General features: G+C 69.2%; 51 protein-coding genes (1 of these 51 cut by a window edge). 28 read left to right on the forward strand and 23 right to left on the reverse strand.

Annotated features, from left to right (window positions below):
- Together VGF12_RS07880 and VGF12_RS07885 are read right to left on the reverse strand one after the other, a co-directional pair.
- Positions 1–576: PAS domain-containing protein (locus VGF12_RS07880; RefSeq protein ID WP_331175485.1), on the reverse strand; the 576-nt coding region annotated here is incomplete at its 3' end.
- Between the two features lie 122 nt (positions 577–698).
- Positions 699–1,412, reverse strand: a complete 714-nt coding sequence (locus VGF12_RS07885) for a hypothetical protein (protein WP_331175486.1) — start codon at positions 1,410–1,412, stop codon at positions 699–701.
- A 172-nt stretch (positions 1,413–1,584) separates the two neighbouring features.
- On the opposite strand from VGF12_RS07885, the gene VGF12_RS07890 reads away from it, so the two are divergent.
- A complete protein-coding gene (locus VGF12_RS07890) occupies positions 1,585–2,049 on the forward strand; it encodes a MarR family winged helix-turn-helix transcriptional regulator (protein ID WP_331175487.1) in 465 nt (154 codons plus the stop codon).
- A gap of 21 nt (positions 2,050–2,070) precedes the next feature.
- On the opposite strand, the gene VGF12_RS07895 is transcribed toward VGF12_RS07890, so the two are convergent.
- On the reverse strand, positions 2,071–2,670 hold the full coding sequence (locus VGF12_RS07895) for a chalcone isomerase family protein (RefSeq protein ID WP_331175488.1): 600 nt from the start codon (positions 2,668–2,670) through the stop codon (positions 2,071–2,073).
- 273 nt (positions 2,671–2,943) lie between these two features.
- On the opposite strand from VGF12_RS07895, the gene trpE reads away from it, so the two are divergent.
- The 7 genes from trpE (at position 2,944) to VGF12_RS07930 (ending at position 8,871) form a co-directional block, all read left to right on the forward strand.
- Complete coding sequence (gene trpE / locus VGF12_RS07900; protein ID WP_331175489.1) at positions 2,944–4,431, forward strand: anthranilate synthase component I; 1,488 nt, start codon at positions 2,944–2,946, stop codon at positions 4,429–4,431.
- Entirely contained in the window at positions 4,432–5,016 is a 585-nt protein-coding gene (locus VGF12_RS07905) for an aminodeoxychorismate/anthranilate synthase component II (protein WP_331175490.1), read from the forward strand.
- On the forward strand, positions 5,013–6,059 hold the full coding sequence (gene ltaE / locus VGF12_RS07910) for a low-specificity L-threonine aldolase (protein WP_331175491.1): 1,047 nt from the start codon (positions 5,013–5,015) through the stop codon (positions 6,057–6,059). Before VGF12_RS07905 ends, ltaE begins: the two co-directional genes overlap by 4 nt.
- Positions 6,060–6,062: 3 nt before the next feature.
- On the forward strand, positions 6,063–7,097 hold the full coding sequence (trpD, locus tag VGF12_RS07915; RefSeq protein WP_331175492.1) for an anthranilate phosphoribosyltransferase: 1,035 nt from the start codon (positions 6,063–6,065) through the stop codon (positions 7,095–7,097).
- Positions 7,097–7,888 carry an indole-3-glycerol phosphate synthase TrpC gene (gene trpC / locus VGF12_RS07920; RefSeq protein ID WP_331175493.1) on the forward strand — a complete coding sequence of 264 codons (792 nt, stop codon included), beginning with the start codon at positions 7,097–7,099 and terminating at the stop codon, positions 7,886–7,888. Before trpD ends, trpC begins: the two co-directional genes overlap by 1 nt.
- Positions 7,885–8,571: a uracil-DNA glycosylase gene (locus VGF12_RS07925; protein WP_331175494.1), complete on the forward strand. Its 687-nt coding sequence runs from the start codon at positions 7,885–7,887 to the stop codon at positions 8,569–8,571. Before trpC ends, VGF12_RS07925 begins: the two co-directional genes overlap by 4 nt.
- Positions 8,572–8,712: 141 nt before the next feature.
- A complete protein-coding gene (locus tag VGF12_RS07930; protein ID WP_331175495.1) occupies positions 8,713–8,871 on the forward strand; it encodes a hypothetical protein in 159 nt (52 codons plus the stop codon).
- Between the two features lie 7 nt (positions 8,872–8,878).
- Here the strand turns inward: VGF12_RS07930 and VGF12_RS07935 are convergent, their stop codons facing one another.
- Positions 8,879–9,811: a LysR family transcriptional regulator gene (locus VGF12_RS07935; protein ID WP_331175496.1), complete on the reverse strand. Its 933-nt coding sequence runs from the start codon at positions 9,809–9,811 to the stop codon at positions 8,879–8,881.
- A gap of 128 nt (positions 9,812–9,939) precedes the next feature.
- Here VGF12_RS07935 and VGF12_RS07940 point away from each other — a divergent pair, with 128 nt between their 5' ends.
- From VGF12_RS07940 to VGF12_RS07955, 4 genes are all read left to right on the forward strand, one after another.
- Entirely contained in the window at positions 9,940–10,722 is a 783-nt protein-coding gene (locus VGF12_RS07940; RefSeq protein WP_331175497.1) for an alpha/beta hydrolase, read from the forward strand.
- A 19-nt stretch (positions 10,723–10,741) separates the two neighbouring features.
- Complete coding sequence (locus tag VGF12_RS07945) at positions 10,742–11,953, forward strand: efflux RND transporter periplasmic adaptor subunit (RefSeq protein WP_331175498.1); 1,212 nt, start codon at positions 10,742–10,744, stop codon at positions 11,951–11,953.
- Between the two features lie 110 nt (positions 11,954–12,063).
- Complete coding sequence (locus tag VGF12_RS07950; RefSeq protein WP_331175499.1) at positions 12,064–15,297, forward strand: efflux RND transporter permease subunit; 3,234 nt, start codon at positions 12,064–12,066, stop codon at positions 15,295–15,297.
- A gap of 2 nt (positions 15,298–15,299) precedes the next feature.
- A complete protein-coding gene (locus tag VGF12_RS07955; RefSeq protein ID WP_331175500.1) occupies positions 15,300–16,691 on the forward strand; it encodes an efflux transporter outer membrane subunit in 1,392 nt (463 codons plus the stop codon).
- On the opposite strand, the gene VGF12_RS07960 is transcribed toward VGF12_RS07955, so the two are convergent.
- The 3 genes from VGF12_RS07960 to VGF12_RS07970 form a co-directional block, all read right to left on the reverse strand.
- Positions 16,672–17,358 (reverse strand): GNAT family N-acetyltransferase, encoded by a 687-nt coding sequence (locus tag VGF12_RS07960; RefSeq protein WP_331175501.1) that lies wholly within the window; start codon positions 17,356–17,358, stop codon positions 16,672–16,674. The two genes, VGF12_RS07955 and VGF12_RS07960, sit on opposite strands and share 20 nt — an antisense overlap.
- A complete protein-coding gene (locus tag VGF12_RS07965; protein ID WP_331175502.1) occupies positions 17,355–17,831 on the reverse strand; it encodes a MarR family winged helix-turn-helix transcriptional regulator in 477 nt (158 codons plus the stop codon). Before VGF12_RS07965 ends, VGF12_RS07960 begins: the two co-directional genes overlap by 4 nt.
- A 133-nt stretch (positions 17,832–17,964) precedes the next feature.
- On the reverse strand, positions 17,965–18,168 hold the full coding sequence (locus tag VGF12_RS07970; RefSeq protein ID WP_056875494.1) for a hypothetical protein: 204 nt from the start codon (positions 18,166–18,168) through the stop codon (positions 17,965–17,967).
- A 165-nt stretch (positions 18,169–18,333) separates the two neighbouring features.
- On the opposite strand from VGF12_RS07970, the gene VGF12_RS07975 reads away from it, so the two are divergent.
- Entirely contained in the window at positions 18,334–18,894 is a 561-nt protein-coding gene (locus VGF12_RS07975; protein ID WP_331175503.1) for a thymidine kinase, read from the forward strand.
- Between the two features lie 175 nt (positions 18,895–19,069).
- Here the strand turns inward: VGF12_RS07975 and VGF12_RS07980 are convergent, their stop codons facing one another.
- The gene (locus tag VGF12_RS07980) at positions 19,070–19,306 is read right to left on the reverse strand and encodes a hypothetical protein (RefSeq protein ID WP_056266878.1); all 237 of its coding nucleotides are present in this window, start codon (positions 19,304–19,306) and stop codon (positions 19,070–19,072) included.
- 97 nt (positions 19,307–19,403) lie between these two features.
- Positions 19,404–20,165 carry an enoyl-CoA hydratase/isomerase family protein gene (locus tag VGF12_RS07985; protein ID WP_331175504.1) on the reverse strand — a complete coding sequence of 254 codons (762 nt, stop codon included), beginning with the start codon at positions 20,163–20,165 and terminating at the stop codon, positions 19,404–19,406.
- 143 nt (positions 20,166–20,308) lie between these two features.
- On the opposite strand from VGF12_RS07985, the gene VGF12_RS07990 reads away from it, so the two are divergent.
- A complete protein-coding gene (locus tag VGF12_RS07990) occupies positions 20,309–21,961 on the forward strand; it encodes an alkaline phosphatase family protein (RefSeq protein WP_331175505.1) in 1,653 nt (550 codons plus the stop codon).
- Here the strand turns inward: VGF12_RS07990 and VGF12_RS07995 are convergent.
- Positions 21,951–22,592: a hypothetical protein gene (locus tag VGF12_RS07995; protein WP_331175506.1), complete on the reverse strand. Its 642-nt coding sequence runs from the start codon at positions 22,590–22,592 to the stop codon at positions 21,951–21,953. The two genes, VGF12_RS07990 and VGF12_RS07995, sit on opposite strands and share 11 nt — an antisense overlap.
- A gap of 25 nt (positions 22,593–22,617) precedes the next feature.
- The gene (locus VGF12_RS08000; RefSeq protein ID WP_331175507.1) at positions 22,618–23,415 is read right to left on the reverse strand and encodes a head GIN domain-containing protein; all 798 of its coding nucleotides are present in this window, start codon (positions 23,413–23,415) and stop codon (positions 22,618–22,620) included.
- Positions 23,416–23,543: 128 nt separating this feature from the next.
- On the opposite strand from VGF12_RS08000, the gene ypfJ reads away from it, so the two are divergent.
- The 6 genes from ypfJ to pssA all read left to right on the forward strand — a co-directional run bounded on the left by ypfJ (position 23,544) and on the right by pssA (position 28,288).
- Positions 23,544–24,413, forward strand: a complete 870-nt coding sequence (gene ypfJ, locus VGF12_RS08005; protein WP_331175508.1) for a KPN_02809 family neutral zinc metallopeptidase — start codon at positions 23,544–23,546, stop codon at positions 24,411–24,413.
- A gap of 174 nt (positions 24,414–24,587) precedes the next feature.
- Positions 24,588–25,298 carry a hypothetical protein gene (locus VGF12_RS08010; protein WP_331175509.1) on the forward strand — a complete coding sequence of 237 codons (711 nt, stop codon included), beginning with the start codon at positions 24,588–24,590 and terminating at the stop codon, positions 25,296–25,298.
- A 68-nt stretch (positions 25,299–25,366) separates the two neighbouring features.
- The gene (locus VGF12_RS08015) at positions 25,367–25,651 is read left to right on the forward strand and encodes an HPr-rel-A system PqqD family peptide chaperone (RefSeq protein WP_331175510.1); all 285 of its coding nucleotides are present in this window, start codon (positions 25,367–25,369) and stop codon (positions 25,649–25,651) included.
- Positions 25,648–26,559, forward strand: a complete 912-nt coding sequence (locus VGF12_RS08020) for an HprK-related kinase A (protein WP_331175511.1) — start codon at positions 25,648–25,650, stop codon at positions 26,557–26,559. The genes VGF12_RS08015 and VGF12_RS08020 overlap by 4 nt, the downstream gene beginning before the upstream one ends.
- On the forward strand, positions 26,556–27,644 hold the full coding sequence (locus tag VGF12_RS08025) for a nucleotidyltransferase family protein (RefSeq protein WP_331175512.1): 1,089 nt from the start codon (positions 26,556–26,558) through the stop codon (positions 27,642–27,644). The genes VGF12_RS08020 and VGF12_RS08025 overlap by 4 nt, the downstream gene beginning before the upstream one ends.
- Positions 27,645–27,670: 26 nt before the next feature.
- The gene (pssA, locus tag VGF12_RS08030) at positions 27,671–28,288 is read left to right on the forward strand and encodes a CDP-diacylglycerol--serine O-phosphatidyltransferase (RefSeq protein ID WP_331175513.1); all 618 of its coding nucleotides are present in this window, start codon (positions 27,671–27,673) and stop codon (positions 28,286–28,288) included.
- Here the strand turns inward: pssA and VGF12_RS08035 are convergent.
- Entirely contained in the window at positions 28,285–28,506 is a 222-nt protein-coding gene (locus VGF12_RS08035) for a hypothetical protein (protein WP_331175514.1), read from the reverse strand. The two genes, pssA and VGF12_RS08035, sit on opposite strands and share 4 nt — an antisense overlap.
- A gap of 299 nt (positions 28,507–28,805) precedes the next feature.
- On the opposite strand from VGF12_RS08035, the gene VGF12_RS08040 reads away from it, so the two are divergent.
- Positions 28,806–28,982, forward strand: a complete 177-nt coding sequence (locus VGF12_RS08040; RefSeq protein WP_331175515.1) for a hypothetical protein — start codon at positions 28,806–28,808, stop codon at positions 28,980–28,982.
- On the opposite strand, the gene VGF12_RS08045 is transcribed toward VGF12_RS08040, so the two are convergent.
- Positions 28,983–29,888 (reverse strand): LysR family transcriptional regulator ArgP, encoded by a 906-nt coding sequence (locus VGF12_RS08045; protein ID WP_331175516.1) that lies wholly within the window; start codon positions 29,886–29,888, stop codon positions 28,983–28,985.
- A 73-nt stretch (positions 29,889–29,961) separates the two neighbouring features.
- Here VGF12_RS08045 and VGF12_RS08050 point away from each other — a divergent pair, with 73 nt between their 5' ends.
- Together VGF12_RS08050 and VGF12_RS08055 are read left to right on the forward strand one after the other, a co-directional pair.
- Positions 29,962–30,600, forward strand: a complete 639-nt coding sequence (locus VGF12_RS08050) for a LysE/ArgO family amino acid transporter (protein WP_331175517.1) — start codon at positions 29,962–29,964, stop codon at positions 30,598–30,600.
- A gap of 20 nt (positions 30,601–30,620) precedes the next feature.
- On the forward strand, positions 30,621–31,898 hold the full coding sequence (locus VGF12_RS08055; RefSeq protein WP_331175518.1) for a D-amino acid dehydrogenase: 1,278 nt from the start codon (positions 30,621–30,623) through the stop codon (positions 31,896–31,898).
- Positions 31,899–31,976: 78 nt separating this feature from the next.
- Here VGF12_RS08055 and prsT read toward each other — a convergent pair whose 3' ends face one another.
- A complete protein-coding gene (gene prsT / locus VGF12_RS08060) occupies positions 31,977–34,763 on the reverse strand; it encodes an XrtA/PEP-CTERM system TPR-repeat protein PrsT (RefSeq protein WP_331175519.1) in 2,787 nt (928 codons plus the stop codon).
- A gap of 94 nt (positions 34,764–34,857) precedes the next feature.
- On the opposite strand from prsT, the gene VGF12_RS08065 reads away from it, so the two are divergent.
- Complete coding sequence (locus VGF12_RS08065; protein ID WP_331175520.1) at positions 34,858–36,159, forward strand: Hsp70 family protein; 1,302 nt, start codon at positions 34,858–34,860, stop codon at positions 36,157–36,159.
- A gap of 43 nt (positions 36,160–36,202) precedes the next feature.
- On the forward strand, positions 36,203–38,605 hold the full coding sequence (locus VGF12_RS08070; protein WP_331175521.1) for an alpha/beta hydrolase family protein: 2,403 nt from the start codon (positions 36,203–36,205) through the stop codon (positions 38,603–38,605).
- Positions 38,606–38,668: 63 nt separating this feature from the next.
- Here VGF12_RS08070 and VGF12_RS08075 read toward each other — a convergent pair whose 3' ends face one another.
- Positions 38,669–39,325: a YecA family protein gene (locus VGF12_RS08075; RefSeq protein WP_331175522.1), complete on the reverse strand. Its 657-nt coding sequence runs from the start codon at positions 39,323–39,325 to the stop codon at positions 38,669–38,671.
- Positions 39,326–39,538: 213 nt separating this feature from the next.
- Here VGF12_RS08075 and VGF12_RS08080 point away from each other — a divergent pair, with 213 nt between their 5' ends.
- The gene (locus VGF12_RS08080) at positions 39,539–41,701 is read left to right on the forward strand and encodes a putative bifunctional diguanylate cyclase/phosphodiesterase (protein ID WP_331175523.1); all 2,163 of its coding nucleotides are present in this window, start codon (positions 39,539–39,541) and stop codon (positions 41,699–41,701) included.
- Here the strand turns inward: VGF12_RS08080 and gshA are convergent.
- From gshA to VGF12_RS08120, 8 genes are all read right to left on the reverse strand, one after another.
- Positions 41,698–43,191, reverse strand: a complete 1,494-nt coding sequence (gene gshA / locus VGF12_RS08085; RefSeq protein WP_331175524.1) for a glutamate--cysteine ligase — start codon at positions 43,189–43,191, stop codon at positions 41,698–41,700. The two genes, VGF12_RS08080 and gshA, sit on opposite strands and share 4 nt — an antisense overlap.
- Positions 43,192–43,232: 41 nt before the next feature.
- Positions 43,233–44,900, reverse strand: a complete 1,668-nt coding sequence (locus tag VGF12_RS08090; RefSeq protein ID WP_331175525.1) for a SulP family inorganic anion transporter — start codon at positions 44,898–44,900, stop codon at positions 43,233–43,235.
- Between the two features lie 13 nt (positions 44,901–44,913).
- Positions 44,914–45,900 carry a Bug family tripartite tricarboxylate transporter substrate binding protein gene (locus tag VGF12_RS08095; protein WP_331175526.1) on the reverse strand — a complete coding sequence of 329 codons (987 nt, stop codon included), beginning with the start codon at positions 45,898–45,900 and terminating at the stop codon, positions 44,914–44,916.
- On the reverse strand, positions 45,897–47,927 hold the full coding sequence (locus VGF12_RS08100) for a GGDEF domain-containing protein (protein WP_331175527.1): 2,031 nt from the start codon (positions 47,925–47,927) through the stop codon (positions 45,897–45,899). Before VGF12_RS08100 ends, VGF12_RS08095 begins: the two co-directional genes overlap by 4 nt.
- On the reverse strand, positions 47,924–50,014 hold the full coding sequence (locus VGF12_RS08105) for a GGDEF domain-containing protein (protein WP_331175528.1): 2,091 nt from the start codon (positions 50,012–50,014) through the stop codon (positions 47,924–47,926). Before VGF12_RS08105 ends, VGF12_RS08100 begins: the two co-directional genes overlap by 4 nt.
- A gap of 122 nt (positions 50,015–50,136) precedes the next feature.
- Positions 50,137–51,822 carry a dipeptide ABC transporter ATP-binding protein gene (locus VGF12_RS08110; protein ID WP_331175529.1) on the reverse strand — a complete coding sequence of 562 codons (1,686 nt, stop codon included), beginning with the start codon at positions 51,820–51,822 and terminating at the stop codon, positions 50,137–50,139.
- Positions 51,823–51,826: 4 nt separating this feature from the next.
- Positions 51,827–52,885: an ABC transporter permease gene (locus VGF12_RS08115; RefSeq protein ID WP_331175530.1), complete on the reverse strand. Its 1,059-nt coding sequence runs from the start codon at positions 52,883–52,885 to the stop codon at positions 51,827–51,829.
- Complete coding sequence (locus VGF12_RS08120; RefSeq protein WP_331175531.1) at positions 52,882–53,820, reverse strand: ABC transporter permease; 939 nt, start codon at positions 53,818–53,820, stop codon at positions 52,882–52,884. The genes VGF12_RS08115 and VGF12_RS08120 overlap by 4 nt, the downstream gene beginning before the upstream one ends.
- Positions 53,821–53,972: 152 nt before the next feature.
- Between VGF12_RS08120 and VGF12_RS08125 the strand changes: the two genes are divergently transcribed.
- The gene (locus VGF12_RS08125; protein ID WP_331175532.1) at positions 53,973–55,781 is read left to right on the forward strand and encodes an ABC transporter substrate-binding protein; all 1,809 of its coding nucleotides are present in this window, start codon (positions 53,973–53,975) and stop codon (positions 55,779–55,781) included.
- Positions 55,781–55,978: the beginning of an ABC transporter substrate-binding protein gene (locus tag VGF12_RS08130; RefSeq protein WP_331175533.1), read on the forward strand. 1,599 nt of this gene lie beyond the right edge of the window; 198 of the gene's 1,797 nt are visible here — the first part of the coding sequence; it begins with the start codon at positions 55,781–55,783; its stop codon lies off the right edge, out of view. The genes VGF12_RS08125 and VGF12_RS08130 overlap by 1 nt, the downstream gene beginning before the upstream one ends.

The following is a 55,978-nucleotide window of genomic DNA, read 5'->3' on the forward strand; positions in this document are numbered from 1 at the left end:
CAGCGGCGTGGGGCCTGCGAACTGCACCGGCAGCAGTGCCAGCGTCGCCGCGAGCACACCCGCGAACAGCAGCCGCCCCTGCAGCGACATCAGGCGCCAGGCGCTCAGCGGCTTGAGCCAGTCCGATCGAACCAGCAGGCCCTGGCGGAAGGTCCAGCCTCGCATCAGCCCATCGCGAAAGCGCTGGTACAGATGCTCGGCCTGTGCGACCTCTTCGGGCCCCACCGGCGTGCGCACCGACATGTAGCCACAGGGGCGACCGCCCCGCCGCACCATCGTGGCGTTGGCGCGCACCCAGTAGAAGGCGCCGTCCTTGCGCCGGTTCTTGACCAGCGCCGACCACGACTGGCCCCGCTTGAGCGTGGCCCACATGTCGGCAAACGCGGCGCGCGGCATGTCGGGGTGGCGCACCAGGTTGTGGGGTTCCCCCACCAACTCCTCGTGCGAGAAACCGCTGACCTCGGTGAAGACGCCGTTGGCATAGACGATCCGACTGTCCAGGTCGGTCGTCGACATCAGCGTCGCGCCCTCTGGCACCTTGTGCTCCTGCCGCGTCACGGGTTGGTTGTCTCGCATCTGGCACGACTCCCTTGGAAAGGCCTTCGTCCACGTTGACGTGGCCAATCCGAATCATGATCGATATCAAACGATATTTCAAATATGTTTGATCTCGAACAAATAAGTCACACCCGAAAGACCTAAGAAGGTCGGCTCGGCAGGCCGTCGAGTTCGCCTTCGCGCACCCAGCGCGGCGCATCGAGTGCCGCCCGGCCCAGGCCGCACACCAGGCCATCGAGCTCCTGCCTGACACGCATCGCACGCTGCTGCAGCAGCAGGCCGGTACCGCCCTCACCCGCAAGTTGCCGGCAGGCGCTGACCAGGCCATGGGCCCCCAGCCGGCGCGCCACCTGTTCAAGCCGCGTCGCGGCGGCGGCGGCGTCCTTGGTTCGGCCCGCCAGCCAGCCGTGCACGGCCTCCTGCAGCAGCCTTCGGCCCTGCTGCTCGATGACCTGGGCCAAACCGATTCGCGCCTCCAGCCCGGCGGCGCCGAGATGAAGACCGAACACCTCCGACCCGCTCGGGCCTTTGACGCCAGCCGGCGGCAGGGCCTGCAAGGCCTGACGCAGCACGTCCGCCGGCGCAGCCCAGTCCAGGACCAGCGCAACGCCATCGGCCAGCGCCTCGGCGGTGCGCACCGCATCGATGCCCCGCGTCATCGCCAGCAGCGGCGGCAGATCGTGGGTGCAGTGGAAGGATCTCAGCAACCTGAGCGTGTCGGCGCCGTGGTCCAGGTCGATGGCCAGCCATGCAGCGGCCTCGCCCACCTCCAGCCATGCAATGGCTGCCTCGGCATCAACACAACATTCAGCGCGATAGCCAGCCTCGTTCAACAAGCTGGCGAGAGTCCGCATGCGCAACTCATCGGCCTCGACAATCAGCGCAGCCTTCCTCATAACCACATTGTCCGTATGGTTTAAGCATCCGGCATCCCCGACCTGGGTGTCACGCAGGCGCGCCCCGACACACTCTCGCTATCATTTCCTGCACACCCGGCGCCCACCCGCACGAGCTCCGCACCGTCACATGCCCACGAATGACGCCTTGGACAGGCTCTACGACAGTCCGGACTTCCTGATCCGGCGCGCGCATCAAGTCGCCAGCGCGGCCTTTGCCGAGGCCTGCGCGGACCTGGACCTGACCCCTGCGCAGTACGCCACGCTGTTCGCCCTGCGCCATCGCGCACCGATCAGCCAGAACGAGCTCGGCCGCGTGATCGCGCTGGACCGCGCCACGATGTCGCTGGTCGTGCGCCTGCTTCGCGAGCGCGACCTGGTGAGCGTGGCCGACGATCCTTCCGACAAGCGGCGCAGCCTGCTGGCCCTGACCCGGTCGGGGCGCCTGCTGCTGTCGCGGGCCGAAAAGGCCAGTGGCCGAGCGAGCGAAGGCCTGCTGGCCGTGCTCAGCCCGGAGCAGGCCGCCACGTTGATGGAACTGCTCGGGCTGCTGACCAGCGTGCACCGCCCGGGGCCGTCGCCGGCCCCTCAGTGAGGTCGCCGGCGGGGCGCCGCGTCAGCGCCGGCGCTCGCGCTTGACGCCGAGCAGCGAATCCTTCAGCCCGTCGTCGGCGGGCTTGTCGCCCAGCCAGATGCGCAGCAGGGCGCTGAAGAACTCGGGCTCCTTGATGGTGTCGCCGATGGGCTTGCCGTTGAGCAGCACGGTGGAGCCGACGCCCGGTACGTAATCCACCGAGAAGTTCTCGCCACTGTTGAGCTGCTTGCGGCTGGCGAAGACCTCGCTGAGCTTGAGCACGCCGTTGATGCTCTTGGAGAACTCCTCGCGCGTCACGTTGGCCTCGATGCCCTTGGTGAACAGCTTGCCCAGCTCGTTGCCATCGATGTCGCGCAGCATCTGGATGTGGATGCGCTTGGGGCCGGCCGTGGCCAGCACCTCTGGCGTCGTGCTGGCCTTGTGCGTCAGGTACAGCCCCGCCGTGTAGACCTTGACGACGAACTTGTAGCGGATGCCCGCACCATTGAGCTGCAGCTTCTGGCCAGCCAGATCGATCGTTGGCTCGTACTTCACATTGGCCACCTCGACCGCCTGGGCCCGGGCCGTCCCGCCACACAGCCCGGCTGCGGCCAGCAGTGCCGCGACGATGAATGCGCGCATGTCTCGCTCCGTTTTCGTGCCGCGATAGCGGCCTCTTCGCGAGGCGAAGTATGGCCCGAGATGGCGAAAACCCGGCTGATACACTGACCCGATCATGTTCATCACGCGCAAGCACATCACGGGGTCGAGCGACCGGGGAGCCTGGCCCTGGCGTCGCTGGTCAGCCCTAGCCTGATGCCGCTTGGCGCGCCCTGACGCGCTTCCTTCCGCGTTGCCCGTGTTCCACCGGGCTGCACGCCAAGCCCTGAAAACTGTCTTTTCAAGGTTTGAGACGTGATCACCGAACTCGAATTCCAGAGCCTCGCTTCCGAGGGCTACAACCGCATCCCGCTCATCAGCGAGGCCTTTGCGGATCTCGAAACCCCGCTGTCCCTCTACCTCAAGCTCTGCGCCGGTTCCGGCCAGGGCCGCAACAGCTTCCTGCTGGAGTCCGTCGTCGGCGGCGAGCGCTTCGGACGCTATTCCTTCATCGGCCTGCCGGCGCGCACGCTGATCCGCGCGACGGGCCAGCATTGCGAGGTGCTGACCGAGGGCGCCGTCGTCGAGACGTACGAAGGCAACCCGCTGGACTTCATCGCCGCCTACCAGGAGCGCATCAAGCCCAGGATCCCCGCCGGCCTGCCGCGCTTTTGCGGCGGACTGGCCGGCTACTTCGGCTACGAAGCCGTGCGCGCCATCGAGAAGCGCCTGGACCGCGAGCACAAGGGCGAGTCGCTCGGCACGCCTGACATCGTGCTGCTGCTGTCCGAGGAAGTCGCCGTCATCGACAACCTCTCCGGCCGCCTCTACCTCATCGTCTGGGCCGACCCGCGCCAACCCGAGGCCTATTTCCGCGCCAAGAAAAGGCTCTCGCAGCTGCGCGACAAGCTGACCTACTCCGTCAGCGTGCCGCGTGTGCCGCGCAGCGAGTCCCACCCGGTGACGCGCGGCTTCACCAAGGCCGACTACCTGCAAGCCGTCGCCAAGGCCAAGGACTACATCGCCGCCGGTGACCTGATGCAGGTGCAGGTGGGTCAGCGCATCTCGAAGCCCTACAAGGCCGAGCCCATCGCGCTGTACCGGGCCCTCAGGGCGCTGAACCCCAGCCCCTACATGTACTTCTACGACCTGGGCGACTTCCAGATCGTCGGCGCCAGCCCTGAGATCCTGGTGCGCGAGGAGCATTCGGGCGACGGTTCGCGCAAGGTCACGATCCGGCCACTGGCGGGCACCCGTCCGCGCGGCGCGACACCCGAGCGCGACCTGGCGCTGGAAGCCGAACTGCAGGCGGACCCCAAGGAGCGCGCCGAGCATCTGATGCTGATCGACCTGGCCCGCAACGACATCGGCCGCATCGCCCGCGTGGGAAGCGTCAAGGTCACGCAGGCCTTCGTCGTCGAGCGCTACTCGCACGTCATGCACATCGTCTCCAACGTCGAGGGCGTGCTGCGCCCCGAGGTCGGCCAGCTGGACGTGCTCAAGGCCACCTTCCCCGCCGGCACGCTGACCGGCGCGCCCAAGGTCAGGGCGATGGAGCTGATCGACGAGCTGGAGCCCGTGCAGCGCGGCATCTACGGCGGCGCCTGCGGCTACCTCAGCTTTGCCGGCGACATGGATCTGGCCATTGCCATCCGCACCGGCATCATCAAGAACGGCACGCTGTACGTGCAGGCGGCGGCAGGCGTTGTCGCCGACTCCGTGCCCGAGCTGGAATGGCAGGAAACAGAGGCCAAGGCGCGCGCCCTGCTCCGTGCGGCTGAACTCGTCGAGGAGGGCTTCTAAATGCTGCTGATGATCGACAACTACGACAGCTTCACGTTCAACATCGTCCAGTACTTCGGTGAACTGGGCGCCGACGTGAAGGTGGCGCGCAACGACGAGATCACCGTGGCCGAGATGGCCGCGCTGAACCCCGACCACATCGTCTTCTCGCCCGGCCCCTGCACGCCCAACGAGGCCGGCGTCTGCGTGGAGGCCATCCAGCACTTCATGGGCAAGAAGCCGCTGCTCGGCGTGTGCCTGGGCCACCAGTCCATGGGCCAGGCCCTGGGCGGCAAGATCATCCGCGCCCGGCACCAGATGCATGGCAAGGCCAGCACCATCACGACCGACCAGCGCGGCGTCTACACCGGCCTGCCCAAGGACTTCTCGGTGATCCGCTACCACTCCCTCGTCATCGAGGAGGCCAGCGGCCCGGCGGTGCTGGAGATCACCTCGCGCAGCGACGACGGCGAGATCATGGGCGTGCGCCACCGAGAACTGGCGGGCACGGCCACGCCGATGGAGGGGGTGCAGTTCCACCCCGAGTCCATCCTCAGCGAACATGGCCACGCGATGCTGCGCAACTTTCTGGAGCTGAAGGCATGAGCGACTACGCACCCGGCTCGGGGCACGGCGGCGATGCCGTCGTCGACTTGCGCAGCGACACGGTCACCAAACCGACGCCCGCCATGCTGGAGGCCATCAAGGCCGCCAAGGTCGGCGACGCCGTCTGTGGGGACGACCCCACCGTCAACGCGCTGCAGGAGCGCGTGGCCGCCTTGCTCGGCAAGGAGGCGGCCCTCTTCATGAGCAGCGGCACGCAGAGCAACCTCTGCGGCCTGATGTCCCATTGCGGCCGCGGCGACGAGTACCTCGTCGGTCAGCTCGCCCACACCTACCGCTACGAGGGCGGCGGCGCGGCCGTGCTGGGCAGCATCCAGCCCCAGCCACTGCCCAACCAGCCGGACGGGTCGATCCGGCTGGAAGACATCGCCGCCGCCATCAAGCCCGACGACCCGCACTTCGCACGCACGCGACTGCTGGCGCTCGAGAACACCTGGAGCGGCAACGTGCTGCCGGCCAGCTACGTGGCCGCGGCCTGCGAGCTGGCCCATTCACGCGGCCTTTACACCCATCTGGACGGCGCCCGCCTGTTCAATGCCGCGGTCGCCTCCGGCCGCACGGTGACCGAGCTGGCGCGCCATTTCGACTCGGTCTCCATCTGCTTCAGCAAGGGCCTGGGCGCCCCCGTAGGCTCCATGCTGGTGGGCTCACGCGAACTCATCCATCGCGCCCACCGCATCCGCAAGATGGTAGGCGGCGGACTGCGCCAGGTCGGCCTGCTGGCCGCCGCGGCCGACCATGCGCTGACCCATCACGTCGCGCGACTGGCCGACGACCACGCGCTGGCCAGGCGCCTGGCCGAGGGGCTGGCCGCCCTGCCCGGTGTCACCGTCACGCCACCGCAAACCAATATCGTCTTCGTCCAGGTCAGCGATGGTCGCGGCCCGGCACTGCTGGAGCACCTGAAGGCGCGCGGCGTGCTGGCCACCGGCCTCATCGGCCTGCGCTTCGTGACCCATCTGGATGTCGATGCCGCCGGCATCGAACATGCCATCGCCTCCGCCGCCGACTTCTTCAAGAGCTGAGCCATGCCGATCACCGACAACGAAGCCCTGACTCGCGTCATCGAGCACCGCGAGATCTTCCACGACGAGATGCTGACGCTGATGCGCCGCATCATGGCCGGCGAGATGTCGCCCGTCATCGCCGCGGCCCTCATCACCGGCCTGCGCGTGAAGAAGGAAACCATCGGCGAGATCACCGCCGCGGCGCAGGTCATGCGCGAACTGAGCAACAAGGTGCCGCTCGGCCCCCTGCCCCACCTCGTCGACGTCGTCGGCACGGGCGGCGACGGTGCGCACAGCTTCAATATCACGACCTGCTCGATGTTCGTCGCCGCCGCGGCCGGCGCCCAGGTGGCCAAGCATGGCAACCGCAGCGTCAGCAGCAAGACCGGCAGCGCCGACGTGCTGGAGGCCCTCGGCGCCAACATCCAGCTGACGCCGCGCCAGGTGGCCGCCTCGGTGGCCGAGTGCGGCATCGGCTTCATGTTCGCGCCAAACCACCACCCGGCGATGAAGAACATCGCCCCGGTGCGCCGCGAACTCGGCGTGCGCACCATTTTCAACATCCTGGGCCCGCTGACCAACCCGGCCGGTGCGCCCAACATCCTCATGGGCGTCTTCCACCCCGACCTCGTCGGCATCCAGGTGCGGGTGCTGCAGCGCCTGGGCGCCGAGCACGCCCTGGTCGTCTATGGCAAGGACGGCATGGACGAGATCTCGCTGGGCGCGACGACGCTGGTGGGAGAACTCAAGGATGGCGCCGTGCGCGAGTACGAAATCCATCCCGAGGACTTCGGCTTCGCGATGGCCAGCAACCGCAGTCTGAAGGTGGAAGGCCCCGAGCAGTCGCGCCAGATGCTGATCGGCGTGCTGGACGGCCAGCCCGGACCGGCGCGCGACATCGTGCTGCTGAACGCCGGCGCGACGCTGTACGCAGCCAATGTGGCGGCCACGCTGCCCGATGGCATTGCCCGTGCCCGCCAGGCGCTGGACAGTGGCGCCGCGCGTGCCAAGCTCGATGCCTTCGTCAAGGAGACGCAAGGCCTGGGGAAGAGCTGATGGCCGACATCCTGAATCGCATCGTCGAGGTCAAATGGGAAGAGATCGCCGCCGCCAAAGCCAAGCGATCACTGGCGTCCCAACGCGAAGAGGCCGAGGCCCGCAAGGGCGAACAGCGGGGCTTCGAGCACGCGCTGCGGGCCAAGATCGGGGCGGGTCACGCGGGTGTCATCGCTGAGGTCAAGAAGGCCAGCCCCAGCAAGGGCGTGCTGCGCGAGGACTTCCGCCCCGCCGCCATTGCCGAGAGCTATGCCCGCCACGGTGCGGCATGCTTGAGCGTGCTGACCGACGAGCACTTCTTCCAGGGCTCGGTGGCCTACCTGCAGGCCGCCCGCGCCGCCTGCGAGCTGCCGGTGCTGCGCAAGGACTTCATGGTGGACGAGTACCAGGTCATGGAGGCGGGCGCGATGGGGGCCGACTGCATCCTGCTGATCGCTGCCTGTCTGGCCGACTCGCAGATGGCCGATCTTGAGGCCGCCGCCCACGCCCTGGGCCTGGACGTGCTCGTCGAGGTCCATGACGGCGAGGAACTGGATCGCGCGCTGCGGCTGAAAACGCCGCTGGTCGGCATCAACAACCGCAACTTGCGCACCTTCGAGGTCACGCTGGACACGACGCTCGGCCTGCTGCCCCGCGTGCCGGTCGACCGCCTGCTGGTGACGGAGTCCGGCATCCTCGGCAAGGCGGATGTGAAACGCATGCGCGATGCCAACGTCAACGCCTTCCTCGTCGGCGAGGCCTTCATGCGCGCGCCGGACCCCGGCCAGGCGCTGGCACACTTGTTCGGATGAAGCTGCCGCTGCCATTGCCCGACACCGATTGGCGGCCCGTCGTCGAAGCCTGGGCCGCGTCGCCCGCCGGCCAGCGGCTGCAGGCCTTCCTCGGACAGCGTGTCGCCGCCGACGCCACCATCTACCCGCCCGAGCCGCTGCGCGCGCTGACGCTCACGCCCCTGGCCAGCACGCGCGTCGTCATCCTGGGTCAGGATCCCTACCACGGCCCCGGCCAGGCGGAGGGCCTGAGCTTCAGCGTGCCGCCCGGCGTGCCGCTGCCGCCCAGCCTGCGCAACATCTTCAAGGAGATCCAGCGCGACCTGGGCAAGCCCTTTCCCCCCGACGGAAGCCTCGTGCGCTGGGCCGAGGGCGGCACGCTGCTGCTGAACGCCGTGCTGACCGTGGAGGACGGCAAGCCCGCCAGCCACGCCAACCAGGGCTGGGAAGCGCTGACGGACGCCCTCATCAAGGCCGCGGCCGAGGACCCAGCGCCCAAGGTCTTCATGCTCTGGGGCAACTACGCCCAGGCCAAAGCGCCCCTGATCGAGGCGTCTGGCCAGGAACACCTGCTGCTGAAGGCCAACCACCCGTCGCCGCTGTCCGCGCTGAAGCCACCTCGTCCCTTCATCGGCTGCGGCCACTTTTCGACGGCCAAGGCCTGGCTGGAAGAGCGCGGCCGGGGCGCCCCGCGCAAGGCCTGAGTCGAGGTCAAGCGGGCGGGATTGTTCCGCCAGCAGCAACTCGCCGTTCTATGGGAACGGCTTTTTCTCGGGCGACGCAATTCCTACAGTGACAACCTGTCGGCACACCCTCACCACCGGGCACCGACCAGGAGAGTCACCATGAACAACAACACCCGATCCCTGTTCTCGCTGATCACCGCCGCGACGGCCGTCACGGCGCTGGCGGCCGGCATGGTGCTGGCGATCAACGCGCCGGCGCCCGCGGCCGAAGACTTCGGCCAGACCGTCATCGTCTCCGCCGGCAACGACGAGGCCTGAGCCCCGCTCAGGCCGTACAGCGCATCTTCACGCCGCCCAGCGCCTCGCGGCCGATCAACTCAACGACCCAGTCGACGAACACACGCAGCTTGCTGCTGAGGTGGCGGTTGGGCGGGTAGACGACGTAGACGGGCACCGGGTCGGTATCCCAGTCCTCCAGGATGCGCACCAGCTCGCCGCGCTTCAGCAGCGGCCCAGCCATGAAGCAGGTCACCTGCACGGCGCCCAGATGGGCCATGCCGGCATTCAGGTAGGCGTTCGCATCGTTGACGGCGACGACGTGGTTGCCGACCACCTCCACCACCTCGTCACCCCGACGGAAGGTGTCGCCCACCACCTTGCCGGTGCGTGCGGAGAAGTAGCCCACCATGCGATGCGGTGCCTCGCCCAGTTCGCGCGGGTGCGCGGGCGTGCCGTGGCGGCGCAGGTACTCAGGCGTCGCGCAGGTGATGAATCGGAACTCGCCGATGCGCCGCGCGACCAGACTCTGGTCGGTCAACTCGCCGCCGCGGATCACGCAATCCACGTTGTCGCCGATCAGGTCCACCGGCCGGTCGCTGACGCCCATCTCGATCTGGATGTCCGGGTACTTCGCATAGAAGTCCGGCAGGTGCGGAATGATCATCTCGCGGCCCACGACGCCCGGCACGTCAATGCGGATGCGGCCGCGCGGCGTCATGCGCGCCTGGTTCATGCTGCCTTCCAGCTCCTCCAGATCGGAGAGCAACCGCATCGCGCGCTCGTAGTACGCGGCACCGTCGGGCGTGACGGTCACACGGCGCGTCGTGCGGTTCAGCAGCTTGGTGCGCAGGTGGCTTTCCAGCGTCTGAATCAGACGGGTGACCGTGGCCTTGGGCAGGTCCAGCGAGTCGGCCGCCTTCGTGAAGGTGCCGGCCTCGACGACCCGGACATAGGCTTGCATGGCTTGGAGTCGGTCCATCGGCATCAGCGTGGGTTGGGACGCGCCCCTACGGGCGATGCGGGAATTTCGATTGTTCCATGCGGAAGAAAAGTGAGTCGTCTTTAGGGCCGTTTATCGGCGGGCAACCAACCTCTATCTTTCGGACCATGGACAAGATGGCCTCATCGACTTTGCGCCTCGGCCCCGCACCGGGGCTGAACGCCTGCGTGTTCGCCGCGCGCCGCCCGCTGGACAGCGGTGGCCGCGCGCTGCTGCTCTACCTGCACCCCGGCACCTTCACCGAAGGCTCCTGCGCGGCTGCCCATGCGCGCTGCGAACTGCTGGCCGAGGCGGGCGCCGACGTCGTCGGGCTCGACTACCCGCTGGCGCCCGAGCACCCGTTCCCGGCCAGTCTGGTCGCCGCGTTCGACGCCCTGCAGGCCCTCGCGGCCAAGCCCTCCAAGCTCACCGGCAGCGCGCAGACGGCGCTGTTCGTCGCCGGCGAGGAGGCCGGCGGCAACATCGCGGCCGCGCTGGCGCTGATGGCCCGCGACCAGCGCGCGCCGACGCTGGCCGGCCAGCTGTTGATCTCGCCCATGCTGGACCCGCAGCTGGGAAGCGCCTCCATGCGCGAGGGCGAATGCGGCGACAGCCAGTGCATCTATGCCAAGGGCTGGCAGGCCTACCTGGGTGACTGCACCCGTGCGGACCACCCCTACGCCACGCCGCTGAACGCCACTCGCCTGGCCGGCCTGGCGCCGGCCCTGGTGCTGAGCGTGGCAGGCCATCCGCTGAACGACGAAGCGCTGCGCTATGCCAGCGCACTGCGTGAGCACGGCGGCAGCGCGCACGACCTGACCGTGCCGTCCATCGCCGCCGAGCACGTGCTGGCGCCCATCCACGACTTCCTCAGCCAGGCCACCGGCCAGGCGCTATCGAATCCTGCTTGACCCTCGGAGAGAAATACAAATGAAGGCCACCCCCCGCTTCAACCGCCGCCTCGGCTTCATCGCCGGCGCCATCGCCCTCGTCGCACTCGGCACCGTGGGCCTTGGCCAGTTCGGCCAGCCGGCACGCGCCAACGCCGTCCCCGCCGCCCCGCCGGCCACGCCGGTGTCCGTCGCCGAAGTGCTCAGCCAGCCGGTCTCCGCCTGGAACGAGTTCTCCGGCCGGCTCGAAGCCGTGGACCGCGTGGACGTGCGCGCCCGGGTGTCGGGCGCCGTGCAGGCCGTGCACTTCCGCGAGGGCAGCCTCGTGAAGGCCGGCGACCTGCTGGTCAGCATCGACCCCGCGCCCTACCAGGCCGAGGTCGCCCGCGTCGAGGCGCAGGTGGCCGCCGCCCAGGCCCGCGTCAGCTACACGCAGAGCGAGCTGGCCCGCTCCAAGGCGCTGCTGGAGGAGCGCGCCGTCGCACGTCGCGACTTCGACGAGCGCGACAACGCGGCCCGCGAGGCCGCTGCCAACCTGCGTGCCGCGCAGGCCGCGCTGCAGACGGCCCAGCTCAACCTCGGCTACACGCAGGTGCGCGCGCCGGTGGCCGGCCGCGTCGGCAAGATCGAGGTGACGTCCGGCAACCTGGTCGCCGCCGGCGCCGGCGCACCGGTGCTGACGACGCTGGTGTCCGTCAGCCCGATCTATGCCAGCTTCGACGCCGACGAGAAGATCGTCAGCGGCGCGCTCGCCACGCTCCCTGACGGCGGGACCAACCGACGCGGCATGGAGCGCATCCCCGTGGAGATGCTCAGCGGCGGCGACTCGCAGATCGGCCGGCTGCAACTGGTCGACAACCAGGTGGACGCCAAGAGCGGGACGCTGCGCGTGCGCGCCGTGTTCGACAACAAGGACGGCCGCCTGATCCCGGGACAGTTCGCCAAGTTGCGCATGGGGCAGGCCAAGGACGAGGCCGCGCTGCTGGTCAACGAGCGTGCCGTCGGCACCGACCAGGACAAGCGCTTCGTCATCGTCGTCGGACAGGGCAACCAAGCCGAGTGGCGGCCGGTGACCCTGGGCGCCAGCGTGAACGGCCTGCGCGTCGTGACCAGCGGCCTGAAGGGTGGCGAGCGCATCGTCGTCGGCGGCGTGCAGCGCGTGAGGCCGGGCTCGGTGCTTGCGCCCAAGGATGTCGCGATGGACGCGAAACCCGAACTGGCCGCGCAGCAAGGCGTGGCCAAGACCTCCTGATCTAAGAAAAGCCCAAACCCCCACCCGCGAGCGCTGTCTGCGGGCCGGTCCAGCCGGCCTGCGGGGGGCGTGCTGTCGCCTGAAACCGCAGCGCTCGCGCAGGAGCACCCATGAATCTCTCCAAATTCTTCATCGACCGCCCGATCTTCGCGGGCGTGCTGTCGCTGCTGATCTTCATCGGCGGCCTGCTGTCGATCCGCGCGCTGCCGATCTCGGAATATCCCGACGTCGTGCCGCCCTCGGTCGTCGTGCGCGCCCAGTACCCCGGCGCCAACCCCAAGGTCATCGCCGAGACGGTGGCAACGCCGCTGGAGGAGGCCATCAACGGCGTCGAGGACATGCTCTACATGAGCAGCCAGGCAACGACGGACGGGCTGATGACGCTGACCGTGAGCTTCAAGCTCGGCACGGACCCCGACAAGGCGCAGCAGCAGGTGCAGAACCGCGTCGCGCAGGCCGAGGCCCGTCTGCCCGAGGAGGTCAAGCGCCTGGGCGTGACGACCGTCAAGAGCAGTCCCGACCTGACGATGGTCGTGCACCTGACCTCGCCCAACGAGCGCTACGACATGACCTACCTGCGCAACTACGCGCTGCTCAACGTCAAGGACCGCCTCGCGCGCATTCCGGGCGTGGGCCAGGTGCAGCTGTTCGGGTCGGGCGACTACTCCATGCGCATCTGGCTGGACCCGCAAAAGGTCGCCGAGCACGGCCTATCCGCCAGCGACGTGGTGGCGGCGATCCGGGGCCAGAACGTGCAGGCCGCGGCCGGCGTCGTCGGCGCGTCGCCGGGCCTGCAAGGCATCGACCTGCAGCTGTCCGTCAATGCGCAGGGCCGGCTGAAGTCGGTCGAGGAGTTCGGGGAGATCATCGTGAAGACCGGTGTGGGATCGGCTTCGGGTGCCGTCACGCGGCTGCGCGACCTGGGTCGCATCGAGCTGGGCGCCAGCGAGTACGCGCTGCGCTCGCTGCTGGACAACAAATCCGCCGTCGCCGTGCCGATCTTCCAGGCCCCCGGCGGCAATGCGCTGGACATCTCCGCCAACGTGCGCGCCACGATGGCCGAGCTGAAGGCCGCGATGCCCGAAGGCGTGGACTACACCATCGTCTACGACCCGACGCAGTTCGTGCGCGCCTCCATCGAGTCGGTCATCCACACGCTACTTGAGGCCGTCGCGCTGGTCGTGCTGGTCGTCATCCTGGTCCTGCAGACCTGGCGCGCGTCCATCATCCCGCTGCTGGCCGTGCCGGTGTCCATCGTCGGCACGTTCGCGGTGATGCACGGCTTTGGCTTCTCGATCAATGCGCTGAGCCTGTTCGGCCTGGTCCTGGCCATCGGTATCGTCGTGGACGACGCCATCGTCGTCGTCGAGAACGTGGAGCGCAACATCGCGTCGGGCTTGAGTCCGCGCGACGCGACCTACCGTGCGATGCGCGAGGTGTCGGGCCCCATCATCGCGATCGCGCTGACGCTGATCTCGGTGTTCGTGCCGCTGGCCTTCATCACGGGCCTGACGGGCCAGTTCTACAAGCAGTTCGCGCTGACCATCGCGATCTCGACGGTGATCTCCGCGATCAATTCGCTGACCCTGTCGCCCGCCCTGGCCGCGATGTTGCTGAAGGACCACCACGCGCCCAAGGACGCGCTGACGCGCGGCATGGACCGCGTGCTGGGCGGCTTCTTCGCGCGCTTCAACAAGCTGTTCGCGAGCGGCTCCACCAAGTACGGCAGCGGCGTGAAGACGCTGATGTCGCGCAAGGCGCTGATGATGATCGTCTACCTGGCCCTGGTCGCGGCCACGGCCGGCCTGTTCAAGGCCGTGCCCGGCGGCTTCGTGCCGGGACAGGACAAGCAGTACCTGATCGGCTTCGCGCAGCTGCCCGATGGCGCCACGCTGGACCGCACGGAAGACGTCATCCGCCGCATGACGGAGATCACGCTGAAGACGCCGGGCGTGGAGCATGCGGTGGCCTTCCCCGGGCTGTCCATCAACGGCTTCACGAATAGCGCCAGCTCGGGCATCGTGTTCGCGACGCTGAAGCCCTTTGAGGAGCGCAAAACCAAGGACCTGTCGGCCGGCGCCATCGCCGGCGCGCTGAACGCGCAGTACGGCCAGATCGAGGACGCCTTCATCGTCATGTTCCCGCCGCCGCCCGTGCAGGGCCTGGGCACCACCGGTGGCTTCAAGCTGCAGCTGGAGGACCGCGGCGGCGTGGGCTACGAAGCGATGGACGCCGCGGTCAAGGCCTTCATGGCCAAGGCATCCCAGGCGCCGGAGCTCGCCGGCCTGTTCTCCAGCTTCCAGGTCAACGTTCCGCAGCTGTTTGCCGACCTCGACCGCACGAAGGCACGCCAGCTCGGCGTGGCCGTGACGGACGTGTTCGACACGATGCAGATCTACCTGGGCAGCCTGTACGTGAACGACTTCAACGCCTTCGGCCGCACCTACTCGGTCCGCGTTCAGGCGGATGCCGCCTACCGCGCCCGTGCCGAAGACATTGGTGCGCTGAAGGTGCGCTCGTCCACCGGCGACATGGTGCCGCTGTCCGCGCTGATGAAGGTCACGCCCAGCTTCGGTCCCGAGCGCGCGCTGCGCTACAACGGCTTCCTGGCCGCCGACATCAATGGCGGCGCCGCACCCGGCTTCTCGTCGGGCCAGGCGCAGGCCGCCGTCGAGCGCATCGCCGCCGAGACGCTGCCGCCCGGCATCGGCTACGAGTGGACCGACCTGACCTACCAGGAAAAGATCGCCGGCAACTCGGCCGCCTGGGTGTTCCCGCTGGCCATCCTGCTGGTGTTCCTGGTGCTGGCCGCGCAGTACGAGAGCCTGACGCTGCCCATTGCCATCCTGCTCATCGTGCCCATGGGCCTGCTCGCCGCGATGACCGGCGTGTGGCTCACCCACGGCGACAACAACGTGTTCACGCAGATCGGCCTCATCGTGCTCGTCGGCCTCTCCGCGAAGAACGCCATCCTGATCGTCGAGTTCGCCCGCGAGCTGGAGTTCGCCGGCCGCACGCCGATGCAAGCGGCACTGGAAGCGGCCCGGCTGCGGCTGCGCCCCATCCTGATGACGTCGATGGCCTTCGTCATGGGCGTGCTGCCCCTGGTGCTCAGCACCGGCGCCGGCGCCGAGATGCGCCAGGCCATGGGCGTGGCCGTGTTCGCCGGAATGATCGGCGTGACGCTGTTCGGCCTTTTCCTGACGCCGCTGTTCTACGTCATCGTGCGCCGCCTGACCGGCAATGCCGCACTGCGGCATCACGGTGGCCAGGTGGCCTCCCCGGTCGCCCCCGAATCCCACGCGCAGCCCGTCATCGACGCCATGCCGCAACGAGGAAAGTAATCATGAAACTTCAACTGACTTCGCTCTTCGCCGCGCTGCTGCTGGCCGGCTGCGCTTCGGTCGGCAGCATCGACCCGTCGCAACTGCCGCAGGCACCCGCTGCCTACAAGTCACAGGCCGCGAACGGCGCAGCCGCGCTGACCGCGAGCTGGTGGCAGCCCTTCGCCGATCCGGTGCTGGAAGACCTGGTCGCCCGCGCGATGACGGCCAACACCAACGTGCAGGCAGCCGCCAGCCGGCTGGCCCAGGCGCGCGCGGCGCTGGGTTCCGCGCAGGCCGGCCGGCTGCCACAGGTGGGCGTGTCCGTCGGTGCCGGCCGCGCCTCCACGCCGGGCCAGCCGATGCCACAACCTGCGACGCAATACAGCGCCGGCCTGAATCTGGCCTACGAGCTGGACCTGGGCGGTCGCCTGCTGCACGAGCGCGATGCCGCGGCGCTGGACGTGCAGTCCCGCGAGCAGTTGCTCGCCGACGCACGCCTGCTGGTGCAGGCCAACGTGGCGCGCGGCTACCTGGCGCTGCGCGCGCTGGACGCCGAGCGCGGCCTGGTCCGCGACACCGTGGCCGCCTATGGCGAGACCCTCTCGCTGACCGAGAAGCGCGCGCGTGCAGGCGACGTCGCCGACCTGGACCTGGCGCGCGTGCGCGCCGAGCTGGCCGCCAACGAGGCTGAGGCGCTCGCGCTGGACCGTCGCCGCGTCGAGCTGGAGACGGCTTTGGCCGTGCTGGTCGGTGAACCGGCCTCGAACTTCAGCCTCGTGCCCACCGCCTGGACGACGGCGCTACCCGCCGTGCCGGCGGGCCTGCCGTCTGAGCTGCTGCAGCGCCGCCCCGACCTGGCAGCCGCGCACAGCCAGCTGCAGGCTGCGCAGGCCCGCGTGGGCATCGCGCAGGCAGCCTGGTGGCCCAACCTGTCGTTGACGGCGCAGGGCGGCGGCATCTCCAGCGAACTGTCCAACCTGCTTAAAAGTGGTGCCGGCACCTGGGGCGTGGGCTTGCTGGGCGCACTGCCAATCTTCGACGGCGGGCGCCGCGAGGCCGGCGTCAACGCCGCGAAGGCACAGGTGGACGGCTCGGCCATCGCCTTCCGCGAGCAGTTCCTGCTGGCGCTGAAGGATGTGGAGGACCAGCTCGGCGCACTGTCGCTGCTGCAAGCCCAGGAGCAGGCGAGCGCCCGCGCCGTCAGCGCGGCCGGCCAGGCGCTGAAACTGTCGGACACGCGCTACCGCAACGGCCTTGTCAGCCAGCTGGAGCTGCTGGACGCACGCCGCAGCGAGCTGGCCAACCGGCGTTCGGCGCTGCAGGTGCGCTCGGCGCAGTACCAGGCCACGGTGGGCCTGATCCGCGCGCTGGGGGGCGGCTGGAGCAACGGGGTCAAGTTGGCCGGCGTTTGAGGACGGCGATATTCACCGTGGCGCGCGTGACGAAGCCCAGGCTTTCGTAGAGCGCGATCGCCGCGGTGTTGGTCGTCCAGGCGTGCAAGAAAGCCTGTTCGCCGCGGCGCTGGATCTCGGCCGTCACGGCGGCCGAGAGCCTTCGTGCCAGGCCACGCCCGCGGAAGTTCGGATGGGTGCAGACGGCGCTGACCTCGACATGGCCCGGGAAACGCATGCGCTCGCCGGCCATCGCCGCCAGGCGGCCATCGATGCGCACGCCGACGAAGCGACCCATGGTGTGGGTGCGCGGCAGGAACGGGCCGGGCTGGGTCAGCGTCGCCAGTGCCAGCATGTCCGCGGCATCGCCGTCGCCGAGGACTTCCAGGTCGTCGCCCGCGTCGACCGCCAGCGCGCGGGACGCGATCATCTGCACGCCCTCGGCGGCCTGCACCACCTGCAGGCGTGGCGGCACAGCGATGGCGGGCACCTGGGCCAGGTAGACCATGTCGTCCCCCGCCTCCACGAGGCCCGCGAGCGCGGCGAGGCTCTCGTCGCCGTCATCGCGCGCGGACGCGAAGCGGTTGATGTCCCGCCTGAAACGACGCGCCAGACCGCTGCCTAGGGCCCACTGCGGCTGGTGCTGCAGGCTGGCCCAGACGGGCCGGTCGAGGTCGTGGCTGCTCATGCCCGGGTTCTCTGCAGCAGGGGTGCATCACTGAGCGCGTCCTCGAGCGCCGCGAGCTGCGCGAGCAGATCGCCTTGCAGCCCCGCGCAGGCCTGGGTCACGGTCGCCTCGATGGCGGGCCAGGCTTCGCGCTTCGCGCACCGGACCAGGTCGCGCCCCTTGAGGCTCAACGCGACCCGGCGCACGCGCCGGTCCTCTTCGTCGGCCGCGGACTCGACGAGCCCATCCTCTTCCACCCCACGCAGCGAGCGCGTGATGACCGGCTGGCTGACGCCCACGGCCTGGCTCAGTTCACCCACGCTCAGGGCACCCAGCCGATCGAGTGCCGCCAGCAATGGGAACCAGGCCGCCGGCTGCTCGAAGCCATGTGCGGCCAGCACGGCCTGCGTCTGCGCCTGCAGGGTCTCGCCGATGCGCTTGAGCCGCGTGCCCAGGCTCAGATGGCCCAGCTCCCTGACGACATCCTCAACCATGACATCTCCTGCAAGATTAATTGCATATCATGCTATGCAATTGATCGCAGGCTGTCCAGTCGGTGTCATGACGCGATGAAACGGGGAGCAGCGCAATCAGCGGCTGCGAACCGCCGGGGCGCCCGTGCGGCGACTAAGGCAGCGTCTTGCAGTTGGGCTTGCAGACCACCTCGTTGCGGCCGAGCAGCCGGATGGACTGCAGGCTGGCCGGCGCGCGATGCTTGCCGCACTTGAAGCAGGAGCGGGTGTGGCCGCTGCCGAGAAAGGGCGATCCGCCCACTTTCGACTGGTAGCGCAAGCCATCCTGGCGGACCGCGGTGACGGTGTCTTTGCTCATTCTTCAGACAGGTCAGGGAAAGGTGAATTGACTCATGACCAAGATGACAGCGCCATCTCGCAAGCCCGCAGTTCCCGCACAAAAGGGTCGAAACCGCGGGCTTTCCCTGCCCCGATCCACGGGGTCGGCCTGCGAGGACAATGCGACCCCGCTTCCGACACACCCATGGCCAAGCTTTTTTTTCGTTATGCCGCGATGAATGCCGGCAAGTCCACCGCCCTGCTACAGGTGGCACATAACTACGAGGAACGTGGTCACCGCGTGCGCATCTTCACGGCACGGCTGGATGATCGCTACGGCCGCGGCTTCGTCACGTCGCGACTGGGCCCGCAGCGGGAGGTCGAGCAGTTCGATGCGGACACGGACTTCCAGGCCTTGATCTCTGCGGACCCCGGCATCGCCTGCATCCTCGTTGACGAGGCACAGTTCCTGAGCAAGCGCCAGGTCCAGACCCTGCACGAGATGGCGCATCTGCACCACCTGCCGGCCATCTGCTATGGCCTGCGCACGGATTTCCAGGGCGAGCTTTTCCCCGGTTCCGCGGCGCTGTTGGCGCTGGCCGACGAGATGGACGAGATGAAGACCATCTGCGACTGCGGCCGCAAGGCGACGATGAACATGCGCGTTGACGCCAGCAACCGCAAGGTCACCGAGGGCGCCCAGGTGGAGATCGGCGGCAACGCGCGCTACCGCTCGGTTTGCGGGCGGTGCTTTCGCCAGGGCTGACAGCGCAAGGCGGCGGACGGCCGCCCGGCACTGCGGGCAGGCGCGGAGCCTGCCTGGCACCGACCGCCGGGCCGCCCCAGGGCGGCGCCTCTCGATTCATTGAGGGGCAGACGCCCCTCAATGAATCGACCCCCTCAGGGGGGCCAGCCAGCGCAGACGCTGGCTCGGGGAGCCACTACTTGGCGGCGATCTGCGCGTCCAGCTCCTTGCAGGACGGCGAGCAGACGGGCTGCGACTTGCCCAGCAGTTTCTTGGACTTGAGCATCGCACGGGGGCGATGCTTGCCGCAGAGAAAGCACGACATCGTCGCCGCGCCGAAGGAAGAAGTCGCCGCGAAGGGCGAACCGGGAGCTTTGGAGCGGTAGCGCAGACCATCCGCTTCGATGGTGGTCTTGGTGGTTTCTTTGGCCACGCTGGTCCTGTCGAAGAGTGTTTAAAAAGGGGGCGCCGGGGTAAAGGCGCGGGCACCATATTTTCCACGATGTGGCGAAAGCCCCGCCCTAGGGCTTTCAACCCCCCTTGAAACTGGCTGGTCTTTTGCCCGCCCAGGCCGCCTGGCCCTCGATGAGATCGGCCGAATCGCGGGCCCGGACGATGTCGTCGGCGAGACGAACAGCGTCGAGCCGGCCCGCCGCCATAGCGTTCAGGTGCTGCTTCATCGGCAGCAGCGCCAGCGGCGCCATACCGAGCAATTCGTCGGCCAGCGCCTGCAATGCAGCGTCCAGCGTTTGGATGTCGGGCAGCAACTGGTCCAGGTAGCTGCAGCCGAGCAGCGCCGGCGCATCCAGCGTGCGCCCGGCCAGCAGCACCTGCTTGGCGGTCGCAAGGCCCAGGCGGTTGACGAAACGCTGCAGGCCGCCGGCGTAGAAATGCAGGCCGATGCGCGCCGCCGGCACGAACATCTCGACCGCCGGCGCACCGAGGCGAAAGTCGCAGGCCAGCGCGAGGTCGGCCGCGCCGCCGTAGACGCCGCCATGCAGACGCGCCACGGTGATGGGCCGCGCGGCTTCCAGCGCATCGGCCAGCTCGCCGAAACGCGCCCCGGCATCGATGGCACCCAGGGCCCCCAGGTCGAAGCCGCTGCAGAAATGCCGGCCCTCGCCTGCCAGCACGAGGACGCGCACCGCCTCGTCTGCATTGACGGCGTCGAGCAGCCCACGCAGCACTGCGAGGTCGTCGACGGCGAGGCGGTTGGCCTGGCGCGGCCGGCGCAGCGTGATGCGCGCCACGCCACCGGCCGTCTCGAGCAGCGGGGCCTGACCGCCGCTCACGACTGCGGCCTCGCGAGTGGGCCCGGATACCTGCCGGCCATCCGTGGCGGGACGTGATCGAAGTGGTCGCTTTCGGTCATGGCTTTACAAATCAGACATTGTGACGACGTAAGCTCGCGCCCCCCCACTGTCACAAAAACGTCATGCTGTTTACTCGCCGCCGACTGTTGGGCCTGGCCATCGCCAGCACCCTCACCGCTTGCTCAACGACGCCGCCGTCGCCGACGGCAGCGCCCCAGACACCCAAGCTGCTCGTCCTTGTCGTCATCGACGGGCTGCCCATGCGCCAGGTCACCGGCTATCGCGACCAGCTCTCGACCGATGGTTTCGCCCGCTTCCTGGACCACGGCCGCTGGTTCGCCGACGCCCACTATGGTCACGGCCACACCGTCACGGCGGCCGGCCACTCCGTCATGCTGAGCGGCGCCTACCCGCAACGTACCGGCATCATCAGCAACGAATGGCGCAATCCGGCCACTGGGGAGCAGGTCTACAACACCGGCGACCCGGACTACAAGTACATCGACAGCCCGACCGCGCCGCTGGCCGGCACCAGCCCGCGCAACCTCAAGGTCGAGACCCTGGGTGACGTGCTGCGCACGCGTTCGCCGCAGTCCAAGGTCATCGGCATCTCGGGCAAGGACCGCGGCGCCATCCTGCCGGCCGGGCACAAGGGCACGGCCTACATGTACATGTCGGAGACGGGTCGCTTCGCGTCCAGCACCTACTACATGCAGCAGCACCCGCAATGGGTGACGGACTTCAACACCGCGAAGCCCGCCGACGCCTTCTTCAAGAAGACCTGGGCGCCGCTGCTGCCCGAAGCCGCCTACGCCCGCTCGGTGCCGGACGGCCAGTCGTGGCAGGTGGCCACCGGCAACGGCAACCGCCTGCCCGCCGTCATCGGCGACAAGATGGATGCCCCGGGTCCGCGCTTCTACGGCAACCTGCTGGCCTCGCCGTTCGGCGACGAGCTGACGCTGGCCTTCGCCCGCGCCGCCGTGCGCAATGAGAAGCTGGGCCAGCGCGGCGTGCAGGACCTGTTGTCGGTCAGCCTGTCCAGCCATGACTACATCAACCATGCCTTCGGCCCCGAGTCGCGGCTCTCGCACGACCACACGCTGCACCTGGACCGCCACCTGCAGGCCTTCTTCCAGTTCCTGGACAAGGAAGTGGGCGCCGGCAACTACGTGCTCGCGCTGACGGCCGACCATGGCTTCACCGACACGCCGGAATGGGCCATCACCCAGGGCCGCGACGCCGGTCGCTTCAACAACCCGCCGTCGCTGCTGGCCGTCAATACCGCCCTGAGCGAGAAGTTCGGCGTCGAGAAACTGGCCCGCGCCTTCTCCGCGTCCGGCCTGCTGCTGAACGACAAGCTCGCCGCCGAGAAGGGACTGGACTTCGCCGCCGTGCAGGCCGCCGCGCGCGAGGAACTGCTCAAGCTGCCTGGCGTCGCCGCCGTGTTCACGCGCGAACAGCTGCTGAGCCAGGACACGACGACGCCCTACCTGGAGGCCATGCGCAAGTCCTTCGACCCGACGCGGGCCGCGCAACTGCAGATCGTGCTGAAGCCCAACTGGATCTTCAGCTACCGCCCGGGCGGCAGCACCCATGGCAGCCCCTACAGGTACGACACCCATGTGCCCCTGCTGTTCTGGGGCCCGGGCTACGTCGGCCAGGGCGAGATGAAGGAGCGCGCCGAGGTGGCCGACCTGGCCCCCACGCTGGCGGCCATCGCCGGCCTGCCCGCGCCGGCCCAGGCGCAGGGCCGGGACCTGCGACTCAAGCCCTAGCCAGCAGGGCAGCCGCAGCCTCGCCCCAGACAGCCTCGGTGAGCGCCTGCGCACCGAGGCGCTCCCCCAGCGCCCGGGCCTGGGCGGGGCCGGTGGCCGGCAGCATGACCAGCAGCCGACCGTCGGCCAGCCGCATGCAGCCATCCTCGCCGCGGATCCGGCCGAGCAGTTCGGCGGGATCCGCCCCGGCGGCCAGCGTCGCGACGGACAGCGGCCAGGCCGCAGGATCGGCCAGCAGGGTCTGCAGCAGCTCGGTGCCGGCCTGGGTGGGCAACAGCTGCCCGGTGCTCGGCCTGGGCCGGGACAGCGCGCTGATGTCGACGCCGGTCAGGGCCAGGCCACCGCCCGGTGTGCGCTGCGCTACCCACCAGAAGCGCCGGCCATCGCGCCAGGCCTGCTCATGGCCGCGCTCGGCCAGGCGGCTGCGCCGCTCGGACGTTTCGACCGGGCCGACGCCGGCCTGCCGGGCTGCCTCCACCATCTGCCCCCAAACCGGCGTCGCGTCCTCGGCCAGGTGCCAGGCCTGGCGATAGGCCGCGTTGGCGCGCAGCAGGCGGTCGTGGTTGTCGAAGAGGGCCAGCAGCAGCGGGCCCTCGGTCAGCGTGCGCCACCAGAGGTCATCTTCAGTCACGACCCCGATTCTGGGTCGGCGCGGCTCAACGGCGGCGGATCTCCCCCGAGCCACTGACGCTTTGGCGCAACTGGGGGCGGCCGGCATAGCTGAGGTCGCCGGAACCGCTCAGTTGCACGTCCAGCTGCTCGGTCACGCCCAGGTCCACGTCGCCCGAGCCGCTGAGGCTGGCCTTGGCGGCCCGCCCGGCCAGCGCGCGCGCATCGACGTCGCCGGAACCGCTGACGCGCCAGCGCTGCTGCTCCGCCCGGCCGGCCAGGCGCACGTCGCCCGAGCCGCTGATGCTGACGTTCAGCTCCTTGAGCTCGACGAGACCGAAATGGGCATCCCCCGAGCCGTCAATGGTCAGGCCCAGGGTGTCAGCCCTGAAGCTGTCGACGCCCAGATCGCCCGAGCCGTGGATGGCGATCGCCTGCAACGCGCGGGCGCCGATCCGCACCGCCGGCACATGGCGGGTCGTGAAACCGGCATCGCGCTTCAGGCGCACGACGAGGGTGTCACCCTCCACGACGGTCTCGATCAGCGGCTCGATGTTGTCGTCGGCAACGACGGCGGCTTCGTCGCTGCCAGACTGGGAAAGCTTCACGTCGACGGGGCCGTCGATGCGCAGCTGGTTGAAAGCCGCCAGTGAGCGCACCTTCTCCACCCTGACGCCCGAGCCGCGCACGCGGTTCCTGTTGCTGCCGTAGTCGGTGGGGCCGCTGAAGCTGGCCGTCCAGCCATCGGCCTCCTTCTTGATGCGCAAGCGCCAGTCGTTATCGCCCGCCAGGGCGGCGCTGGTCGCGAAGGCGGCGGCAAGGGCCATGAGGACAAGGCGTTTCATTCGGGACTCCCGGTGCAGCAATGCGGCGGCAGTGTGTCCAGCCAGAAGATCCCACGCCTGCAGCAGGCGATGGACTGCGCTTTTGCAGTCATGGGCCGTAGGATGGGCCGACCAGCAGGAGACACACCATGAAGTGGGAAGGACAGCGCGAGAGTGACAACGTGGAGGACGCCCGCGGGGGCGGTGGCCGAGGGGGGCTGCCGATCGGCGGCCGCGGCATCGGCCTGGGTGGCATCGTCATCGCGCTGCTGGCCTCCTGGGTTCTGGGCGTCAATCCCTTGACGGTGCTGGGCCTGCTGGGCGGCGGAGGCGACGGCGCGGCTGTCCAGGCGCCGGCCGGCGACTCTCACGCCCAGGACCCTGCCTACCGTTTCGTCAAGGTCGTCCTGGCCGACACCGAGGACGTCTGGGGCGCCTATTTCCAGCGCGGCGGCCAGCAGTACCCGAATCCGAAGCTGCGCGTCTTCCGGGGCAGCGAGCCCACGGCCTGCGGGACCGGCGAAGCCGCCATGGGCCCCTTCTACTGCCCGGCCGACCGCAAGGTCTACATCGACCTGAGCTTCTATGACACGCTGCGCGAGCGCCTGGGCGCGCCGGGGGACTTCGCCCAGGCCTACGTCATCGCCCACGAGGTCGGCCACCACCTGCAGAACCTGATGGGCACGACCGCCAAGATGGACCAGGCCCGTGGCCGCGTCTCCGAGCGGGAGATGAACGCCATGAGCGTCAGGCTGGAGCTGCAGGCCGACTGTTTTGCCGGTGTCTGGGCCAGCTTGTCGCAGCGCAGCAAGGGCTGGCTGGAACAAGGCGACATCGAGGAGGCCCTGAACGCCGCCTCCCAGATCGGCGACGACACCCTCCAGAAGCGCGCCCGCGGCAGCGTCGTGCCCGAGAGCTTCACACACGGCAGCAGCGCCCAGCGGGTGCGCTGGTTCAAGCGGGGCCTGGATGCGGGCGACCTGAAGGCCTGTGACACTTTTTCATCCGCCACCCTCTGAGTCCCCGATTCAGGCCCACCCAATCAAGGGGGCGCTGGATGACGCTCAAAAGCCTTTGTGTGAAACACTCCCATCCAAATCGCCGAGCCCTCTATTAGCATCGGCCAGCCCTGTACTGCAGGGCGAGTTGCCCCTTGACCGGGACGACCCGCACCATCCACCGAGGCCACTGTCATGAGCGAACGCCAGATCAACGACCCGCAGTCGACGCCCCAGGCGCCGGCCTCCGTCGACGCGTCCGCCAGCGAGCTGGCTTCGGCACGCCGTCGCCGGTTTATCAAGGCAGGCGCGGGCGTCATTCCCGTAGCGTTGACCTTGAGCAGTCGCCCGGTTCTGGCGACCACCGCCACCGGCAAGTGCTTCTCGGCTTCGGCCTGGGGTTCCATCCAGACGCTGGTCAACACGACGGCGAGCACCTACACCCGCAAAGCCAACAACGCGCCGACCGTCTCTTGCTTCACCAAGGACGATTGGAAGGGAACGGGTTGTGCCGGCTGGACGCGTGCGACCATCAGCTGCAACACGGTTGCCGCCGTGAAGGCCTACAAGGTCTCGCAGGCCTGCGGAAGCAGCAGCACGGCGGGCGTGCCCGGCACGAAGCTGATCTGGGAAATGCTGAACGATCTTGATTCGAACAGCGACCGGACCGGCCGGCGCATCTGTTCGGATGCCCAGAAGCAGGTGCTGGTCGCCTGGCTGAACTTCCAGATCAGCCGCACGACCAATACGGACGTCTGCGTGATCGACTCCTTCTCCACCAACCAGCTCACGAAGCTGGCCTCGATCGTCGCCAGCGGTGGCGGCGTGGGGCCTGACGGCAAGCAGTGGTCGGTGCAGAACGTGCAGGACTACCTGAAGAACAACCTCATCGGTCGCCTGAGCTGAGTCTCACGGCACGCCGGGCATTGCCGACTCCAGGCCGTTGAGCGCTGCACCGAAGCACCTGAGCGCAGATGCGGGAGCCCCTTTGGAGCGTTCACAGGCCTGCTGACCTTGCTTGGCGCGACTGGGACGGCCTGGGTGCGGTCTATGACGACGGTTCGGGTGACACGCATCTGGTCGATGCGCTGGTCATCGAGTTCCTGGAGTTGTTGACGCAGCGCCCTCGCTCCGTGCGACAACTGGTCGAACTGCTGGGCGAGGCCCTGCCCGAATCCATGGACGAGGCCACGGCCTTCGCCTTCTTCGAACGCCAGCTCAGGTCCATGCGCGACATGGGGCTCGTCGAATCGGCATGAAGGTCGGCGACCTGGCCCTGGGGGACTTGCGCGGGAGGCTGGCCCGTGGCGACCTGGTCCTGAACGTCCCACCCTTCGTGGCCCGCCTGCGCTCCGACGTGGCCCGCGTGGCCGAGGACCTGCGGCTGCTCTACGCCGATTTCACCGTCGGCAGCCCCGAAGACTTCGCCGACTTTCATCTTGAAGTCCTGCGCGAAGGCGGCCTGCGCCGCTGGGTCAAACCCATGGCGCGCTTCTTCGCCGACGGAGAGCCTGCTTTCAGCCAGTTGCCGGCAGAACAAGCCTTCCACATGGTCGAGTGGGGCTTGAACTGGGCTGTCAGCACCATGGCGCATCCCTACCTCTCCTACCACGCCGCGGCGCTGGAGCGGGATGGCCGTGCGCTGGTCATGCCGGCACCGCCCGGCTCCGGCAAGAGCACCCTGACCGCCGCGCTGGCCCATCGCGGCTGGCGGCTGATGTCCGACGAAATCACGCTCTACGACCTGACCGACCGGCAGGTCACCGGCATGGCGCGTCCCGTCAACCTGAAGAACGTGTCCATCGACCTGATCCGGCAGTTTGCCCCGCAAGCCGAGCTGACGGATCCGGTTCCAGACACCACCAAGGGCACCCTCGCACTGATGAAGGCCCCTGCCGAAAGCGTTGCACGCATCCGCGAGCCCGCAAGGCCGGCGTGGATCGTGATGCCCCGCTACACCGCCGGCGCAGCGCCATCGCTGATCGACATGCCCAAGGCCCGCATGCTGCTGCTGCTGGCCGAACAGGCGTTCAATTACGACCTCCATGGCCGCCAGGGCTTCGAGGCCACCGCCGACCTGGTGGACGGCTGCGATTGCCTGGAGTTCCAGTACGCGTCGCTGGACGAGGCCGTGCAGTGCCTCGACCAACTGGCAGCACGGTCATGACGATGGCTGCCCCCCCGCTGCTGCTGCGCGTGCTGCGCGACCCGGGCTCGGCCCTGGGCCTGCGCCCCCTGGAATGGGACCTGCTCCTGCGGCAGGCGCGGCGAGGGGTGCTGCTGGCCAAGCTGGCCGTCCTGCTGAGGCCCTGGCTCGACAGCGTGCCGCCCGGCCCGCGGCATCACCTCCATGCCGCCCTGCTGACCGCGCAGCGCCAGTCGAAGCTGACGCATTGGGAAGTGAGCCGGATCCAGGCCGCGCTGCAGCCCCTGGGCGTCGAGCCCATCCTGCTCAAAGGCACGGCGTATCTGCTGGCCGGCCTGCCGGCCAGCCAAGGCCGCGTCTTCGGCGACGTCGACATACTCGTGCCCAAGGCCCGCATCGACGACATCGAAGCGGCGCTGCTCGCCAACGGATGGAACTTCGAGCAGGACCTGGACGCGTACGACGAGCGCTATTACCGCGAGTGGATGCACGAGATCCCCCCGCTGACACACGAGGGCCGCGGAAGCAGCCTGGACGTCCACCACACCATCCTGCCGCCGTCGGCCCGCATCCAGGTCAACACCGCCGCCCTGTTCGAGGATGTGCGCGAGCTCCCCAACCACCCGGGCATCCACGTGCTGGCGCCGGCGACCATGGTGCTGCACAGTGCCGCGCACCTGTTCCACGAGGGCGAACTCGAGAAAGGCCTGCGCGACCTGTTCGACCTGGACGCACTGCTGCGGGACTTCGGCCGCGATCCGGCATTCTGGGCTGCCCTGGTGCCGCGCGCCCGCGCGCTGGGCCTGGGTCGCCCCCTCTTTCACGCCCTGCACTACACGACGCGCTGGCTGCAGACGCCAGTGCCGGACGATGTCATGCGGGCGGCCGCGGCCGACGCGCCGACGGGTCGGGCGCTGCTTGACGCGTGCTACGACCGCGCGCTCATGCCCGACCATCCCAGCTGCGATGGCGCGCTGACGGGGAGCGCCCGGCTGGCCCTCTACGTCCGTTCGCACTGGCTGCGCATGCCCTTCGGCCTGCTGGTCCGGCACCTGGCCCGCAAAACCTGGTTGCGCATGCGCCCGGCGGAAGAAGCCCAGCCCTAGGCGCCAAAGCCGACAATCGCCGGGCCATGGACCGACCCAAGCCCTTCTCGATGATCCGCGAGTTCCACCTCGCCGACTGGTTCACGCTGGGCAATGCCTGTGCCGGCATGGGCGCCCTGTTCGCCGTGATGAGCTTCCTGCAAAGCGGCGAGCGGCTGCACCTGCAGTACGCCTGCGCGCTGATCCCGGTGGCCCTGGCCTTCGACGTGCTGGATGGCCGCATCGCGCGCTGGCGGCAAAAGAGTTCGGCGCTGGGCCGCGAACTGGATTCGCTGGCCGACGTGATCTCCTTCGGCGTCGCGCCGGCCGTCATCGCCTATGGCTGCGGCATGCAGGGCCTGTATGACCGCATCGTGCTGGTGTTCTTCGTGGCCTGCGGCGTCAGCCGGCTGGCCCGCTATAACGTCACCGCCGAGAAACTCAGTGGCGGCACCGGCAAGGTGGCCTATTTCGAGGGCACGCCGATCCCGACGTCGATGCTGCTCGTCGCGGTGCTGTGGGTCGCCGCGGCCCAGGGCGCCATCGGTGACGCGCTCTGGGGCGGGGTCTGGTGGTTCGCGGGCTTCCGGCTGCACCCGCTGGTGCTGATGTTCGCGTTGTCCGGCTCGCTGATGGTGAGCCGGATCCGGATCCCGAAGATCTAGGCCGTCCGGCGCGACAGCCAGCTCAGCGGCGATTCCTGCGCCGCATGGCTGCCCTGAGACTCGAGGAAGTCGCTCGGCGGCTGGCTGCGGTATTCGCTGACGCCACCGCCATCGAGGCAGGCATCCAGCCCGAAGGCGGTGCCGAGATCGGCCGGGTCCGGCGCGCTGCGCGCAGCGGCGTCACGGCGGAAGAAACGCAGCGCTGGAACGAATCGCATGGCGGACCTCTCTGGCTTTGGCGAGCCAACAACCTCATTGGCTTCGTGAGCTCAGTGTGCGGGATTCATGTGACAAACGGTTCCCGCAACTGTGAGTAAATATTGCCTCTACTGGCAATACCGCACAAGAGCAAGACCTGTTTTTCCCAGTGGCGACAGGGCCTTCCGAGCGGCGCCCCCCCTTTCGAGGGGGGCGTTGCTGTTTTGCAATTCATTGCCCCGCTCGGCAGCACCAAGCGTAGGGTTCGCCGATCCGACGCTTAAGCTGCGCCACCTTTTTTTGAGCCCCCCGGCTTCGCATGAGTTCAGATTTCTTGAAGTGGGTCGCCAACGGACTGATTGCCGTTGTGCTCGTCAGCACGCTGTGGATGGCGTATGCCATCCATCCCGAACAAGCCGGCAAAAGCCTGCTGATCGCCCAGGTCGCGCCTGCCGCGGCTGCCGCGGCGTCAGCGCCCGCCACGACCACCCGCTGATCAGCCCAGCGCCTGCCGGGCGCCAGCGGCCAGCGCCTGGCCGATGCGGTCCAGCAGCGCATCCCGGCCCTGCAACTGCCACTGGTGCCAGTAGAGCGCCACGTCGATGCCGATCTCCGGTTTCAGCAGCACGAGCTGGCCGGCCTCGACAAGCGGGCGCACCTGGATTTCCGGCGCGACACCCACGCCCCAGCCCATGGCGGCTGCGCGCACATAGGCCTCGCTGGACGGCACGAAGCGCTCCCTCAGCCTTGGCGCTCGCACCCCGAACGCCTGTGACACCCATTGCGCCTGGGTGTCATCCTTGCGGTTGAAGACCAGGAAAGGGGTGTCGGCGAAGCTGCCAGCGTGCAGGCCGTCAGGCAACTGCGCCGCCAGGAAGCCCGGGCTGGCCACCGCGACGTAGCGCATGACCCCGAGCGGCTGCACGCGACAGCCCTGCAGGGCTTCGGCCACGGTCGACACGCAGCCGAGCACCGCGCCCTGACGCAGGCTGTCGTGGGTGAAATCCTGGTCGTCCACGACCAGCTCCAGCCCGTAGCCCTCGCGCAGCCCTTGCTGAACCAGGCCGTCCAGGGCCGGCAGCACCCAGGTCGCCAGGCTGTCGGCGTTGACGGCGATGGCCAGCCGCGACTGCGGCGCGACGCGCTCGCCCAGCTCGCGCGCCACGTCCACGCGCAGCGCCTGCAGCTGGCGGGCGAAGCGCAGCAGCACCTTGCCCGCCTCGGTCAGCCGCAGCGGCCTCGACCGCACGACAAGCGGCTGCCCCACCTGGGCTTCAAGCCCCCGCAGCCGCTGAGAGACGGCGCTCTGCGTGATGGACAGGCGCTGCGCGGCACGCTCGAAACCCAATTCGTCGGCCAGGGCCGCCAGGCAATCCAGGGCGGCGGGATCGAATTCATTCATAAGTGCCACTAATGTATGGCGAAGAATATGAATGGGGCTTCTTGAATTTGCAGGGGCTGCGGAGAATCCGCCGATGCCTGCCTCCGCCCTGGCCGACCCATCCACGCCCGCCGTTTTTGCGCAGGGCTGGGCCATGGGCGCCGGGCTGATCCTGGCCATCGGTGCCCAGAACGCGCTGGTGTTGCGCCAGGGCCTGAGGCGCGAGCATGTCGGTGCCGTCGTCGCCGTCTGCACGCTGTCGGACTGGCTGCTGATCGCCCTCGGCGTCTTCGGCCTTGGTGCCCTGATCCAGGGCCAGCCGGTCCTGCTCGAAATCTTCCGCTTTGGCGGCGCCGCCTTCCTGCTGGGCTATGCGCTGCTCGCCGCCCGGCGCGCCTGGCGTCCCGCCGCGGGGTTGGACGCAGCCGGCACATCCGCCGGACTGGGCGCCACGCTGGCCGCCGCCTTCGCCTTCACCTATCTGAACCCCCACGTCTACCTGGACACCGTCGTGCTGCTCGGTGGCCTGGGTGCGCGCCAGCCTGCCGAACTGCGCCCGGCCTTCGCGGCCGGTGCCGGGCTCGCGTCAGCCATGTGGTTCGGCCTGCTGGGCTTTGGCGCGGCTGCCGCCGCCCCCCGGTTGCGCAGCCCCACCACCTGGCGGGTCGTCGACGCCGTCATCGCTTTGCTGATGGCCGGCCTGGGTCTACAACTCCTCCTGCAACCCCTCTAGGACAACATCAAAGGACCGCCATGAAGATCGTCGTTCTCGGTGCCGGCATCATCGGCATCGCCACGGCCTGGTATCTGCTCGACGAGGGGCACGAGGTCATCGTCGTCGACCGCCAGGCCGACGCGGCGCTGGAGACCAGCTTCGCCAACGGCGCGCAGATCTCGGTCAGCTTCTGCGAGCCCTGGGCCAATGCGGGTGCGCCCTTCAAGGTGGCCAAGTGGCTGCTGCGCGACGATTCGCCGCTGCTGTTTCGCCCGCGACTGGACCCCAACCAGTGGCGCTGGGGACTGGCCTTCCTGACGCAGTGCACCAACGCGGCCTTCGAGCGCAACGTCGAGGAACTGGTGCAGCTCGGCCGCTACTCGCACGAGTCGCTGAAGGACCTCGTCGCCCGCACCGGCATCGAGTACGACCGCCTGGAGCGCGGCATCCTGCACTTCTTCTCCAGCCAGGCCGACTTCGAGGCGGGCGCCGCCGGTGCCGAGATCATGCGCCGGCACGGCGTGGACCGCCGCGTGCTGGGCCGCGAGGAGGTGCTCAAGGTCGAACCAGCGCTGGCGGCCTTCGGCAACCGCATCTTCGGCGGCACCTTCACGCCCAGCGACGAGAGCGGCGACGCCAAGGTCTTCACGCAGAAGCTGGCCCGCCTTTGCGCGGAACGCGGCGCGCAGTTCCTCTACGAGCACGACATCCTCGGCCTGCAGCGCATCGCCGACGGCATCGAGTCCGTGCGGATCGCCCACACGCGCAGCGGCGAACGCAAGACGCTGAAGGCCGACGCCTTCGTCGCCGCCATGGGTTCCTACACGCCGGACCTGGTCCGCCCGCTCGGCGAGCACCTCAACATCTATCCGGCCAAGGGCTACTCGGCCACGCTGCGCCTGAAGAAACCTGAGGCCGCCAGCGTCGTCAGCCTGCTGGACGACACGCGCAAGATCGCGATCTCGCGCCTGGGCGACCACATCCGTATCGCCGGCACTGCCGAGCTGTCGGGCTTCGACCTCAACCTCGACTCGCCCACCGCCAAGGTCCGCTGCGCGGCCCTGGTGCGGCGCTACGAGGAACTGTTCCCGGGCGTGGCCGACACCAGCGAGCCCAATTACTGGACCGGCCTGCGCCCCAGCACGCCCAACAACGTGCCCTACATCGGCCGCAGCAGGAAGGCGCGCAACCTGTGGCTGAACGCCGGTCACGGCACGCTGGGCTGGACCCACGGCGCCGGATCCGGCCACGCGATGGCCGAGCTCATCGCAGGCCGCAAGCCGGACATGGCTTTCAGCTTCTACGGCCAGGGCTGAAGCCCTTCGCCCCTCGCCCCTGGGCGAGAGCGCCGGCATCGGAGCGTCGGGCAGCCCCCCGGACGGCCCGGACTGGCCTCAGAGCGTCTTCAGCAATGCGGCCACCTTGGGCTGTTGCGAGAACTTGGCACCCAGTCGGGCCAGTCCTTCCAGCTCGGTCTTGGCCGCAGGCTTGTCGCCGGACCGGATCAGGATCTCCGCCAGGTTCAGACGGAAGGCCGGCTGATCCGGCTGGTCGGCCACGAGCTGGCGCTGTACGCGCAGCGCCTTGGCGAAGTCCTTCTCATCGGCCAGCACGGTGGCGTAGGTGTCACGCAGCGGCGCATAGTCGGGATTGAGCCTGAGGCCCCGCTCGGCCAGTTCGCGCGCATCGGACTTGCCGAGCTTGCTGCGCAGCCAGGCCACGTTGTTGATGACGGCCAGCGTGTCGGGACTGCGCTTGAGCAGGACTTCATAGCGCGTCAGTGCCGCCTCGATGTCGCCACGGGCCAGCAGCACGTCGGCCACGGCGCCCGCAAAGACCACATCCTGGGGATGCGACGCCTGCCACTGCTTCTCGAAGGCCAGGGCTTCGTCGCGGCTCTTGGTGGCCAGCAGCACCGCGAACAGGCGCGGCGCGGCCTCGCCCGGGTCACGCAGGGCCGTGGCCTTGCGCAGCGCGGCGATGGCGGCGTCGGTGTGCTGGCGGTTGATCTCGACGTCCGCCTCGGCGATCAGCGCGAAGGCCTCCTGCGGGAATCGCTTCTGGCGCTCTCGCAGCGCGGCCAGGCCCTCATCGATGCGACCCTGGCGCAGCGCCAGCTGGATGAGCAGGCGCTGCGCGGCCGCCGAGCCCGGCTCGGCTTCCAGCGCGCGCTTGACCTCGCGCTCCGCGCCGGCGAAGTCCTGCTCGACGAAGCGCAGCTGGGCCAGGCCCAGCCAGCCCTGCGCGCGTGCGGGTGCCAGCACGGTCAGCCGCGAATACGTCTTGACCGCCTGCGACTTGTCGCCGGTCAGCAGTTGGGTACGCGCCAGGCGCTCCAGCAGGTCAGCGTTCAACGGCAGGGCCGCCGACGCCTCCTGCGCGGCCTGAGCGGCCTTGGCCGGGTTGCCCAGGCGCAGCTGATGGTCGATCAGGGCCAGGCGCAGACCTGCATCGGTCGGCTCCTCGCGCACGCCGGCAGCCAGCACCTCGGTGATGCGCTCGGGGGACGCGCCTGTCTGCCCCAGCAGCTCGGCCAGCGCGAGGCGGGCCTGACCCGAATGCGGCTGGCTCGCGACAAAGCCCTCCAGGCGCTTGATGGCGGCCTCGCTGCGCCCGGCCTGCATGTCCAGTGTCACCAGGCCCAGAGCGGCCGGCAGATAGCCGGCATCGGCCTTGAGCGAAGCCTCGAAGGAGGCCTGGGCGGCCGCGTTGTCCTTGCGAACCAGCTGGATGCGGCCACGCAGGCCATCGGGCACGGGACTGCCCTGCATCTTGGGTGCAAGCTTGTCGATGGCGGCGAGCGCAGCGGGCAACTCGTTGCGGCGCATCAGCGCGTTGATGAGCATCAGGTCGTAGTTGCTGCTGCTGTCCTTGGCGGCGATGTCCCGCAACTGCGCGATGGCGGCGTCGGCCTTGGCGCGGTTGGCGCCGCTGGGTGCCGTGGTGTCCCGCACGATGGCCGACAGTGCAAGCGCAGCACCGGTCTTGGCATCGTCGGGGCGCAGCTTGGCGGCAGCGCCGAAGGCCTGGTCGGCCGCCTCGAAATTGCCCAGCATGAGGTGGGCCTTGCCCGCCAGCAGCAGGGTCTCGGCATCGGCCCTGGCCGCCTCGAGCACGGGCTTGAGCGTCTCCAGCGTCTTGTTCGGCGCGCGGCGCTGCAGCTGCAGGCCGGCGAACTGGCGCCGCAGCGCAAGGTCCTCAGGCGCGAGCTTGATGGCCTGGTTGAGCAGGTTCTCCGCGTCGGCCAGCTCGCCGAGCTGCTGGTGGGCGCCCGAAGCCAGGCGCAGCAGCGGCAGGTAGTTGGGCATCTGCTTGAGCAGCGGCAACGCCAGCTCGCGCGCCTTGGCGGCGTCGCCCTTGGCCAGCGCCAACTGGGCCTGCAAGAAGCGGCCCCGCGGGCTCTTGGCCAGGGCCGGCGGCATGCCGTCGACAAGCTTGGTGGCGGCATCGAGCTGCTGGCGGGCCAGCGCCAGGCGCAGCAGCAGCGAGCGGGCGTCGTAGGAGGACGGGTCCAGCGCCAGCACCGAGGTCAGCAGCGGCTCGGCCTCGTCCGGCTTGCCACGCGACAGCAGCACCTCGGCCTTGATCTGCATGGCCTTGGCCGCCTTGGGCTTCTTCGCCAGCAATTCGTCCAGCGCCTGCAAGGCCTCGTCGGGGAAGCCGCCGGCCAGCTTGATGCGCGCACCGACGACGACGGCATCCTCGGAGTCCGGCTGCAGCTGGAGCGCCCGCGTGGCGGCGGCCTTGGCCTCGCTCAAGTTGCTCTGGGCCAGGAAGGCCATCGCCAGGTGCTGCTGCAACGTGGACATGGCGACGGGGTCAGCCAGGCTCTGGTCGGCGAACTCGCCGATGAGCTTGCGCGACTGGCCCGAGTACAGCAGGGTCTGGGCCAGCAGCGGCGCCAGCTCATCGCGCGGCGCGCCAAGCTCCCAGGCGCGGCGCAGCTCGATCTCGGCGCCGGCCAGGTCGCCGGCGTCCAGCAAGGCCTTGCCCAGCAGATGGCGGCCCTTGGCGTTGTCGGGGCTTTGCTGCAGCAGGTTCTTCAGTTCGATGACGGCGCCGCTGACGTCCTTCTGCTCCATGCGTTTCTGCGCGGAAGCGAGCAGGTCCTGCTCGGAGCGTTGACCACAGGCCGCCAGAACGGCGACCAGCAGCAGGGGGGCGAAATGACGCGTCTTCATTGAATCTCCCAAGTCAGGCGCGCGATTGTGTTCCTAGAATCCGCGCCCCTCGTCAGTGAAGCCCCCAGGGACACCTACGCCACGGCGTGACGTCATGAACATCTCTTCCAGTTTCTGTGCCATCGACTTCGGCACGTCCAATTCGGCGGTCGCCGTACCCGACGGCGGCGGCGCCATGCGCCTCGTCGACCTCGAGTCCGGCCAGCGCACCATGCCCACGGCCGTCTTCTACTTCGCCGAAGGCACGCACGATGCCGACGGGCCGCCGCGCGCATTCGGCCGCGCTGCCGTGGCCGCCTACGTCGAGGGCCATGATGGCCGGTTGATGCGCTCCATGAAAAGCATCCTCGGCTCCAGCCTCATCGACCAGACCACCGACGTCGGCGGCGGCCGCGGCGCCAAGTACTCGGACATCGTGGCCGGGTACCTGAAGCGGCTGCGCCGCCTGGCCGGCGAGCCCGAGCGCGCCGTGCTGGGCCGGCCGGTGTTCTTCGTCGACGGCGAGCCCGAACGCGATGCCCAGGCCCAGGCCCAACTGGAAGCCTGTGCCCGCGCGGTGGGGTTCCGCGACGTGCAGTTCCAGTACGAACCCATCGCGGCGGCCTTCGACTTCGAGCAGCAGGCCATCCGAGAGGGCAAGGGCGAGCAGATCGTGCTGGTGGCCGACATCGGCGGCGGCACCAGCGACTTCTCCATCGTGCGTGTCGGCCCCGAACGCGCCCGGCGCCTGGCGCGCCGCGACGACATCCTGGCCAGTCACGGTGTCCACATCGCCGGTACCGACTTCGACCGCCACATCGAGCTGGCCGGCCTGCTGCAGGAGTTCGGCTATCGAGCCACCGGCCCCGCGAAGCCAGGGCAACCTGGCCGCGAGGTGCCCAGCGGCATCTATTTCGACCTCGCCACCTGGCACCTCATCAACACCTGCTACGCGCCGCTGCGGGTGGCCGAGTGGCGCGGCATGAAGAGCTGGTTCAGCGACGTGCGCCACCACGCACGGCTGATGACGGTGCTGGAGGAACGCCTGGGCCACGAACTGGCCGCGCGGGCGGAAGGGGCCAAGATCGCTGTTTCCGGTGGTGCCGACACGACGGTGGACCTGAGCCACGTCGAGCGCGGCCTGATCCTGCCGCTGAGCGAGAAGACCGCTGTCGACGCGCTGCGCGCCGACCTGGACCGCATCATCGCCACCGCCCACGAGACGGTGGCTCAGGCCGGCCTGCAGCCCGCGCAGATCGACGCGCTCTACTTCACGGGCGGCTCGACCGGGCTGCGCCTGCTGGTGGACGGCATGGCGGCCGGCTTTCCCCAGGCAGCGCGTGTCACCGGCGACCGATTCGCCTCGGTCGCCACCGGCCTGGGGCTGCACGCCATGCGCCTGTTCGGCGCCTCCTAGGCAACTGGTAGGCTGCGCGGCTTCGCCCCCAAGAACGCCTCCCATGTTGAAAGCCCTGACCTGGGCCGCCGCCGCCCTGGCCGCCACCGCGGTCCACGCTGCCGAGCCGCAGATCTACCAGCAACCCTCCGCCGAAATCCGGGCCGTGCTGGATGCGACTCCGCTGCCCGGCCACTCCCTGTCCCCCGACCAGCGCACGCTGGCCAGCATCAGCCTGACGCGCTACCGCAGCGTGGCCGAGCTGGCCCGGCCCATCCTGCGCCTGGCCGGCCGGCGCATCGACGCCGCCGCCAGCAGCCCGCAGCTGACGGCCAACATCGAGGCCCTCACGCTGCGCGAGCTCGCCAACCCCGGCGCCGCCGAACGCGTGGTCAAGCTGCCGGCCGGCGGCACCTTCTCGTCGCTGCGCTGGTCGCCGGACAGCAAGCATTTCCTGCTGAACCGTCGTACCGCCAGCGCCACCGAGCTGTGGCTGGGCGACGTGGCCACGGGCAGGATCCAGCAGGTCAAGGGCGTCAAGCTCAACACCATCCTCGAAGCCTCGGTGGCCTGGGTCTCCAATGACGAGCTCATCGCGCTGACCGTGCCCGAGCAGCGCGGCCCCGCGCCCGTGTTCGACGCGCCCGACGGCCCCAGCATCCAGGAGTCGATGGGCCGCAACTCGCCCGAGCGCACGCTGCAGGACCTGCTCAAGAACAGCCAAGACGACGCACTGTTCAGCCACCACGCCAGCTCGGCGCTGCGCCGCATCAAGCTGTCCACCGGAGCTTCGCGCGAAGTCGGCACACCGGGCCTGTACGCCGGCCTCGAGGTCGTCGGCACCCAGGGCGCGCTGATCACCGAACGCCTGGTGCCGCCGTTCAGCTACCAGGTCACCTGGAACGACTTCGCCCGCCGGGTCGAGCTGCGCGACTTCAATGGCAAGCTGCTGCGCGATCTGGGCACGATCAAGCTCAAGGAAGGCGTGCCGGTCGAAGGCGTCATCACCGGTCCGCGCAACTTCTGGGCCTCGCCGCGGGCCGACGGCGCCGTCTACTGGGTCGAAGCCCTGGACGGCGGCGACCAGCGCAACAAGGTGCCGTTCCGCGACAAGCTGATGCGCCTGGATCCGCCCTACCAGGGCGAGGCCAGGGAAGTGCACCGCTCCACGGGCCGCCTGGGCAGCCTGAACTTCGTCGATGCCGGCGACCGCGCCATCGTGTCGGACTTCGACCGTGATCGCCTCTGGATCGCCGCCGACCTGGTCGCGCTCGACGGCTCGGCCAAGCCCCAGCGCCTGCAGGACCGCTCCCTGCGCGACCGCTACAACGACCCCGGCCAGCCATTGATGCGCGTGCTGCCCAACGGCCGCGGCATCGTGCGGGTGGACGGCGGCGATCGCCTGCTGCTGGCCGGCAACGGCGCCAGCAAGGAGGGCGACCTGCCCTTCATCGACAGCTACAGCCTCAAGGATGGCAAGGCCACGCGCCTGTTCCGCTCTGGCACGACGCACTACGAGCGTCCAATCACGCTGCTGGCCGACGGCCGGCTGCTGACCAGCCGCGAAAGCGCCACGGAGCCGCCCAACCTCGTGCTGCGCAGCGGCACCGACTTCGAGCAACTGCAGGTGCTGACCCGCAACACCGACCCCGCACCCCAGCTGCGCGCCATCAAGCGAGAGCTGGTCAAGTTCAAGCGCGCGGACGGCGTGGAGCTGTCGTTCTGGCTCTACCTGCCGCCCGACTTCCAGCCCGGCGACCGCCGCCCCACGCTTGTCTGGGCCTATCCGCTGGAGTTCACCGACGCCTCCACCGCCGGCCAGGTCAGTGGTTCGGGCAGCCGCTTCGTGACGCTGGCCGGCGCCAGTCCCGTCATGATGGCGCTCGATGGCTACGTGGTGCTGATGGACGCCACCATGCCCGTGGTGGGCGATCCCAAGACGGTGAACAACAGCTTCGTCGAGCAGATCACGGCCAACGCCAAGGCCATCATCGACAAGGCGGCCGAGCTGGGCGTCAGCGACCCGCAGCAGATGGTCGTGGGCGGCCACAGCTATGGCGCCTTCATGACGGCCAACCTGCTGGCCCACACCGACCTGTTCAAGGCGGGCATCGCCCGCAGCGGCGCCTACAACCGCACGCTGACGCCCTTCGGCTTCCAGAGTGAACGCCGCACTTACTGGGAGGCGCAGGACGTCTACCTGAAGCTTTCGCCGTTCAACTACGCCGACAAGCTCAAGGAACCGCTGCTGCTCATCCACGGCGAGAGCGACGACAACCCTGGCACCTTCCCCATCCAGTCGGCGCGCTTCTACCAGGCGCTCGCCGGCACCGGCGGTAGCGTGCGCTACGTGGTCCTGCCGCACGAGTCGCACGGCTACTCGGCGCGCGAGTCGGTCGGCCACACGCTGTGGGAGATGAGCACCTGGATGAAGCGCCAGACGCGCGACCCCAAAGCCAAGAACTGACGCACTGCGGCCCGCCGCACCGGCGGTGCGGACGTTTGGCCGGCGCAAGACCGGCCGGGCGGCTCAACGTCGCGGCGGGGGGCCGCGGCGGCGCTGGGCGCCATGAGGGGTCGGCCGGGGCTGCGCCTTCAACGGCCTCGACACGTCTGCCAGCATCAGCACGGCGCTGACCAGCCCCTCGACGGCCTCCTCCAGGTCGGCCGGCGGCTCCAGTGACTCGATCTCCTCCAGCAGCGCGTCGGCATCCTCGAGGTCGTCCGGGTCCAGATGCAGGTAGATCGCGGCCAGCGGCTCCAGCATGGGCTCCTCGGGCAGGCGCATCAGCGCCGGATGCGCATCCAGCGCATGGGCGAAGCCGGCCACCCAGGGCAGCACCGTCTCGCTCGGGTTCTCGACGTCGTCCAGCTCGAAGATCCAGGGGTCAAACCACTGGCGGCCGGCGATGGCGATGTTGAGTTCCTTGTGGCGACGGCGCAGCAGCGCGAGCAGCTCGTCGTCGACACGCGACGGCGTGGGCCGGCCCTCGCTGTCGAGGAGGGGGGGCAGCCAGGCGGCCAGCGGCACGGCCTCCGGCTGCAGCAGCACGCCGCACAGATAGCCGTCCAGCATGCTGACGTCCAGCGGCTCCAGCGGCGCCGGCAATGCGTCGAGCAGGGCCTGCAGGCGTTCCAGGTCTTCTTCGGTGAGGGCTTCGGGGGCGCGGTGGGTGGCGGCGGGCATGACGGGATTATCGACAGTGCGCCGTGAATAGTGCCCACCGCTGCGCCGGCCCGCGGCCTAAAGTCCCTCCATCCCAACGACGCCCTCGACCCCGAGGGCTTCACGACCCGGCAGCCCGCTGACCGGGTCTTTTTTTGCGTTCTGCGTCAGCCTTTCACGCCTGCGGCGGGTGCTGACGGCGCAACCTTGCGGTCAGCTTTCATACTCGCGGGCATGCCCGCTGCCGTACTCGCGCTGCGCTTCGACCCCGCAGTCGTGACGCTTTCCTACCTGACCGCCGCCTTTGCGTCATACGTGGCATTGGACCTCGCCCAGCGTGTACGCACGCCGGATGCGCTGATCGCGCGCATCTGGTGGATCGCCGGCTCGCTGTCCATGGGCACCGGTATCTGGGCCATGCACTTCGTCGGCATGCTGGCGCTCAAGCTGCCCTTCGCCGTTGGCTACGAAACCGCAGTCACGCTGCTGAGCTGGCTGGCGGCGGTGGGCGTGTCGGCGATCGCGCTGCGCGTCGCCGCCCAGGAGACGCTGACGCCCGCGCGGCTGGCTGTGGGCGCGCTCAGCATGGGCGGCGGCATCTGTGCGATGCACTACATGGGCATGACCGCCCTCGTGCTCGCGCCAGGCATCCAATGGGACTGGCCCCGCGTCGCCGCCTCGGCGGCCGTCGCGGTCGGCGCGGCCGCCGCGGCGCTCTGGATCTTCTTCGCGCTGCGGCGCCTGCCGCACACCTGGGCGCGCTGGGGGCAGTTGGGCTCCGCCCTCGCCATGGGCGCGGCCATCAGCGGCATGCACTACACCGGCATGGCCGCCGCGGGCATCGCCGAGGGTTCCGTCTGCCTGAGCGCGGATGCGCTGCGCGGTGACAACCTGGGCACGCTGGTGGCGGGCGCCACCTTCACACTGCTGCTGCTGACCCTGGTGACATCGGCCCTGGATGCTCGAAGCCAGCGCCAAACCCACCGGTTGCAGCAGTCCTTGCAAGCCGCCACCACCGAGCTGCAGGCGCGCGCGCTGCGCGACCCGCTGACCGGCCTGGCCAACCGCCAGCTGCTCGACGACCGCCTGCAGCATGCCGCCGCACGCGGTCATCGCGGCGGCGCCCGACTGGCCCTGCTGCTGATCAACCTGGACGGCTTCAAGCCCATCAACGACAGCTTCGGCCTGGGCGCTGGCGACCACGTGCTGTGCGACGTGGCGCGCCGCCTGCAGCGCCTGGCCCGCAACGACGACACGCTGGCCCGGCTGGCGGCGGACGAATTCGTGCTGGTGCTGGAGGGCGAGGTCGCCGAGTCGGCCCTGGCCCAGGTCGCGCAGCGCCTGCTGGACGCGCTGTCCGAGCCCATGGCCGGTGTGCCCGGTGCCGGCGTCCACCCACTGCGGCTGTCGGCCTCGGTGGGCATCGCGCTGTACGACGGCTCGACACCGGGCGAGGGGCTGATCGCCCAGGCCGACTCGGCCGCGCAATCGGTCAAGCGCGCGGGCGGCAACGGCTTCGCCTTCTTCGAGGCGCACATGCAGGAAGGGGTGCGAGAGCAGCTCGAGCTGGCCCGCGACCTGCGCGCCGCGCTGGCCGGCGAAGCGGGCAGTGGCAGCCTCGCCCTGCACTACCAGCCCAAGATCGCCACCGATGAAGGCGCGATCACCGGCGTGGAGGCCTTGCTGCGCTGGCAGCATCCGCTGCGCGGAGCGGTGAGCCCTGGCGCCTTCATCCCGGTGGCCGAGCGCTTCGGCCTCATCATGCCGCTGGGCGACTGGGTCATCGCCGAAGCCTGCCGCCAGTTGGCCGCATGGCGCGACGCGGGCCTGCAGATGCGCGTGGCCCTCAACCTGTCCGTGCAGCAGCTTCGCCATCCCGACGCGCTTGTGAAGCGCTTCGAGGAAGCGCTGGCCCAGTACGGCGTCGACGCCAATCACCTGACCTGCGAGATCACCGAATCCGTGGCGATGGACGACGCCGAAGCCACCGAGCGCACGCTGCGCCGCCTGGCTGGCCTGGGTCTGGCGCTGTCCATCGACGACTTCGGCACAGGCTATTCCAGCCTGGCCTATTTGCGCCGGCTACCGTTATCACAGCTCAAGATCGACCGCAGCTTCGTCCAGGACCTGGAGACCAGTGCCGATGCACGCGCCATCGTCAAAGCCGTCATCGACCTGGCCCATGCCTTGAGCCTGCAGGTCGTTGCCGAGGGCGTCGAGACGGAGGGTCAGGCCGCCGTCCTGCGCGGCAAGCGCTGCGACAAGCTGCAGGGCTTTCTGTTCGCGCGGCCCATGCCCGCCGAGGAACTGACGCGCTGGGCCCAGCAGTCCCGCGTCGGCCGCCCGCGCTTCAGCACTTCGCTGTACGCGGCGCAAAGCGCCGACGCCTGCGCCTAGACGGCCATGCGCTCCGGCGCCACGTAGAAGCGCCTGAACTCCTCGAAACCCAGGGTGTCGGCCGCCTCGATACGAGCCTGCTCGGCCAGGGATTCGGCGGCCATCTTCTCGAAGCGGTGCTGCAGCGGCTCCGTGAAGGGCAAGGCCAACAGGGCCGCACGCGTCGCGTCACTCTGGCGGCGGATGAAGCCGACGTAGCTGTTGTCGAACTCCTGGGCCATGACGGCCAGCACGCGGGCCGAAGGACAGAGCTCGGGCCGCTGCAGCCGCTCCGCCACGCGGCCCAGCGCCGCACGGTAGGCGTTGCCGCCATGAGCCGCGTCCAGCGCCTCGGCCTGCGCGGCACAGGCGGCCAAAATCTCGCCGGCCCAGTCGGACAGGGCGCGCTCACCACCGCGCCAGTGCTCCAGCATCAGGCCCGGCTCGCGCCCACGGGCGGCAACGCTGTGCTGGTTGCGCGCGTTCGTCGCGATCTCCTCCGGCGTGTCGTCGGGGCTGTCGCTCTTCAGGCAGTGCAGTAGGAAGGCGTCCAGCACGCGCATGGCGTCGGCGCCGATGCCGAGCGGCTCGAAGGGGTCGAGGTCCATCAGCCGCACCTCGATGTACTCGACCCCGCGCTCGCGCAGCGCATGAAGCGGGCGCTCGCCGGAGCGGATCACGCGCTTGGCGCGGATGGTGCTGTAGAACTCGTTTTCTATCTGCAGCAGGCTGGTGGAGAGCTGGTTGTAGTCGCCGCCCGGGGTCTGGACGCCGATGGCCTCGTAGGCCGGATAGGGCTGGCTCAGCGCGGCCTGCAGCGAGGCAGCGTAACTGTCCAGGCAGTTGTAACTGACGGCGATGCTGGCCTGCGCGTCGCTCTGGTAGCCCAGGCGCCCCATGCGCAGCGAGGTCGCATGCGGCAGGTAGAGGGTGTGGCTCGAAAGACGCTGCAAGCCGTGCTCGCGGCCGGCGACGAAGCTGTCGCACAGCGCCGGGCTGGCGCCGAACAGGTAGAGCAGCAGCCAGCCCTCGCGGCGGAAGTTGCGGATGGCGCCGAGATAGCCTTCGGTCGAGACGCCCGGCAGCGACCAGTTGTAGTGGATGCCCGAGATGGTCTGCATGCGCCGGCCGTAACGCTGGCCCAGGCCCATGCGGTAGACGCTCTTGGCGCGGCCCATGTTGCTGCTGCCGTAGCGGCCAATCGGGATCGTCTCGTCGGCCGGCAGGCCACAGGGCATGGAGCCCACCCACAGGCGCTCGTCGGCGAGCGCGCGGTAGACGGCCTGGTGGATCTCGGTCAGCTCCTGCAGGCAGTCCTCGACACCGGCATGCACGCCGGTGATGAGCTCGAGCTGGGACTCGCTGTAGTCCGTCGTGATGTGGGGATGCGTCAAAGCCGCGCCGAGGGCCACGGGATGCGGCGTCAGCGCCAGGCTGCCTCCGGGCAGGGCGCGCAGGCTTTCCTTCTCGATGCCCCGGCGGATGCCGAGCAATAGTTCTTTGTTGTCCATGGCGTCTGGGCTGCTGGGCGCGACACGGTAGCAGATGCGCGCTACAGCTGCCCGGGCGCGTCCATGTCGGCCAGACTGGGCCTCAGGGCATGTTCACCGGCCTGGATGCCCTCGTGGTGGCTCAGGTAGAGGGAGACGTCATAGCGTTCCAGCCAGCCGACGGCCTTCAGCCGGTCGAGCACCGGCCCCTTGACCTCGGAGAATTCCAGCCTCATCCCCTCCGCCGCCAGCGCCGCGTGCAGCTCCTGCAACGCCGTCAGCCCGGAGACATCGATATGGTTGACCGGCGCCATCAGCATCAGCACGCGGTCCGGCGCGCCGACCCGCTCGCGGTGCTCCCGCACATGGGCCAGCACGGCGTCGCCCAGGCCGCGGGCATTGGTGAACACCAGACTCTCGTCCACGCGCAACCCGACGACCTCGGCCCGGCACTCGACCACATAGCGCTCGACGTTGCGGTAGTGCTGCGTGCCCGGCACGCGGCCGATGCGGGCGACGTGCGGCCGGGCGGTGCGCTGGATCAGCAGCGCCACGGAGCCGACGACACCGAGGGCCAGTGCCAGCCCGATGCTCCACAGCAGCACGGTGGCCGTGACGGCCAGCATCAGCAGGCCTTCTGCACGCGCATAGCGCCAAGCCTCGCGGTAGGGCCGCAACGAGAAGCCCCCCAGCACGGCGACGACGATGGTGGCCGCCAGCACCGGCTTGGGCAGGTGGGCCAGCGGCTCGGCCAACAGCAGCATGGCCAGGAACATAAAGACGGCGACGAAGACCAGGCTCCAGCGGCTGCGGGAGCCCGCTTCGTGCAGCAGGATGCTGCGCGAGAAGCTGCCCGCCACCGGCATGCCGCCGCTGACGGAGGCGACCAGGTTGGCCGCCGCCAAGCCGCGCATCTCGGCCGCAGGCAGCAGCTTTTCGCCGCGGCGCTGCGCCAGCGACTCCGACACTGCCAGGCTGGACACGAAGCCCATCAGTGCCACCAGGGCAGCAGCCGGCAACAACTGCAGCCACAGCGCCATATCCAGCAGCGGCAGGCCCAGCGGCAGGGCCAGCGACGGCAGCGCGCCCACCTGGGCCACCCCGTTGGCAGCCGGCGTGAGGGCCGAGAGCACCATCGCCGCAATCAGCAGCAGCAGCGGTGCGAGCTGGGCCAGCAGCCGCGAACCCATGCGGCGCGACGCCAGCAGCAACAGGATCGCGAGGCCGCCCCAGGCCGCACTGGCCAGGCCCCAGCCGCCGTGCGAGGCCGAAACGAGCAGGTCGGGCAGTGTGAAGCCGGTGGCCGCACTGCCCAGCAACACCGGCAGCTGGCCGGCCGCGATCATCAGCGTCGCCCCGTTCTCGAAGCCGCGCAGCGCCGGCACCGACAGCAGGGAAGCCAGCGCATCCAGCCGCAGCAGCGCGGCGAGCGCGAGCACCAGTCCCACTTCGGCGGCGAGCACCAGCGCGCCTTCAGAGGGAGTCACGCCCGCCGGCAGGCCGCCCAGGGCCTGGGCGATCATCAGCGCCAGCACCGCCACCGGCCCCAGGCCCAGCACCGGGCTGGAACCCAGCGCCGCATAGGCCAGCAGGGGCAGCAGGCTGGCGTACAGGCCCACCTGCGGCGGCAGGCCCGCGAGCATGGCGTACGCCAGGCTCTGCGGGATCAGCAGCACGGCGACGACGGCGCCGGCCATCAGGTCGGCGCGCCAGGTCGTGGGCTGTTTCATGTTCGGGGAGGGTTCACCTGTCAACTTTGACGCCGGACAGCTGCACCACGCGCGCCCATTTCTCCGTCTCGGCCGCGATCAGGGCGGCGAAGCCCGCGCCGCCGCCGCCTTGCACCAGCAGACCGCGGCTGTTCAGGCGCTCGCGCAGCGCGCTGCCGGCGAGCGCCGCGACGCTGTCGCGCTGCAGGCGGGCGATCTGCTCGGCCGGCTGGCTGCTGGGCGCGAAGAGACCGGTCCAGGCGCTGGCCTCGTAGCCCTTCAGTGCCGGGCCGCCAGCCTCTTCCAGTGTGGGCAGCTCGGGGATGCTCGGGCTGCGGCGCGTGCTCGTCACGCCCAGGGCCAGCAGCTTGCCGGACTTGATCTGCGGCAGCGCTGTGGGCAGGGTGTCGAACATCAGGTCCATGTTGCCGGCGATGACGTCCTGCTGTGCCGAGGCCGTGCTGCGGTAGGGGAAATGCAGCATGTAGGTCTGGGTCAGGCGCTTGAACAGCTCGCCGGCCAGGTGGGAAGGGTTGCCGTTGCCGCCTGACGCGATGTGCAGCCGCCCGGGCTGCGCAGAGGCGACTTGCACGAGGTCGGTGAGCTTGCGCACACCCAGGGCCTGGGCCACGGCCGGATTCATGACCATGACCAGGGGCACCGTCGCGACCAGGCAGATGGGCGCGAAGTCCTTCACCGCGTCGTAAGGCAGACGGCGCGACAGCAGCGGGTTGATGACATGCGTGCCGACGGTGCCCATCAGCAGCGTATGGCCGTCGGTGGCGCTGGCGACCTCGGCGCTGCCGATGTTGCCGTCGGCGCCCGGCTGGTTGTCGATGAAGACGGGCTGGCCCAGCCGGCGCTGCAGTTCCGGCGCGAGCAGGCGTGCGGCGACGTCGGTGGCGCCGCCGGCGGCATAGGGCACGACGATGCGCAGAGGCCGCGTCGGCCATGCCTGGGCGGCCACCGACGAGGTGGCCATCCAGAGCAGCAGGCCGCGGCGTTGCAGGAGGGCACTCATGGCGGACCGGGCAATTGTCGGAGTTGGACCTGGCCGTTGATGCAGGCGGCGTCGAAGTCTTGCAGCAGGGCCGCAAGCATATTCGCGTCCGGGGCCTCGACGGCCGTGATGCCGACGCCGCGGTTGCGGCCTTCGGCCTTGGCCTTGTAGAGGACCATGTCGGCCCAGTTGACGGCCTGCTCCCAGTGCAGGCGCAGCGCCGGTGCCGCCGTCCCTCCCGAACTGCCGATCGGGAAGCTCGCGAAGCCGATGGAGACCGTGACGCGCAGCGGACCGGTGCCGGTCTCGACCGGCTCGGCGCCGATGCTGCGCAGGATGCGCTCGGCCATCAGCGCGAGGTCCTCGCCGGGCAGCGACGGGGCGAAGACGAGGAACTCCTCGCCGCCCCAGCGCACGACCAGGTCCGTGTCGCGCACGGCTGCACGGATGCGGCGGCTGACCTCCACGATGACGGCGTCGCCCGCCGCGTGGCCATGCCAGTCGTTGATGTTCTTGAAGTGATCGATGTCGATCATCATCAGCGCGCCCTGGAAGCCCTCGCTCTTCTCCTCGCGGGCGCGCTGGTCCATGACCGCAAGGAAGTGACGACGGTTGGAGAGATCGGTCAGCGGGTCGCGCTCGCTCTGCGCGCGCAGGAGGCTCTGGTTGGCCGTCAGGCGCGCCTGCGCGCGGCGCATGCGCAGCAGCGTGACGCCGATCAGCGCGATGGACAGCAGCAGCAGTGCGCCGACGGCCAGTCCCACCTTTTGCGCCAGCAGTCGGTTCTCCAACTGCTGGTCCTTGAGCTGGCCATCGCGGGCCAGCAGGTCGAGGTCGCGCCGCTTGGCGGCGCTGTCGTACTTGCGGCCCAGCTCCTCCAGCGCGGCGGCGCGGTTGCGCTCGTTGGCACGCGCGCTCAGCTCGCGCTCGCCATGGAGGGCGGCCAGGGACTCCTTGTACTGGCCGGCCTCGGCCCAGGTGTCGGACAGCTCGCGCAGCTCGCGGGCGCGCAGCACGAGGTCGGCCGGGTCGACGCCGAACTCGCCGACCTTGACGAGTTCCTGGCGGGCCTGCTCGAACTGGCGCAGCTTGATGTAGGCGACCGAAAGGTTGTGGTGCAGGCTGCGCTCGTAGAAGCGGTCGCCGAAGCGCTGCAGCACCGGCATGGCGCGCTGGCCGGCGGCGAGCGCCTCCTTCAGCAGCCCCAGGTGCATGTAGGAGTCGACGAGGTTGGAGCGCAGTTGCGCGGCGAGATGCGGTGCATCAGCCTGCTCGGCCAGCAGCAGGGCCGCCTCGAAGGCGCTGCGCGAGGCGCCCATGTCGCGGGCACGGCGCTCGATGGCACCCTCGTAGTTGCGCACGCGCGCGGCCGCCACCGGATCACCCGCCGCCTCGGCTTGAGCGGCCTGCAGCTCGGCGCGCGCGACGTCCATGCGGTCCTGGGCCTGCAAAGCGGAGGCAAGCATGCCCAGACTGATCGCCGCCAGGTGCTTGTCCTCGCCGGCACGTGCCAGGGCCAGCGCGCGCCTGACACTGGCCTCGGCCAGCGCAAACGCACCCTGGTTGTACTGCTCCCGCTGCAGGATGCGCAAGGCTTCCCATGCACTGCGGAAGTCGCAGCCCAGCTCGCGCAAGGCGCGCTTCTCGTCGCCCGCCGGGCAGTGCTTGTCCAGCCCGGCCAGCGCGCGCGCAGCCAGCGCGCCAGCGGGCTTGTTGGCCCGTTCCTGGGTCAGGGCGCGCAGCAGCCAAGCCCGGTCCACGCCGTCCTCCCGGGCCATCAGCTGCGTGGCAATGGCGTCGGCCGCTTCGACACGTCCCGCAAACAGCAGCACGCGCGCACGGGCCATCAGCCAGGCCGCCTCGCGCGGCTGGCCGGGCCGGGCCTGAGCAGGCCAGCGCTGCGTCAGTTCGGCCAGCATGGCTTCGGGGGCATCGAAAGCCCGGCGGGTGATGTTGGCCAGCACCGTGTCTTCCGGCAGAGGCTCGGGCGTGGCCTGCGCGCACGCCACGCCCAGCGCCAGCAACAGGGTGGCCGCGATCTTCGTCATGCGCTGCCTACCCGCGGTGTGGACTCGCCGACCTCGGCTGCGCGAGCGGTGCCCGGGCCGTTCAGCACCTGCAGGCCGACGCGTCCTTCACCCCAGGCGGCCTCCAGACGAGCCGTCAGCTGGGCGGCGGCCAGCGGGTCCAGGGCATCGATGCGCTCGACGCCATACGCCTTGTTGCGGCCGTGCGCCTTGGCGAGGTACATGACCGTGTCGACCAGGTCGATGGCGCGCTCCCAGGTCAGGTTGAGCCCGTGCGGCGGCACAGGCAGGCTGATGAAGCCGATGGAGGCGGTGACGGGGATGTCGCGCCCCTCCTGCTGCACGGGCCGGCCGCCGATAAGGTCGAGCAGGCGCTGCGCGAGCTGGGGTGCAAACAGCCCCTCGCGGCTGCGCGCGACCACAAGGAACTCCTCGCCGCCCCAGCGCACGATCAGGTCGTCGTCGCGCACCGCCTGGCGCAGCCGGCCGGCGATGTCGATGAGGACCGCGTCGCCGGCCGCGTGGCCGAAGCTGTCGTTGATGCGCTTGAAGTGGTCGATATCGATCAGGAAGACGCTGGCCGCAAGGCCCCCGGCCCCGGACAGGCTCTTGATGGCGGCCTGGAAGTGGCGGCGGTTGGCCAGACCGGTCAGCGGGTCGGTCTCGCTCTGGCGCTTCAACGAGGCGTTGCTGTGGGCCAACGCTTCGTTGGTGCGGCGCACGCGGCGGAAGGCCTGGTAGAGCAGGCCCAGCGAGACCAGCACGCAGCCCCCCAGCGCCGCCCACAGCATCAGCGCGAGGTTGCGCTGGTGGACCTGCTCGGCCTTGAGCGCGTTGCCGCGGTTGAGCAGCTCGATGTCGCGGGCGCGCTGCTCGGCGTCCTGGCGCTCCTGTGCTTCCAGCAGCAGCTTGCGGGTCTCGTCGCGCAGCACGCGCTCGCTCATGCGGCGGTGCTCGCGGTAGGCATTGACGGCGCCGGCCAGGTCACCGGCCTTCTCCAGGTAACCCGCCAGCTCCTCCCAGCCGGCCGAGGCATAGGACAGCGCGCCCTGCTGCTCATCCAGCGTGATGCCGGCACGCACGTCGTCGCGTCCCTCGGCGATACGGCCCATGGCGATCTTGGCCAGACCGATGTTTGAGCGCGCCACACTCTCGGCGTTGAAGTTGCGGGTGGCGCGCGCCAGCGGCAGGGCCTGCTGGGCCAGCTCCAGCGCCCGCGCCGGATGGCCCTGGCGCAGGTGATAGTCGGCGAAATTGGCCAGGCCCAGCGCGCGCACCGAGTCGGCGCCGGCACGCGTGGCCTGCTCCAGCGCATCGGAGTTGGCCTGCAGCGTGATGCTGGAGTCGCTGTCGTTGGCATACAGGATGCCGCGCATCGTGTAGACGCGGTTCAGCGTCATCGGGTCGGGGTCCTTCTGGGCCTCCGTCAGCGCTTGGGCGATAAGCTGGCGCGCACGCGCCGGCGTGTCGGCGCGGTCGGATGTGAAGGCCAGGCTCACCAGCGTCAGCGCGACGCGCCAGGGTTGGCCCGTCTGCTCGGCCAGACGCAGCGCCGAGTGGCCATAGTTCAGCGAACCGTCGAGCTCGCCCGAGTCGCCGCTGATGGCGGCGAGTTGGTCGTAGTAGCGCCAGCGGAAGACCGGCCCGGCCGCGTTGAGCTGGGCACCATCGACGGCGAGCAGTTGCTTGCGCGCCTCGCGCAGGTCACCGTGGGCACGCAGGTACTCGGCGCTGACACTGGCGGCCGCGACGACGGCCGTCGGGCGCAGCTGGCCGGCCGGCCAGTCGCGCAGCTGCTGGCCGATCTGCTCGCTCAGCGCGCGGTCACGCGCCATGGCCGCCAGCCAGCCGCGCAGGGCCAGCACGTCGAGTTGGGCGGCGCTGCCAGCGGCCAAGCCCGGCGCACGGGCTCGCAGCTCCAGCTCGAGTTGAGCCGGCTTGGCGCGGGCGGCGCGTTCGATGCGTTCGAGGTCGCGGGCCAGACTCTCGTCCCGGGCCGCCGACGCCACCGTCGGCGGCGGGTCGATGCCGCCGCCGCCCGGCGAGCAGGCGCACAGCAGCGCCAGCACCGCGCACAGCGTGGATCGTGAAACCAGAGATGGGTGCATCAAGTCGGCAGTGGGGCAGTCGTGCCGCCCCGAGGACGAGATTTCATCGCGGTTCGCCGGCCCCGCTGCAGAGGACATGCCCGGGGAGCGTTGAATTTGCACGCCGGCGCAGAATCGATTTGTTACAAATTCGGACTGGCAGGACCGCTGTACCCACGCGGCACAGCGCCGAGCAGCCGGCGCGTGTAGTCCTCGCGCGGTGCCCGGATGAGATCGAGCGTGGCCGCCTGCTCGACGACGTCGCCGTTCTGCATGACCAGCACCTCGTCCGAGATGAACTTCACCACGGCCAGGTCGTGGCTGATGAAGATGTAACTGAGCCCGAACTCATCCTGCAGGTCCTTCAGCAGGTTGAGCACCTGGGCCTGCACCGACACGTCCAGGGCCGACACGGCCTCGTCCAGCACCAGGACCTCGGGCTGCAGCGTCAGGCAGCGCGCAATGGCAATGCGCTGGCGCTGGCCGCCCGAGAACTCGTGCGGGTACTTGGCCATCGCGGTCTCATCCAGGCCCACCTTCTTCAGCAGCGCCACGGCGCGCGCCTCGCGCTCGGCCGCGTTCGCGCCGATGCCGTGGATCTCCATCGGCTCGCGCAGCGTCTGCCCGATGGTGAAGCGCGGGTTCAGCGAGGCATAGGGATTCTGGAACACGACCTGGATGCGGCGACGCATCTGCTGCCAGTCGGCGCCGCTCATCTTGAGCAGGTCGCGGCCCTCGAACAGCACCTGGCCGCCGGTGGGCTCATGCAGACGCAGCAGCGTCAGGCCCATCGTCGTCTTGCCCGAGCCGGACTCACCGACGACGCCCAGCGTGTGGCCCTTGCGCAGCTTGAAGTTCACGCCCTTGACGGCCTTGAACTCGCGCTTGCCGAACAGGCCCTGCTTCAGCCAGAAGCTTTTCTGCAGGCGGGTCACCTCCAGCACGACGGGCGCATCCGCATCCTTGGCCTTGAGCACGGTGGACGCGGCGCGGCCGGCGATGTGGTCGTCGATGACCATCAGTCGCGCCGGGTTCTCCGTCAGCGACGGCCGGCAGGCCAGCAAGGCCTTGGTGTAGGCGTCCTGCGGGTCGTTGAAGATCTGCGCCACCGGCGCGTTCTCGCGCACCTGGCCGTGGCGCATGACAACGACCTGATCCGAGATCTCGCCGACGACGCCGAGGTCGTGCGAGATGAACAGCAGGCTCATCTTGTGCGACTCCTTGAGCCGCGCCATCAACTCCATGACCTGGCGCTGGATCGTCACGTCCAGCGCCGTCGTGGGTTCGTCGGCGATCAGCAGCTTGGGCGCGCAGGCCAGGGCCACGGCGATCATGACGCGCTGCTGCTGTCCACCCGACATCTCGTGCGGGTAGGCCGACAGACGCCGCTTGGGCTCGGGGATGCCGACCTCGTGCAGCAGCTCTTCGGCGCGCACGAGAGCCTGGCGACGGCTCATGCCCATGTGCTTCATCAGCGGCTCGCAGATCTGCGCGGCGACGTTGAAGACCGGGTTCAGCGAACTCATCGGGTCCTGGAAGACGCAGGCGATGTCCTTGCCACGGATGCCCTGCAGCTCCCTCGTGCCGGCCTGCAGCAGATCGCGGTCCTGGAACAGCACGCGGCCCTCGCGCTCGGCATTGCTGGGCAGCAGGTTGAGGATGGACATGGCCGTCACGCTCTTGCCCGAGCCGGACTCGCCGACCAGCGCCACCGTGCTGTTTTGCGGCACGTCGAAGCTGACGCCCTTGACGGCCAGCTGGCGTTGCATGACGCCATCGACCTTGCCCATGCGGAAGGCGACCTTGAGGTCCTGGATGCTCAACAGCATGGCTTTACTCCAACCCGCGCAGCTTGGGGTCCAAGGCATCGCGCAGCGCATCGGTGAACAGCGCGAACGCGGTGACGAAGACGGCCATGCAGGCCGTCACGGCGGCGAGCTGCCACCAGTAGCCGAGGATCATCTCGTTCTGCGCCTCGGCCAGCATCGTGCCCCAGCTGACCTGGTCGACGCCGACGCCCAGGCCCAGATAGCTCAGGATGACCTCGCTCTTGATGAAGCTGACGACGTGCAGCGACAGCTGCACCAGCGCCACGTGCGACACGTTGGGCAGGATGTGCTTGAACATGCGCGACCACTGGCTGGCGCCGATCGCTTCGGCCGAGCGCACGTACTCGCGCACGCGGTGCTTGATGAACTCGGCGCGGATCAGGCGGTAGATGCCGGTCCAGCCGGTCAACGCCAGAATGGCCACGATGGCTCCCATGCCGCGCGGGAAGATGGCCGCGAAGGCGAAGATCAGCAAGATGCTGGGGATGGCCGTGAACACGTTGTAGACCCACTCCAGCAGGTCGCCGACCCGGCCGCCGAAGAAGCCCGACACGGCACCCAGCACCGTGCCGATCAGCGTCGCGACCAGCGCCGCCGCCAGACCCACGACGATGGAGACCTCGGCGCCCTTGATGACCTTGGCCAGCACGTCACGACCCAGCCGGTCTCCGCCCAGGGGCAAGGTCTCGGCCTTGGGAGCCTCGTCGGTCTTGAAGGCCTTGGCGCGCTCCGCCCACTCGCTGTATCGCGGCGCCAGCGGATCGATGTCGGACAGGTCGACGTTGGGCCCCTTGGGCGCGACGATGGTGCCGGTGTCTTCCGGGGGCTGCGGTCCCAGCAGGGTGGGCGGTGCATTCGGCACACCCACCTCCTGTTGCCATCCTGAGGCGATCACGTTGGCGGCGGCCAGCAGCACCAGGACGAGAAACGCGCCGACGACCCACATCGAGACAACGCCGACACGGTCAGTGCGCAGGCGCCGCCAGGAGGCCGCCCAGACGCCGCCGCTCGACGCGGCGGCCCGGACCGGGGCGGAGGAGGAAGTAGAAGTAACGGCGCTCATTTCAGGACCACACGCGGGTCGACCAGCTTGTAGAGCAGGTCGACGAGGAGGTTGACCGTCATCGTCAGCGCGGCGAGGTAGATCGCAAAGGCCTGAATGACGGGGTAGTCGCCGCGGTTCACGGCCAACAGCAGTTCACGGCCAAGGCCGGGAATGGAGAAGAACACTTCGATGAGGAAGCTGCCCACCAGCACGCCTGGCAGCAGCACCGAGACGTTGGTCAGGATGGGGATCATCGCGTTGCGCAGCACGTGCTTGAGCAGCACGGTGCGCTCGGTCATGCCCTTTGCGCGCGCGGTGCGCACGTAGTCGTGGCCGATCTCGTCGAGGAAGAAGCTGCGGTACAGGCGGATCTGCGGCGCCATCGACACCGCGACCGCCACCAGCACCGGCAGCGGCGCATAGGTCGTCAGGTTGGTCCAGTGGTTGCCCGTCCAGCCCTGCACGGGGAACCAGCCGAGGCGGAAGGCGAACACGTACTGCGCCAGGATCACGTAGACCAGCAGCGAAACGGACACGGCCACCGTCGTGCAGACCATCACCGCGCGGTCCGTCAGGCTGCCGCGCACGGTGGCCACGGCCAGCGCGAAGGGGATGGCCAGCAGCACCTCGAGGATGAGGATGGGCAGCGTCACCGTCAGCGTGGCCGGCAGCCGCGTCGCGAACAGGTTGGCCACCGACTCGTTGGTCGCCCAGCTCTTGCCCCAGTCGAACGTCACGATCTGCTGAATGAAGATCCACAGCTGTTCCCAGACCGGCTTGTTCAGGCCGAGCTGCTCGCGGATGGATTCGATCTGCTCCGGGCTCGCATTCAGGCCGCCGAGGATGATGGCCGGGTCGCTGCCGAAATACTTGAAGAGGAAAAACACCAGCAGCACGACACCGAGCAGGGTCGGGATCATCTGCCACAGGCGTCGGATGAGATAGGCCGCCATTCAGGACTCCAGCGGGGCTCCAGAAATTGCAAACCCCGCCGTGGATGCGGGGTTGCACGAAGAAACGGGCCGGAGTCTATGCGAGGCGACTTCCGCCTTGCCCTGACGGTTTCACTAGACTGCGCCCTTCGTTCGAGTCTGCGCCCCCCGTGATGAAGCTTCTCCCCCTGTTGACCGGCCTGCTGCTGGCCGGCGCACTGCATGCGGCCAACGCCCAGAATCCTTCGCAGGAGAAGGTGCTGCGCTATGCGTTCAAGATCGCCGAGACCGGCTTTGACCCGGTGCAGATCACCGACGCGTACTCCAAAGCCATCGTCGCCGGCATCCTGGATGCACCACTGGAGTACGACTTCGGCGCCCGCCCCTTCAAGCTTCGTCCGGCCACGCTGAGCGAGATGCCGGAGATCAGCGCCGACTTCAAGACCATCACGATGAAGGTCCGGCCCGGCATCTACTTCTCCGACGATCCGGCCTTCAAGGGCCAGAAGCGCGAACTGACCGCCGCCGACTACGTCTACTCCGTCAAGCGCCACTACGACCCCAAGCTGAAGAGCGGCAACCTCTACCTGCTCGAGAACGTCCGGATCCTGGGCCTGTCGGAGCTGCGTACCGCGCTGATGAAGGCCAAGAAGCCCTTCGACTACGACCGCGAGGTCGAGGGCCTGAGGACGCTGGACCGCTACACCTTCCAGCTCAAGCTGGGCGTCGGCGACCCGCGCTTCGTCCAGCAGTTCGCCGATGCAGGCTTCCTCGGCGCGGTCGCGCGCGAGGTCGTCGAGTTCTATGGCGACAAGATCATGGAGCACCCGGTCGGCACCAATGCCTGGCGGTTGGCAGACTGGCGGCGCAGTTCGCGCGTCGTGCTCGAGAAGAACCCGAACTACCGTGACGAGCGCTACGCCGAGGTGGCACCGCCCGACGCCAGCCCCCAGCTCAAGGCCGAGGTGGCCGCGCTGCAGGGCCGCAAGCTGCCGCTGGTGGACCGCGTCGTCATCGACATCATCGAGGAGGCCCAGCCACGCTGGCTGTCCTTCCTGCGCGGCGAGGCCGATGTCATCGAGGAGGTGCCCATCGACTTCGCCGGCATCGCCATGCCCGGCGGCCACCTGGCCCCCAACCTCGTCAAGCAGGGCATCACGATGACGCGCTATCCGCGCGCCGACATCTCGCTGAGCTACTTCAACATGGAGGATCCGGTCGTCGGCGGCTACACGCCCGAGAAGATCGCGCTGCGCCGGGCGATCAACCTGGCCGTGGACCTGGACAAGGAGATCCGCCTGGTGCGCCGCGGCCAGGCCATCATGAGCCAGGGGCCCATCCCGCCCGTGGCGTTCGGACATGATCCGACGTTCAAGTCCGAGATGACCGAGTTCAACCTGGCCAAGGCCAAGGCGCTGCTGGACATGTACGGCTACAAGGACCGCAATGGCGACGGCTGGCGAGAGCAGCCTGACGGCAAGCCGCTGGTCATCGAGTACTCGACGCTGGCTGACGGCGAGCGCCGGCAGCTGGCCGAGCAGTGGCAAAAGAACATGGCGGCGCTGGGCATTCGCATGACCTTCAAGATCGGCAAGTTCCCCGAACAGCTCAAGGCCGCCAACGCCGGCAAGCTTCAGATGTGGGGCGTCGGCTGGGTCGGCACGACACCCGACGGCGACACCTTCCTCGCGCTGGGCTCCAGTGCGGCCAGTGGCAAGGCCAACAAGCCGCGCTTCGAGCTGCCGGCCTTCGACGCCATCTACGAAAAGCAGAAGACCCTGCCCGACGGCCCCGAACGCCAGGCTCTGATGACCGAGGGCCAGCGCCTGCTCATCGCCTACGCGCCGTACAAGTTCCACGTCCACCGCATCTGGACAGACATGGCACAGCCCTGGGTCAAGGGCTACAGCCGCAACATCTTCGTGCGCGACTTTTGGAAGTACGTGGACATTGATCCCTCCGCCCTGCCGCAGGCCAATTGATGAAGCAACTCTTCGCCGCCCTCGCCGTCTGCTCCGCGCTGCTCGCGCCCGCCCAGGCGGCCGAGCCCGTGAAGACCTTTCGCTATGCCTTCCAGGTCGCCGAGACGGGCTTCGACCCCGTGCGCCTGTCGGACATCTACTCGCGCACGCTGACCGCCCACATCTTCGAGGCGCTCTACACCTACGACCCGCTGGCG

It is taken from the genome of Roseateles sp. (genome assembly GCF_036404855.1).
Taxonomy (GTDB): Bacteria; Pseudomonadota; Gammaproteobacteria; order Burkholderiales; family Burkholderiaceae_C; genus Pelomonas.

Bases quoted from the DNA above. Each gene is read 5' to 3' on its own strand.
- VGF12_RS08025 (WP_331175512.1), top strand. From the start codon at position 26,556: ATGACGATGGCTGCCCCCCCGCTGCTGCTGCGCGTGCTGCGCGACCCG.
- VGF12_RS08010 (WP_331175509.1), top strand. From the start codon at position 24,588: ATGAGCGAACGCCAGATCAACGACCCGCAGTCGACGCCCCAGGCGCCG.
- gshA (WP_331175524.1), bottom strand. From the start codon at position 43,191: ATGGACAACAAAGAACTATTGCTCGGCATCCGCCGGGGCATCGAGAAG.
- VGF12_RS08055 (WP_331175518.1), top strand. From the start codon at position 30,621: ATGAAGATCGTCGTTCTCGGTGCCGGCATCATCGGCATCGCCACGGCC.
- ltaE (WP_331175491.1), top strand. From the start codon at position 5,013: ATGAGCGACTACGCACCCGGCTCGGGGCACGGCGGCGATGCCGTCGTC.
- VGF12_RS08065 (WP_331175520.1), top strand. From the start codon at position 34,858: ATGAACATCTCTTCCAGTTTCTGTGCCATCGACTTCGGCACGTCCAAT.
- VGF12_RS07890 (WP_331175487.1), top strand. From the start codon at position 1,585: ATGCCCACGAATGACGCCTTGGACAGGCTCTACGACAGTCCGGACTTC.
- VGF12_RS08050 (WP_331175517.1), top strand. From the start codon at position 29,962: ATGCCTGCCTCCGCCCTGGCCGACCCATCCACGCCCGCCGTTTTTGCG.
- VGF12_RS08100 (WP_331175527.1), bottom strand. From the start codon at position 47,927: ATGACGAAGATCGCGGCCACCCTGTTGCTGGCGCTGGGCGTGGCGTGC.
- VGF12_RS07960 (WP_331175501.1), bottom strand. From the start codon at position 17,358: ATGAGCAGCCACGACCTCGACCGGCCCGTCTGGGCCAGCCTGCAGCAC.
- VGF12_RS08080 (WP_331175523.1), top strand. From the start codon at position 39,539: ATGCCCGCTGCCGTACTCGCGCTGCGCTTCGACCCCGCAGTCGTGACG.
- trpD (WP_331175492.1), top strand. From the start codon at position 6,063: ATGCCGATCACCGACAACGAAGCCCTGACTCGCGTCATCGAGCACCGC.
- VGF12_RS07905 (WP_331175490.1), top strand. From the start codon at position 4,432: ATGCTGCTGATGATCGACAACTACGACAGCTTCACGTTCAACATCGTC.
- VGF12_RS08115 (WP_331175530.1), bottom strand. From the start codon at position 52,885: ATGAGCGCCGTTACTTCTACTTCCTCCTCCGCCCCGGTCCGGGCCGCC.
- VGF12_RS08095 (WP_331175526.1), bottom strand. From the start codon at position 45,900: ATGAGTGCCCTCCTGCAACGCCGCGGCCTGCTGCTCTGGATGGCCACC.
- pssA (WP_331175513.1), top strand. From the start codon at position 27,671: ATGGACCGACCCAAGCCCTTCTCGATGATCCGCGAGTTCCACCTCGCC.
- VGF12_RS07990 (WP_331175505.1), top strand. From the start codon at position 20,309: ATGCTGTTTACTCGCCGCCGACTGTTGGGCCTGGCCATCGCCAGCACC.
- VGF12_RS07930 (WP_331175495.1), top strand. From the start codon at position 8,713: ATGAACAACAACACCCGATCCCTGTTCTCGCTGATCACCGCCGCGACG.
- VGF12_RS08000 (WP_331175507.1), bottom strand. From the start codon at position 23,415: ATGAAACGCCTTGTCCTCATGGCCCTTGCCGCCGCCTTCGCGACCAGC.
- VGF12_RS07955 (WP_331175500.1), top strand. From the start codon at position 15,300: ATGAAACTTCAACTGACTTCGCTCTTCGCCGCGCTGCTGCTGGCCGGC.
- VGF12_RS08070 (WP_331175521.1), top strand. From the start codon at position 36,203: ATGTTGAAAGCCCTGACCTGGGCCGCCGCCGCCCTGGCCGCCACCGCG.
- VGF12_RS08105 (WP_331175528.1), bottom strand. From the start codon at position 50,014: ATGCACCCATCTCTGGTTTCACGATCCACGCTGTGCGCGGTGCTGGCG.
- VGF12_RS07970 (WP_056875494.1), bottom strand. From the start codon at position 18,168: ATGAGCAAAGACACCGTCACCGCGGTCCGCCAGGATGGCTTGCGCTAC.
- VGF12_RS08090 (WP_331175525.1), bottom strand. From the start codon at position 44,900: ATGAAACAGCCCACGACCTGGCGCGCCGACCTGATGGCCGGCGCCGTC.
- VGF12_RS07925 (WP_331175494.1), top strand. From the start codon at position 7,885: ATGAAGCTGCCGCTGCCATTGCCCGACACCGATTGGCGGCCCGTCGTC.
- VGF12_RS07975 (WP_331175503.1), top strand. From the start codon at position 18,334: ATGGCCAAGCTTTTTTTTCGTTATGCCGCGATGAATGCCGGCAAGTCC.
- VGF12_RS07885 (WP_331175486.1), bottom strand. From the start codon at position 1,412: ATGCGGACTCTCGCCAGCTTGTTGAACGAGGCTGGCTATCGCGCTGAA.
- ypfJ (WP_331175508.1), top strand. From the start codon at position 23,544: ATGAAGTGGGAAGGACAGCGCGAGAGTGACAACGTGGAGGACGCCCGC.
- VGF12_RS08035 (WP_331175514.1), bottom strand. From the start codon at position 28,506: ATGCGATTCGTTCCAGCGCTGCGTTTCTTCCGCCGTGACGCCGCTGCG.
- VGF12_RS08110 (WP_331175529.1), bottom strand. From the start codon at position 51,822: ATGCTGTTGAGCATCCAGGACCTCAAGGTCGCCTTCCGCATGGGCAAG.
- VGF12_RS07950 (WP_331175499.1), top strand. From the start codon at position 12,064: ATGAATCTCTCCAAATTCTTCATCGACCGCCCGATCTTCGCGGGCGTG.
- VGF12_RS08045 (WP_331175516.1), bottom strand. From the start codon at position 29,888: ATGAATGAATTCGATCCCGCCGCCCTGGATTGCCTGGCGGCCCTGGCC.
- VGF12_RS08015 (WP_331175510.1), top strand. From the start codon at position 25,367: ATGCGGGAGCCCCTTTGGAGCGTTCACAGGCCTGCTGACCTTGCTTGG.
- VGF12_RS07895 (WP_331175488.1), bottom strand. From the start codon at position 2,670: ATGCGCGCATTCATCGTCGCGGCACTGCTGGCCGCAGCCGGGCTGTGT.
- VGF12_RS07935 (WP_331175496.1), bottom strand. From the start codon at position 9,811: ATGGACCGACTCCAAGCCATGCAAGCCTATGTCCGGGTCGTCGAGGCC.
- prsT (WP_331175519.1), bottom strand. From the start codon at position 34,763: ATGAAGACGCGTCATTTCGCCCCCCTGCTGCTGGTCGCCGTTCTGGCG.
- VGF12_RS07940 (WP_331175497.1), top strand. From the start codon at position 9,940: ATGGACAAGATGGCCTCATCGACTTTGCGCCTCGGCCCCGCACCGGGG.
- VGF12_RS08020 (WP_331175511.1), top strand. From the start codon at position 25,648: ATGAAGGTCGGCGACCTGGCCCTGGGGGACTTGCGCGGGAGGCTGGCC.
- VGF12_RS08075 (WP_331175522.1), bottom strand. From the start codon at position 39,325: ATGCCCGCCGCCACCCACCGCGCCCCCGAAGCCCTCACCGAAGAAGAC.
- VGF12_RS07945 (WP_331175498.1), top strand. From the start codon at position 10,742: ATGAAGGCCACCCCCCGCTTCAACCGCCGCCTCGGCTTCATCGCCGGC.
- VGF12_RS07965 (WP_331175502.1), bottom strand. From the start codon at position 17,831: ATGGTTGAGGATGTCGTCAGGGAGCTGGGCCATCTGAGCCTGGGCACG.
- VGF12_RS08125 (WP_331175532.1), top strand. From the start codon at position 53,973: ATGAAGCTTCTCCCCCTGTTGACCGGCCTGCTGCTGGCCGGCGCACTG.
- VGF12_RS08040 (WP_331175515.1), top strand. From the start codon at position 28,806: ATGAGTTCAGATTTCTTGAAGTGGGTCGCCAACGGACTGATTGCCGTT.
- VGF12_RS08120 (WP_331175531.1), bottom strand. From the start codon at position 53,820: ATGGCGGCCTATCTCATCCGACGCCTGTGGCAGATGATCCCGACCCTG.
- trpC (WP_331175493.1), top strand. From the start codon at position 7,097: ATGGCCGACATCCTGAATCGCATCGTCGAGGTCAAATGGGAAGAGATC.